This is a genomic window from Pseudaeromonas sp. HNCC25DJ182, from assembly GCF_055413365.1.
The window spans coordinates 57453-115123 of record NZ_JBVAYG010000004.1; the positions used below are offsets into that span (position 1 = coordinate 57453).

Consider the following 57671-nt stretch of genomic DNA (forward strand, 5'->3'; position numbering starts at 1 on the left):
CTGAGCCAGAGCCCGGGATTTTTCAAACGCCTCGTCGATATGACGCCCCATGACCGCCGAAATAGAGACAATCTGATCGCCGAGTTTGATCTGGTAACCGACATTGGCCAAGGCGGCGGCAATCAGACTGGTGGTGCGATACTCACACCAGGCCGTCTCGGGGAAACGGTGAAAATCACGCCGCCAGTGACTTAATAAAGCGTGCATGCAGGGCTCCGTGCTCAAGGTTGCTGATCCGTATCCATGGCTGCAGGCAACTGGGTTACCAGCAGTTGGTCAATCTTGTAGCTGTCGATATCGACCACTTCGAACTTATAACCGGCAAAGTTGACCGAATCGGTCCGTTTCGGGATTTTCCGCAAGGTATACATCATGAAGCCGGCTATCGTTTCGTAGTTTTCCGCCTCGGGGAACTCATCAATCGTCAAAGCCCGCATGACATCATCGATAGGTGCGGCACCATCGATGAGCCAGGAGTGTTCATCCCGCTTGACGATCTGCTCTTCCAGGCTGTGGGACGAGACCAGATCACCCATCAGCGTATTCATGACATCGTTGAGCGTGATGATACCCACCACCAGAGCATATTCATTCAGCACCACGGCGAAGTCCTGGCGGTTTGCCTGGAAGCTGTCGAGTGTTTCCGAGAGTGTCAGCGAGTCCGGGATCATCAAGGGGGCCTTGAGCAGACTTTCACTGCGCAGAGAAACACTCTGTTGCTGGATAATGCGCAGCAATATGTCCTTGGTATCGACAAAACCGATGACGTGATCGATGACATCCTCACACACCAGGAATTTAGAGTGCGGGTTATCGGCGATTTTCTGTTTAACCAGCTCTTCGTTGTCCAGTCGATCGAAGAAGATGATGCTGTCACGGGCCGTCATCGCAGAGGGAACTGTTTTGGTATCCAGTTCGAACACATTTTCGATCAGTTGGTGCTCCTGCTTGCGCAGGGCGCCAGCCTGGGCGCCAGCTGCAACCATGGCATACACATCATCCGGCGTGATCTCTTCTTTATGCTGGATGTGCATATTGAAGACGCGCAAGAACAGACTGGCTGAGCCATTGAACAGCCAGACGAGTGGACGAAACACCAATAGCAGCAAGCGCATCGGCTTGACGATCAGCATGGCAATCGATTCAGGCAGCATCATGGCAATCCGTTTAGGGATCAGATCCGCAAACAGGATGAACAAGGAGGTCACAATCGAAAACGATAGTATGAAGCTGACGCTACCGAGCAACGGCGGCTCCAGCCAGAACATCAGCAAATTGGAAATGTACGGCGTGAGTGCCGATTCGCCGATAATACCGGCCAGGATTGCCACAGCGTTCAGACCTATGGTCACCACAGTAAAGAAGTGGCCCGGGTGTAGTTTCAGATCCAGGATCTGTTGTGCGCTGAGATGCCCATCCTCAGCCAGTTGCTGCAGTTTCAGTTTGCGTGATGCCGCAAATGCAATTTCCGATGCTGTAAAAAACGCACTGGCAGCAATCAATCCAAGAATGATGAGAAGACTGGAAGTCATAATAGCTCTCGTAAGTAACGATCATACCGATGAGGAACCGCAGAATAGGCCTAGGATAGCATGATACAAGCCTATTTTGAGGATCTAGATTAACTTCGCATTATGTATATTATGTTAAATTGGATATGTGAATCCATAGCTCCCACTTCATACTGGTCTCATCGCGTGATGAATTCTGACATGACGGTCGTTTTACTGCGCTATCCATCCTCAGGTTATCGATGCGGTTGTCATGGGTGTTATCCATCATCGTGGCCATCGAACATTAAGACCCAATCTCTTGCCGATGTTTGGAACTAAGTGGCTGGTTTAACACAGTTCTGAGACCCAGCTAACCATGATTCAGTTGGTGCAGCGAGTCCATTTGATCCACCCCGCGTTATTGAGTGAATTGTTTAGATGTTTAGTATCGGCAGCGCTTAACATAACCAGACACCCAGTTCTGCAAGGAATTTTTATCCAGTGAGCTTCAGATTCGATACCTGGTTGGACAAGCATTGGCTTCAAGCGTTGAACCAACGAGGTGATTGTGTCTTTGTGCATTCTCGAGCCGGCGCCTTATTGCGCGCCGTACTGGATGACTACTGCCTCCAGCGTAATCTATCGCCACTGCGGTGGCGGATGACCGAACATGACGCCGCCGAGCCCTACTCGCCTCTATTACCCTTACTGCGCAGTTTGATGCATCGCAATAAGATGAGTGTCGCTGCGGCTCTGGATGCGCTGCAGCTCAATGGCATCGAGCGCAGTCTGCTGGCGGACTACTTTACCGGCCGTGAACTGATGCGGGTTGAATTTCCACTGCCCGACGATCTCTTCTTTCAATCGCGCCGCATTCGCTCCTTGTTGCTGCGTCTGTTGTCGTTGCTGACAGCCGATGCGCCACAACTCTTGCTGGTCACTGGTGTTCAGTTTGCGGGGCCGACCACCCTGAAGCTGCTCGAAGAGCTGATTCAGTCTTCCCATGATGGCAAGTTTTTATTGGTGATTGGCATTGATCCCAGCTACCAACATAGCGATGAGAGTCACCAGCAGTTGTGGGAGCAGTGGGTCAGCCTGATCGATAGCAGTGGTATCGTCTATCCCCATGCGTTTGATAGCACCCCTGCACCTTTCATGCAGTGGCCTGGGCTTGCCGATCTCGGTACCCAACATGACTATGCTGCACTCGCTCGCTGTGAACAGCTCCTGGATCTGCTCTGTTTTGATGAATCGGTAGTTGCCACCCGAAAGTTGGTCCAACGCCTGGATCGGGGCGAATTTGACCAGGATGGTCACTATAAATGGCAGGTTTTGCTCTGTCTGGGGCGTGCGCAACTCTATTGTGGGGAGCACGAAGAGGCGATCGCAACCTTCGATCGGCTGCTGGAACAAGCCCAAGTCGCCAACCATTCCGCGCACCTGTGCATGGCGTATCGGGAACTGGCGATGGCGCATATCTTTCGCTCCGATTTGACCACGGCGGTTCGCTATAGCCAGCTCGCGGTCAAGCTCGGCAGTGCGCAAGAGGACGAGTTGCTGCAGACTCAGGCACTGTTTTGTCATTTTGTCGCCTGCGACAAGGCAAATATTCCATTCGGTTTGGGACGCCTGCGACAACTGTTGCAACTACTCGATAGCCACCAGATGGTCAGCGGCCGGATCTATGTGCTGCGCAATATTTTTGCCCAGGTTCCTTTTGAAGAACAGCTGGATCATGACTCGGCGCTGGATTGCTCTATCGAGGCGATCCGACTGGCGCATCACTATGCCTATCAGGCCGATTTAGCGGCGGCGTTTCAAAGTCGCGGGGTGATTTACAGTCAGCTCAATCGCTATCGGCGCGCTCTGCGCTGTTTCCGCATCAGTGAACATTTACGCGAACAACTGAATGTGCCCGGTGAATTGGCCCGCATCCGAAATGGCATCGGCTATATGCTCTGCCAGCGCGAAAACTACACCGAAGCCCACCGCTACTATCTCTCGGCACTCAATACGGTGCTGAGGCTGAACGATTTTTCCGAAATCACCATCAGCTTGTATAACCTGGCGTGGCTCTATGCCGAGGTGCAGGAAAATAGCAGTGCTTCCCTGGTTCTCAATACCCTGCGCGAGATGCTGCGCATTCGTGGTACTACCTATTTCCCATTTCGCAATCTGCACGACGTGTTGCTGCTGCAAGGCGTCATTCACCTGCATCAGGGGGAATGGGTGCGCGCCGAGCAGGACTTGGAGCGCAGCTACAATCTGGATATTCAGGTTTCTGCCGAAGGCAAGTTCATGCGACCGCTGTTGAAGGCGCTGCTGGAGGCTCACCAACGCAATTTTTGTCAGGCTTTGATCGAACTGGAGGAAGCGACCGAGGTCTGCGCGTTGGAAAATGACCTGACGGTCCATCACCAAATTCTGTTGCATGAAGCGGCAATTCGCATCCATCGCCAACTGACCGACATCGATGCCGCCTATCGTCACCTGCGTCAGGCCATCCAGCTGTGCGGCCATTATCAGTTGCCAACCAGCCGACAACGCATCCTCTGCGCCTGGCGCTTGCATGTGATGCCGAAGGTGCATGACATGCTATCGCCACCCAAATTGGAGTTGGATCAACTGCTGCATCTGGTCAGCCAGGAGCAACGGATGAATCAGTTGTGGCAGCGGGTCCATGAAATGCGGCTACTGGCAACTCTGCAGCAGCTAGCTGTCGATATCGAGAGTGAACAGGATATCTCCGCCGAAACGTTGCGGCTGATCTGTACCCATTTCAACGCGCAAGCCGGATTTTTGCTGGTCAATCACGAGCAGAAAATCTACGAGCTGGCGCAATACAGCCAGGTGCCGGATAACCAACTGGATAGCCGGACCTTGAGTGACTGGTTAGGCAACCACGCCACGACCCGCCTGTTGTTCAACGGCGAAGTTCCCACCGCCAAGCAGGCGTTGCGTTTTTCTTCGGTGCTGTGTCATCCCCTGCTGGAGGGACAACGCCAGATCGGGGAGATGATCCTGCTGACCTTTGCCGATAGTGCTCCACTCAACAAGTCCGATCGGGATACCCTGCAATTCATCGGCAACCAGTTAGCCGGTCAGTTGGTGAACTTGCGCCAGCGCCGACAGCTGATCGCCCTGAGCTCCACCGATGCGTTGACCGGACTGAGCAATCGTCAGAAATTCCAGACCCTGCTCCGGCAAGAGCTAAAGCGGGTCTCCCGCTATGGCACCGAGGTCCCCTACCTGTCGCTGGCGTTCATTGATTTGGATAACTTCAAGTATTACAACGACACCTTTGGTCACGACACCGGTGATCAACTGCTGCGCTGGTTTGCTGATTTATTGCGCGACACGCTGCGGGATTTTGATGTGGCCTGCCGTTGGGGGGGGGACGAGTTTCTGGTGATGTTCCCGCATACCAAATCCAGCGAGGCCATGATCGCCCTGCTTCGGCTCATCGAATCGTTGAACGCATGTGAAGGCTACGCCACGGCGCTGTCCGACTATCTGGGGCATACCGTGCAACTGCCGCAGGAACATTGGTTGAGTTGTTCGATCGGTGTCACCGACAGCACCCACCTGCTGGATCCACTGGATGATGCCGAACTGCTGCAAAATGCCGACCAGATGTTGTACGAAGTCAAACGCAATGGCAAAGGCCACGCGTTGCAGACCCAGGCCAACCGATCCCGACGGACGACAGACCTCATCATTAACTAATTGCAACTTTACAAATGTTGGGCGTTTGCTACCCTGCGCCCCCATTCAGGCAGGGTTTCGGCTGCCGTTGTTACTGCGAGCGTGAGCCATGCCACACCAAGAGCTGATCTACCCCATCAATGAAATCTTCCAAAGCATTCAGGGCGAAGGTTATTTCACGGGCCAACCGGCAATTTTTATCCGTTTACAAGGGTGCGATGTCGGCTGCTCCTGGTGTGATACCCGTCATACCTGGGTTGTGGATCCGGCCCGCGAAGTGGTCAGCGCCCAAATCCTCGATCGCTCCAGCAACTCGGATTGCTGGGCCAGCATGACGACCGAGCAACTCTGCAAGTCGCTGCGGGATCTCGGCTATACCGCACGCCATGTGGTGCTGACAGGGGGCGAGCCTTGTCAATATGATCTACGGCCCCTGAGCCGTGCCTTGCTGGAGCAAGGTTATCAGGTGCAGATCGAAACCAGTGGCACCACTGAAATCTTGGCCGATGCCGGTTGCTGGGTCACGCTATCCCCGAAGATTGGCATGAAGGGCGGCTATACCGTCCTCGACAGTGCCCTATTGCGTGCTCAGGAGATTAAACACCCGGTGGCCATGGAAAAGCATATCCACGATCTCGACCATTTACTGGCCCGCTGCCAGCATGGTGCGGGCAAAGTCATCTGCCTGCAACCGATCAGTCAGCAACGTCGAGCCACCGAGTTGGCCATCCGGATCTGCATCGAGCGAAATTGGCGCTTATCCGTGCAGATGCACAAATATCTGAATGTCGACTAGAGCGATCCCGCTCATAACCTGCATCAAACTTATCTCACTTAATGGCGATTGCAGTATAGAAACATCCTGTTTTTGTTAGCGATTTGTTGATCCGTCACCTATAAATTTGAACATGGATCGCGACAGCCCGGGATCATTCCTTGGAACTGGAATCACACTGTGTCTCGTCCCGCCTGCTTCTGGTGGATGACAGTCCAACCAATTTACGCTTCCTTGCCCATGTCTTGCATCATATGGGGGAGCTGTTCTTTGCCACCGACGGCCCTAGCGCGCTGCAAATCGCGCGCGATAAGCAGCCGGATCTGATCCTGCTGGATGTCGAGATGCCGGGTATGAGTGGTTATGAGGTGTGCCTGCAGCTCAAACAAGATCCTCTGCTGGCCGATGTCGCGGTTATCTTTGTCACCTCTCATCAAAGCATGGAACATGAGGTGCGGGCGCTGGAAGTTGGCGGTGTTGACTTCATCAGTAAACCTCTCAACCCGCCCATCGTTCGGGCACGCGTCCGAACCCATATGACGTTGAAACAGCAGTCCGACAAATTACGCCGTCTGGCCAACCGTGATGGCATGACCGGGGTCTTTAATCGGCGCGCGCTAGATGAAATTTTGAGTGTGGAATTTCGACGCCATATGCGCATCGGCGCGCCGCTGGGACTGGCCATGCTGGATGTGGATTTTTTCAAGCACTACAACGACTGTTATGGCCATCTGCAAGGCGATGATTGCCTGCGTCACATAGCCCGTACCATAGTGGCATCGACGCGTCGCCCCGCCGAGTCCGTCTGTCGCTATGGTGGTGAGGAGTTTATGGTGGTGTTGCCGAACTGTAATGCAGAGCAAACGCTGCAGTATGGCCATTGGCTGCTGGATCAGATCCACCGACTCGCCCTTCCCCACCAGAATTCAGACATCGGCATAGTAACCATCAGCGTCGGTTTGCACTCCCAGATACCGAATGAAACAACCAGCATCCCAGAGCTGATCCAACATTGTGATGAGGCACTCTATTGTGCCAAACACCGAGGGCGGGATCAGGTCTGCGTCTATCAGGCTGCGGATACAGGGGCTGACGCATGACACGTTGGCCATGGGTATTATTGAATCCAATTCCCGAGTCCTATCGTCACGCGATGCTCTATGGCCTGCTTTTTACGTTACTCAGTAGCGCCTGTTGGCAACTCGATGTTGCCAGCTATGTGTTATCTGCCAACTGGCTGGCGACCAGCATTGCGGTGGTGTTAATCCTGCATTCACCCAGGACAAAATCCCGGAGTATCACTCTCAGCTATATTATCGCCGTCGCGGTCGTGACTCTTGGATTGGCTCCCAATTTCTGGTTAGGCATGGGCTCCATCATCAGCAGTGTTGTCATTATTTTTGTGATGATTGGGTTATTCAGAAAATATAGACCGTTACATGAACAATCTGTCGGCCAGACCCTCTTGCTACACCTGATCCTGGGCCATGTTGCCGTGGCAACCCCCGCCGGAATAATCATCGGCGGCTTGTTTGCTGGATATTTTTATGGCAATCATGACATCCAGCTCTTACTTTCATCCTGGCTGTATAGCAGCCTTGGATTTTTGCTGTTATTAATCCCCAGCCTCAAGATCTCTCGCCAACAGCTATATGCCTTATCTCTAAGACAAGTTGTTTTCATTATAAGCCTGGTCGTTGCCTCCTGTATTTTCTGTTTGATTCTTGCTCATGTGTTTAATAACCCATTTATATTTGTTGTTATGTTTTTGGCACTCATTGCACTGTATTGCTCCGCATTTATTGTCAGCCTCTGGACGCTGGGGTCCTTGCTGTTGCTCTGGCTCTTATTGGACACTCACTGGATCCCGGTCCCTGAATTAATGTTCATCATGTCCCCCGCCGAGGTATGGACATCCAGTGTAGCCACGGCGTTTTTTTTACAGCTCATCAGCTTGTTAACCGAACTGATGAATAAAAATGCACTTCGCTTGCAGCAAAGCGAGGCACGGATGCGCGGGGCCCTGGAATTTGCGGCAACAGGTTTTGCTTTAACCTCCCAGCAGGGTGAAATTCTGGAGGCGAACGCCTGTTTATGCCGGATGTTGGGATATTCGCGCGAAGAGCTCAAAGGTTTGACCGCCTTTGAAATCAGTCATCCAGATGATCGACAGCGTTCAAAAATAAATCTGGAGGCGATCCAGCGTGGCGACATCGATCATTACGAGTTTGAAAAACGTTATTTATGTAAAGATGGTCATGCCATTTGGGTTAATGTCCGACTCTCTTTGCTCAATTATTCTCCATCCCAGCCCAAAGAGCTTATTCTTCAGGTCGATGATATTACCCATCACAAACAGGCCGAGAGCGAGCTGCAACATAAAGAGACCCGATTAAAGCTGGCCCTGGCAGCGGCCAACGCCGGAGCTTGGGAATGGGATCTGGCGGATTTGCAGACCTGGTGGGCCGATGAAATTTACAGCATTCTGCGTCTGAAACCGGACGACATTGAAGCGAGTCAGGAGAGCTGGCTGGCCCTTGTTCATCCCGAAGATCGACCCAGGGTTCAGGAGTGTATCCAGCACGCGATCACCCATGCGGCCGGGTATCGCGAAACCTATCGGATCGTCCGGCATGACGGTTCAACCGCCTGGATTGAGGATTACGCGGATGTCGAGCTTGATGCCAACGGGCAAGTCTGTCGCGTCTACGGTATCAGCCAGGATGTCACCGAACGTACCCTGATCGAGCTGGCCGTTCAGCACAGCGAGAGCCGACTTCGGGCGATCCTCAATTGTGCGGTAGATGCCATCATTACCATGGACAGCCAAGGCCGGATCCACTCGTTTAATCCGGCAGCGGAAAAAATGTTTGGTTTTTCGGCGAGCGAGGCGCTGGGTGAAAATATTACGCTGATCATTCCATCACCGCATAAAGAACGTCATCAAAGTTATTTGGAACGATATCTGAAAACCGGTGTGCCACATATTATCGGTCGGGGCCGAGAAATGATGGCACAGCAGAAGAGTGGTCATCTACTCCCGGTCGAATTAACTATTACCGAGGTGGAAAATCAGGGTGAACGTTTTTTCACCGGCATGCTGCGTGATATTTCCGCCCATAAGCAAGCAGAAGCAGCCTTGATTGCTGCGCGGAGTGAATTGCAAGGGGTAATTAATGCGGCTAGCGAAATATCTATTATTGTCACCAGCCAGGATGGAGTTATTACCTTATTTAATAGCGGCGCTGAGCGCATGTTAGGTTACTCAGCCAGTGAAATAGTCGGCAAGCGCACCCCCGTGTTATTCCATGATATGAACGAAATCGTCTCCCGCAGCATAGAGATAACACGGGAGACCGGAAAACCTATTACTGGATTCGCCACTATTATTGCTGAAGCGGTTCGCCTCGGATTTGAATCCAGGGAGTGGAGCTATATTCGTAAAGATGGTACGCGCTTGACGGTACTGCTAACCGTTACCCCTATCCGGGATGGGGATCAGGTTATCACCGGGTTCCTGGGCATTGCCAAAGACATCACCCCGTTGAAAATAACTCAGGCAGAGCTATATCGAGCCAAAAACCAGGCCGAACAGGCGAATAAGGCCAAGAGTGAGTTTTTGGCGAATATGAGCCATGAGATCCGTACACCGTTAAATGCGGTATTGGGGATGGCTTTCTTGCTGGAAAATACCTCATTGGATGCCAGTCAACAACAATATGTGAAAATGATCAGCGATGCGGGGCGTTCGTTGCTATTAATCCTCAATGATATCCTCGATTTTTCCAAGATTGAGGCCGGACGGATGGATATATCCCCTGTCGAATTCAGTCTGAATGAAATACTCAATAGCCTGGCCAGTATTATGTCGGTTAATGCCGCCGATAAGACACTTGATTTACTGATCTGCGTGCAACCCGATGTGCCGCATACCCTGATAGGCGATGGCATGCGACTGCAGCAGATCTTGATCAACCTGACCGGAAATGCCATTAAATTTACCCACCAAGGCACGGTGAGCCTGCATATTTCGCTGCTTCAATCCGGCACGGACGCAGTGACGTTGCGCTTTAGCATCCGGGATACCGGCATTGGCATGAGCCCGCAGCAGCAAGAACGATTATTTGCCCCCTTTACCCAGGCCGATAATTCGATGACTCGCAAATACGGCGGTACCGGCTTGGGGTTGGCCATCAGCAAACGGTTGGTCGAGCTGATGGATGGCACTATCGGAGTCAATAGCCAAGCCGGCTCGGGGAGTGAATTCTGGTTCTGTCTCCCCTTTATGCTCCCCCCCCAACCCGCCACCGATCCGTACCCGCTGAAGTCGCTACGCGTGTTGATCCTGGACGATCACCCGGTCGTGACGGAGGCGCTCAGCCTAGTGGTTCAGGCTCTGGGCTGGTGCGCAACCACGGCGAACACCCCGGCTGAGGCGGAAACCTTGCTGGATCAGGAGCCCTATGATGTCTGTCTCGGCTGTTGGCCCCTGACTACGACCGACAATCTGCAATTGTTGAGCCACACCGAGCATTGGCCGGATACGTTATTTATTGCCATATCCCGCCTGCAGCAAAAGGAGTCGCTGCGGCAACATCCGCTTGCCGCCAAACTGGCCGCAACTCTGGTTCAGCCGATCACCAGCGCCAACTTGTATCATGCAGTTCTTGATGTCCGCAGTCGCGGAGTTGGTTCAACGCACCTTCCCCTTCAATCACTGGCTCCCTCTAGCACAACAGCTCAGCCATTTGCCGGTCTGGTCATGCTGTTGGTTGAGGATAACGAGATCAACCAGCTCGTTGCCTGCCGGATCCTCGAGCAAGCCGGTGCCCGGGTCGAGGTAGTCAATAATGGTCAGGAGGCCGTTGCTCGACTGCGGCAGGACAATCCATTTGCCCTCATCCTGATGGACGTACAGATGCCGGTGATGGACGGCTACACCAGCACCCGGATCCTGCGCCAGGAGCTGGAGATCACCACGCCGATCCTGGCGATGACCGCGGGTGTGATGCGAAGTGAACAAGAAGAATGCCGACGCTGCGGCATGAATGACATCATCAGTAAACCACTGGATGTCCAGCAGATGTTTGCTTGTATCCAACGTCATCTGCACACCGCTAGCCATGCGTCGGGAACCCTGCCCCCTGCAAACCTGGCAGCCGCCCAGGCGCTTGACTTGGCCGGGTTGCGACAGACATTGGGCGATGATGACCAGTTGATCGCACGTCTGTTAATTCAGTTCCAGCAAGAAACCCGGCAGCTACATGCCCAGCTCAAGCAATATCTGGCCGACCATGATCAGGCGGAGGCGGCCCGCTTGATACATACCCTCAAAGGACACGCCGGTACTTTTGGCGCCGCCCGGCTGGCCAAACTCAGTCGCCAGATTGAGCAGGCCATTCGTGAGGAGCGCTCGGCTGAACAAGCCACCCTACTGCCGGAGCTGTTTGCCTCACTCGATGAGTTACACCACGCCATCACGCTGTGGCTGGCCGGACACGAAGACCAAGGTTACGAGGCTGAAGCCTTGAGCGAGCAAGAATTCCAGACAAAGCTGCGTCAGCTGGAGTCACTGCTTCAAGCGCAAAACCTCGCCGCATTGGACGTGTTCGCCGATCTTCGGCTCTCGCTGCTGCAACGGGGCAGCCTGCCCACCATCAATTCATTGATTGCGGCGATGGAAGCGCTGGATTTCAAATTGGCCTCACAATTGCTCCGTCAGTTAGTGCCCTACACCACCTGACCATTGATCTTCTCGCCTTTCGATCTGAACGCCAGCCACGAATGTGAGCTTGCCCCAGTTTGTTCTTGCACATACCAAGCGAGTTTATTCGTGCTCCCCTGGGCCAATAATTCCTGCTGCTATCCATAATAAATGCCGCATAATACGCCCCCACACGACCCGCTCGCCGCCATGCTTGGCTCTGCCTTATCCCGATGGGGAGTCGTGCAACCACTCGGACCACGGAGACCAAAACACATTGGAACACTATTGGGGGGAACTGGCGGCCTTGGCCGGAGCCTTGAGTTGGGCGATTGCCACCTTGATCTTCAGCCAATTTGCCCATCATCTGAGCGCCATGCAAATGACCCTGACCAAAGGCTGTGTGGCGTTGATACTGATGCTGGGAACCTTGCTGCTGATGCCGCTCCCCGAAGCTCATGTCGCTTGGGAGCCGATGCTCTGGCTGGCACTTTCCGGGTTTATTGGTATTGCTATCGGTGACAGCGCCTATTTTGCGGCACTGCGGCGGATTGGACCTAACCGGACCCTGTTGCTGGAATCCCTCGCCCCACCCTTGTCGGGTATTCTGGCCCTATGCCTCTTGGGCGATCACCTGGGTTGGCAAAGCTGGCTCGGCGTCGTTGTCACCACTGCGGGCGTGACCTGGGTGGTGATGAAACCCGATCCGGAAAAGGGCTATAACCGCGCCGGTTTGGCGTACGGCTTGCTGGCCAGTTGCTGTCAGGCGACGGGGGTGGTGATCTCTCACTATGCGCTGGTCACCAGTCAGGTGCCGGCCCTGTGGGGCGCTACGTTACGCCTGGGATGTGGCACCTTGGCGGTAGCTCTCTGGCTGGCGGTGAGCCAACCCACGGCACTACGGCAGCTCAGCGGGCTGATTTACCGGCAGCCAGGCCGCCGCTATCTCGTTCTTGGCATCCTGGTGGGCACCTATCTGGCGCTCTGGCTACAGCAATTGGCACTAAAGCTGGCCAACCCTGCCGTCGCGCAAACCTTGCTGGCAACCAGTCCGCTGTTTTTGTTACCGCTGGCCTTCTGGCAAGGCGAACCACTGTCGAAACGTCTGGTGCTGGGTACCAGCATGGCCCTGCTCGGGATACTGCTATTCTTCTGGCGTTGAAGTCACGGCGGGCTTGCGCGGCGTGGTAAACAATCGCCATCGAAATTGCTGGCTAAAGGGGTCATACGAGATGCGCCGACTATTTGTCAGTGCCTCCAGTCCCGGGTTTTGCAGCACCAGCAGCTGACGCTTGTCCAGCTGAGCCGCGGTTATACCGTCCGCGTAAAAACTCAGCCAGAGCTTCTGCAGATCGCCATCGACAAAGGCTTGCTCCAGACCGCGATCGACACGTTGAAGCAACGCGCTGTAACGGGCGTTGGTATAAAAAAAGCGTGGCAATGGGTAATAGAGCAGCAGGTGGGAGTCCAGGGCTAATTGCGGAAGGTTCTGGTGGCTTTGCAGCTCGGGCATGGCTTCATTGATGCCGCGGCAAAACAGGTCAAATCGACCCGAGGCGACCATTTTAAACAGGCTCTCGTATTGGCCAACCTCCTGCACGGCAAAACCGTTATGACGCAAGATGGTGACATCCTGCCAGCCGCTGCCTTGGCCATGGCTAAATGGGCGCAATGCCTGCAGGCTGCCTATCTGGCTGAGCTCAGGCAGCAAGGCACGACGAGTAAAACAGATCCGGTAGCTCGTGATATCCAGATCCGGCTCAAATCCTCCCCGCTTCAAACCTGCGCGCTCCAGCTCGAGATCATAACTGAATTTGACGATAAAATTCTCATAGCTATTGGTGAGCAGGGCTTGACGGGCTCGGGCTGTGTTCATGGGGAGCGAGGGTTGTAACCGATAATCGCCATACTCCCCCCTGGTTTTGTCCAGGGCCAGTTTTAACACCGCTATGGTGTAATCATTGCGTCGATCCAGCGCACTCTCGGCTGCGCGATAGGTCACCACGGTCACGGGTGTCGCGGCCAGTACAGAGCTGACCATCAGATAAGAGCCGAACCCACATCCGAGCCAACACCGGACCCACCATGCGGCTCGACTCGCCAGCAGGCCAACAGGATGCACACCCATCACAACCTCCACCATCCGCCTGACCCAGAGCATGGATTATGGGGGATCCGGTAAACATAAACCTTGACGCTGTCCGTAAAGAAAAGAGCCGCTGATGATAGCGTCATGGGATTTGCGGCCGCCGGATGAAAAGTTTAGTGAGTTAAGGGGGAAAAAACGCATGGAATACAGTAGCATGGCTAGCTACTACGGAAGGTATCACCAGCATAAGGAGCCAGTATGCTTGCGACATGGACCATTCATCCGCTACTTCGTGACCAGGAAACGGCGATTCAAGCCCGGATCGATCAAAAAACTAAACCGCTCGGTGCGCTGGGCCGACTTGAAGAGATCGCCTGCCAACTGGCCCTGATCCAGCAACAGGACCAGCTCGCCATTACCAAGCCGACATTACTGGTTTTCGCCGCCGATCATGGCATCGCCGGGCACGGGATCAGCATAGCGCCCAGCGCTGTAACCCGACAAATGGTGCTGAATTTCCTGGCCGGTGGCGCTGCCGTCAATTGCTTTTGCCAGGCCAGCCAGATGACGCTACAAGTGATCGACGCCGGTATTCTGGAACCTATCGCGGATCCCCGACTCATCCAGCAGCGCCTGGGCTGCTGCAGCGGCGATATCAGTATCGAAGCCGCCATGACTCCCGAGCAGTTGCAGCAAGGACTGGATTATGGCCGCCAGATTGCCAATGAACAGATAGCGGCTGGTTGTAACCTGCTGGCTTTCGGAGAAATGGGGATCGGTAATACTTCGCCGGCTGCGGCCCTCCTTGCCGCCATGACCGGCTTGCCTCTGGCGGCTTGTGTGGGGCGTGGAACCGGGATTGATGATGCGCAGTTGATACGTAAAAAAGCCTTGCTCACCCAAGCCTTGAACCGAGTCGGTCAACAATCGGACCCGCTGGTGTTACTCCGTGAGCTGGGTGGTTTCGAGATCGCCCAAATTACCGGCGCCATACTGGGCGCGGCAGAGCAACGAATCACCCTGTTGATTGACGGTTTTATCGTTACCGCAGCGGCTATGCTGGCGGTTCGCATCGCCCCTGCCTGCCGTGATTACATGATTTTCAGTCACGGCTCTGCCGAAAGCGGACACGGGATGATGCTGGAGTCGCTGCGCGCTCGCCCCCTGCTGGATTTAGGGCTGCGCCTGGGCGAAGGCACTGGAGCTGCCCTGGCCTTGCCCCTGCTGCGTGCCGCCTGCAGTTTTTACAACGATATGGCCAGCTTCAGCAGTGCCGGAGTCACAGTGTGACGGTCGGTCGCAAACTGCTGGCGGCGCTACGGCGGCAAGGCAACTACTTTCTGTTGGCGCTGGCGTTCTTCACCCGGATCCCGATCCCGGCTTCGACGCCGTTTTCAGCAGAGCGCCTCAATCACGCCAGCCGCTACTTCTCCGCCGTCGGTTTACTGATCGGGCTTTTAGGGGCTGGTGCCTGGCTGCTGGCCCAGTCGTTGTTGCCGCTCTCGGTCGCCGTGTTGCTCAGCATGGCCGCCACCATCAAGATCACCGGAGCCTTTCATGAAGATGGATTGGCCGATATGAGCGATGGTTTGGGCGGCGGCATGGATACAGCCCGCAAGCTGGAGATCATGAAGGACTCGCGACTCGGTACCTATGGCGCCATCACGCTGCTGCTGACGGTATTGATCAAATATGTCTCCTTGCTGGAGATCAGTCAGCTTGCACTGATCGAAGGCCTCTTGGCACTGATCGTATTGCACGCCACATCACGCGCACTGGCGGGTAGTCTTATTTTTGACATGCATTATGTGCGTGACGACAGCGGCAAGGCTAAACCTCTGGCGCAAAATCAATCCCTCGCTGATCTGCTGGTCCTGCTATTTTTCGGGGCTTTGCCTTTGTTATTGCTGGACATTCATAGCGCACTCACCCTGCTGCTGATCTTCATCGCACTACGCTACTGGATCAAACACTGGCTCACCCGGCAGCTGGGCGGCTATACCGGCGATTGTCTGGGGGCAGCCCAGCAGATCAGCGAGGTGGTGGGCTATCTGATCTGGCTGTCGTTGCAACAATTGCAGATCATCCGCATCAATCCCCTGATCGACTCGTTATTGTTTTCTTAAGGTCCCAGATGGCAAAAATCACCTTGATACTCGGCGGTGCCCGCTCCGGTAAATCGGCTCTGGCGTGCCAAGTCGCCGCACAGAGTGAACTGGCGGTGACCTACATCGCAACCGCCACCGCCCGGGATGCCGAGATGACGACCCGGATCCAGCATCATCAGCAAGAGCGCCCCGCCGATTGGCAACTGGTTGAAGCGCCTGTGGCATTGGCCCAGGCGATTGCCGCACACGCCAGCGATAGCCGCTGCCTGCTGGTGGATTGTCTGACCCTTTGGCTTACAAATCTGCTGCATGATGCCGACGGACAACCGCAGCCTGACACCCTGCTGGGCGAGCATTTTTTGGCTCTGGAGCAAGCGCTGGAGCAAGCCGCGGGCACCATAGTGCTGGTCAGTAATGAGGTGGGTCTGGGCATCATTCCACTCGGTGAGCTGACTCGACGTTTCGTGGATGAGGCCGGGCGGCTGAATCAGCGCTTGGCGCGTTTGGCCGATCATGTCTTTTTTGTCGCCGCCGGACTTCCACTGCCCCTCAAGGGCTAGAGTGTTCGACACATAATCATGATGAGATCTGTATGGCTGATATCACACCACGCCACATAGGGCTGTTGCGACACGGTAGTCTGGATGCCGCACCAGCCCTCTACGGGCGTAGCGATCCGCCACTCTCCACTGAAGGGTGGCAAGCGTTTGGGGCATTATTTGAGGCTCCGCAACTGCCCTGGCAGCGCATACTCTGCTCCCCGCGCCTACGCTGCCGACAGGTGGCCGAACCTTTGGCACAAAAATTTAACCTCCCGCTGGAGATTTGGCCCGAGCTGGCGGAGATGGATTTCGGACGCTGGGATGGCATCCCCTACGACGAACTGCTGGCCGAGTGGCCCAGACTGGAGCGCTTCTGGAGTGATCCGTTGCGCTTTCCGTTGCCGGAGGCCGAACATCTGGGCGATTTTCATGCCCGTATCTCTCAGGTTTGGGAGCGCGTCCTGACGCTGAGCCAACAGCACTCGCTACTGCTGGTCACCCACGGTGGCGTTATTCGCCTGATCCTGGCTCAATTGCTTCATGCGGATTGGCGACGTGGAGATTTCTATCAGCGCCTGAATATCCCCTATGCCTCGCTGACGCAATTGGATATTTGGCATGGTGAGGGGCAACCCGCCCTTCAGATCCGCCAGTTGGCTGCCCTTCCTGCCGAGGTATAAGCATCTTGTTGCAACAACCAGACTCCCAATCCACGCTGATGGTGCAAGGTACCAGCTCCGATGCCGGTAAGAGCCTGCTGGTGACCGCCCTGTGCCGGATTTACGCTCGTCAGGGCCACTTGGTGGCGCCCTTCAAACCGCAAAATATGGCGCTGAACAGCGCTGTCACCGCCGATGGTGGCGAGATTGGTCGTGCCCAAGCGGTGCAGGCCCTGGCTGCGGGTCTGGCGCCCAGTGTCCATTTCAACCCGGTCCTGCTCAAACCCAATTCCGATACCGGCTGTCAGGTGATCTTGCAGGGGCGCGCCCTCGGCAACATGGAGGCCGAGGCCTATCACGATTACAAGCAGGTCGCGATGGCGACAGTGCTGGACTCTCACCAACGGCTGCGGCAGCAGTATGCGCGCATTATCGTTGAAGGTGCTGGTAGTCCTGCCGAGATCAACCTGCGAGCCGGAGATATTGCCAATATGGGATTTGCCGAAGTGGTCGATTGTCCGGTGATCCTGATTGCCGACATTGATCGCGGTGGTGTATTTGCCCAACTGGTGGGCACGCTAGCGCTGCTTTCAGAGTCCGAGCGTGCGCGGGTACAGGGGTTTGTCATCAATAAATTTCGTGGCGAGCTGGCGTTATTGCAATCGGGTCTCGACTGGCTGGAGCAAGAAACCGGCAAGCAGGTGCTCGGCGTCATCCCCTACCTGCAGGGTCTGGAGATTGCCGCTGAAGATGCAATTGCCACCCGCCAGACCACAGCAGAGGGCCAGATCCGTATCGTGGTACCGGTATTGCCCCGCATCAGCAACCATACCGATTTTGATGCCTTGCGGCTGCATCCGGATATCGATCTGCAGTTTATCCCCCTGCATCAGCCCCTACCGGCTTGTGATTTAGTGATCCTTCCCGGCAGCAAAAACGTAAGAGCTGACTTGGCGGCGTTCCGTGAACACGGCTGGGAGCCTATGTTGCACCGTCACCTTAGGTACGGTGGCAAGGTGTTCGGTATCTGTGGCGGCTATCAGATGCTGGGCCTGCGTATCGAGGATCCGCTCGGCATCGAAGATGTGCCCGGCGAGAGCGCCGGGTTGGAGCTGCTGCCGATAGACACCGAGCTGATGCCGGATAAACAATTATGCCAACGTCACGGCCAACTTCGGCTCCATAACGAAACCGTGCCGGTGCATGGCTATGAAATCCATGTTGGCCGCAGCCGCGTCGCCTCTGGTTCGACACCACTCCTGATCTATGGTGATGGCTCGACCGACGGTACTATCAGTGGCGATCGGCAAGTTGCCGGTTGTTACCTGCACGGCTTATTCGACGCACCGCCGGGGTTGTCTGCGCTGATGGCCTGGCTTGGGCATCGCGTGACAACCCCGGTTTCTTATGCCCAACAGCAGCAGGATGCCATCGAGCGGCTGGCTGATTGTGTAGAACAACATCTGGATATGGCGAAGCTGGAATCGCTGTTCCATCGCAACTGGAGACAGAATCATGGTGAATGAACAGCAACGGGATGAGCGGCACAAGGCCCGACAACAACGGCTGAAAGAACAGGTCGATGCGCGGATCGCGGCAGCCCAGGAGGATCGAGGGCTGCTGATTGTGATCACCGGCGATGGCAAGGGCAAGAGTACCTCCGGATTTGGTACCGTCTGCCGCGCGGTGGGACATGGTCTCAAAGCGGCCGTAGTGCAATTTATCAAGGGCAACTGGGCCTGTGGGGAGCGCAACTTGCTGAGTTCGGCCGGGGTGGAGTTTCATGTTATGGCCACCGGCTTTACCTGGGAAACCCAGGATCGGCAAGCCGACACGCTGGCCGCTCAGGCCGTCTGGCAGGAAGCCAAGCGCTTGCTGGCAGATCCAGATATCCAGCTGGTGCTGCTGGATGAGCTGACCTACATGGTGGCCTATGACTATCTGGATCTCGATGAGGTGCTGGAGGCTCTGGTCCATCGTCCGGCGATGCAACATGTGGTGATCACCGGTCGGGGTTGCCATCGGGCGCTGCTGGAGCTGGCCGATACCGTCAGCGAGGTCAAAAATGTGAAACATGCATTTGATGCCGGGATCAAAGCCCAGCAAGGGATTGATTGGTGAATTCAGCCAGCCCTATTTCTGGCCGCGGCTCTGCGGCACTGATCGTCGAAGGCGGCGCCATGCGCGGGATCTTTGCCGCGGGTGTCCTCGATACCTGGAGTCGGGCTGATTACTACCCGTTTGCGCTCTGTCTGGGGGTCTCAGCCGGTTCCACTGCACTGGCGGCCTACCTGTCCGGACAAATCGGTCGCACCCATGGCGTGATCACCGACGTCTCCTGCCGAAAACCTTTCATCAGCCTGCCCCGCTTCCTGGGCGGCGGCCATTGGCTGGATCTGGATTGGTTATGGCCGGTGAGCCTGGCGGAGTACCCCTTCGATGTGGCTGAGTTCAGTCGCAGAAACACGCCCCTGCTCATAGTGACCACCCGGGTTGCAGACGCCACGCCTTGCTATCACCTGGCTGAGCCGGAGTCGATGATGACGGTTGCCAAAGCCTCCTGCTCGGTGCCCGTGGCCTACCGGAATTTTGTATTGCTCGACGGCAAGGCCCATACCGATGGTGGCGTGGCCGATTCCATTCCGGTCATCGAAGCATATCGACGAGGCGCCCGACAGATCACGGTACTGTTATCCCAACCCTGGGGATATCGCAAACGCCCGGCCCGCTATCCACAACTGCTGCGCTATCTGTTGCGACAACAGCCAGTATTGGCGGAGGCCATGTTGAGCCGGCATCGCCAATACAATGCGGCCTTGGATTTTATCCGCAATCCGCCGGCTGATTGCGAGGTCCGGTTGCTGGCTCCACCGCCAGATTTCAAGGTCGGACGATTGACCCGCAATCGGCAAGCATTAGAGCGCGGCTATCAGCAAGGGATAGCCGCGGCAGATTGCTATCTCCAGCGTTACGCGGGTTGTTCCGGGCTGGCGGGGAGAGAGAATTGCTGACGGCGTTGAGCGAGTAGCAGGATCCCCATCACCGACATGGCATCACTGATCTGACCGGTCAGAACCATCGACAGCGCCTCATCGAACGGATAGATCTCGACCTCGATATCTTCACTCTCCTCCAGCGATTGCTCACCGGGCTCCAGCTCAGTGGCGACAAACAGGGCTCCGATTTCATTGCTGATCGAGTTGGAGAGGTGTACCCCCTCAAACAGCGGCATGATGCTTCCGGCACGATAACCGGTCTCCTCGGCTAATTCCCGACTGGCGGTGTCATGCCATGCCTCGCCCTGGGGACAGCCGCCCTTGGGGATTTCCAGAGAGCTGACATTGCCGATGGCATAGCGAGTCTGCCGTACCAGGATGAGTTGGCCGTCGGCGGTGAGCGGAACCACGCCGACCGCCCGATTCTTGAACTCCACCACCACATACTGACTGGGCGTTCCGGCCGGGGTTATGACCTCATCCTGACGTAACCCCAGCCACGGGTTGGAAAAAAGGTGTCTGGAGTCCAAGGTCTGCCATCCCGCCATCAGGTTATCCTCTTGCTAATTGACTTGATACTTACTGCAGGCACTCGCGAAGCGCGCTATCCTGCACCGGTTGGGAATGTATCGACATTCACCCGCAGTTGCACCCCATTTTAATACTCAGTTCATGACGGAGTGATGATGAAAAAACAGAACACTGGCTACCAGCATAACCGCGGTGTCATCGCCGATAACGCCTTGGCCGCTTTGGTGCACGATCCGCTCTTTCGCTGCCGGATCGAAACCAATAAAAAAGGTAAAGGCAGTTATCAACGTAAAGCCAAGCATCATCGGGGCTACGAGCCCAGTGCTCAACGGTTGGCAACCATCCATTGAGCACTGGGCTTGTGGTCACCCGAGAATCAATTTCTGTACCAGCCCACATCTAGAAAGAAAACTGGTTGTCATTTTTTACACTAGAAATCATGCTGGACTCTGAATGGTTCACCAGCCAAACCCGATCAAATCTCAGCCGGAACCGCTGGTTACCCGCATGGACATGGAGCTTGCTATGCGATGGAATGCCTTGATCACAGCCTTGTGTGCTCTGGGGTGCGGCCTGCAGAGTTTGCACGCCGCCGAAGTGTATCGCTGGGTCGATGACAAGGGCGTCTCTCACTACAGCCAACTCCCGCCTCCGGATAACCGACAGCAATTCGGCAAGGTCAATACCGCCTTTACTCCGGCCCAACAAGCATTGATTGCCGAGGCCGAACGCGAACGCTTGCAGAAGCAAGTGTTGCAGCAAACGTCCATCCCTCCCTCAGCCGCAGGCGCGGAACAGACTTGTCAGCAACTGCAGCAAGACAAAGAGTCCTATCTGCAACGACGCATTGAAGAGCAGTACCTCAGTGATCGCAATGACTGCGAAATGAGTCATATCGGAACGGCGGCACTCAAGCAGCGGGAAGCCTGTTATCAGAGCGCCCGTCATACCATGGATCGCAGCATCTCCCAGCTGCCATCGGTAAAACTGTGTAGCAACCAATAGCGATACGGTTCACAAATCCAAAAGCTTTCTTGCTGATCACACTATTTCCCCTGAAGCCGGCCTCATGCTGTCGAATACGTTTTCCCAACCCAGGCAAACGTATTCCTGGATCTCGGGTGCGATTTTTTTCCTGATCGTGAATTTTTTACTGTACTGAGGTCGTTTTTTCGGTTGATCTTCGTCACGCTTTTTCTTGAAAACGCTGTCTAGACTGGCCGCCATGAAGAGCTACATGCCGTCATTCAATCTGCTATCGGAGTCTTACCATGAATAAAACCGTCGATGTATTTCACCTTGGGCTGGCGAAACAGGACTTGCAAGGCGCAACCTTGGCCATAGTCCCCGGTGATCCGGATCGGGTCAAAAAAATAGCCGAATTGATGGAAAATCCGCGGCCGTTAGCCAGTCACCGTGAATTTACCAGTTGGTTAGCGGAGCTGGATGGTAAGCCGGTGGTCGTCTGTTCAACCGGCATCGGTGGTCCATCCACCTCGATTGCCGTTGAAGAGTTGGCACAACTCGGTGTTTCAACCTTTTTGCGTATCGGCACCACTGGGGCCATCCAGCCCCATATTGCGGTGGGCGATGTGTTGGTGACCACGGCCGCGGTACGACTGGATGGCGCCTCCTTGCATTTTGCGCCGATGGAATTTCCGGCGGTGGCGGATTTTACCTGTACCACAGCCCTGGTTGCGGCCGCGAACCATCTGCAGGCACAGCTCCATGTCGGGATCACGGCCTCATCCGATACCTTCTATCCGGGCCAGGAACGCTACGATACCTATTCAGGCCGGGTGGTCAGCCGCTTCAAGGGCTCCATGGCCGAATGGCAAGCCATGGGCGTGATGAATTACGAGATGGAATCCGCCACCCTGCTGACCATGTGCGCCAGCCAAGGTCTGCGGGCGGGCATGGTCGCCGGTGTCATCGTTAACCGGACACAACAGGAAATCCCGGATGCAGTAACCTTGCAACACACCGAGAGCCAGGCGGTACGGATCGTGATTGAAGCCGCCCGACAACTGATCTGATCCCTGTTCTGCCGGGACAAAAAAGGGGCTCGTGATGAGCCCCTTTTGCCGCCTGGAATCTTGTTAGTCCACGTGTCCGAGTTTGAATTGCTGGACCGTTTTTTCTTGTTGTTCACACAGAAGATCCAGCGCTTCGGTTTGTCCGGCCATGTCATGCATGGTCTTGCTGCTCAGTTCGACCACTTCGGACATTTCATTGATGCTGCGACTGATCTCGCGGCTGGCGATGGTTTGCTCACGGGTCGCAGTGGCGATCAATTCCGCCGAATTTCTGACATTCAGCATGTGATCGGCAATCAAACCAATGGAGCCATTCACTTGTTCCATCTTGGCTCGACCATCCTGCATCAGATGCAGGCTGTCGCGCATGCTGGAGACGGCGCCCGAGGACTTATTTTGCAAATCCGAGATCATGGTGTTGATCTCTTGCGTGCTCTGGTTGGTCCGGCTGGCCAGATTGCGAACCTCATCCGCCACCACCGCAAATCCGCGGCCATGCTCACCGGCGCGCGCGGCTTCGATGGCGGCGTTCAACGCCAGTAAGTTGGTCTGTTCCGAGATCCCGGAGATGACCTCCAGAATGCCGCCAATGTGTTCGCTCTGGGCATAGACCTGCTGGATGACCGATTCGCTATGTTGAAGATTCTCAAATAAGGATGACACCAGTCGGCTATTTTCCTCGACCAGATTGCGCCCCGCCTGCACCTGTTCATCGACCGATAGCACCATGTTGAGGCTGGACTCGGTATTGTGGTTCACATCCTGAATGGCATGTTCCATTTCGGTCACTGTCGCGGCCAGGGTATTCATGGTGCCGGATTGCACCTGCACCTGGGCCGCAAGTGTATTGGCAAACTCGCGATTCTTGTTGGCGGTGTTGCGTGTCTGAGCCGCCCCCTGCTTGACGATGGTGAGTGTGTGGTTGAACTCATGGATCACCGCATTGATATCGCGCTGTAGCTCGGCAAACTCGCCACTGAATTTGCCCTCGACCCGCTGGGTGAAATCCCCGGTCGCCAGCTGTCGTAAAATGCGTTGCAGCACTGACATTGGCGCATTGATGGTGCTGGACAGCCGCCAGCCGACCACACCGGCGAATACCAAGCTGAACAGTAACGACAGCATCAGGCTCAGGGTGGTACTGCTAATGCTGGCATTGGCTTTGGCAAATGCCTCGGCACCGATAGCTTTGGCGGCCTTCTGCAGCGACTGTACCTGCTTCATTGCCGTTTCTACCGCCGTAGAAACTTCTGCCACGCGAGCCAGCAGTTGCGCGCGCTTGTCCTGCAAGGCGACATAACGGGCGATGGCGCCCTGCTTCATCCCATCATTGGATTTGAGGGCGGTAATCCCGGTGGTGAAATCACTGTTGTCCTTGGTTGCCGGGACTTCCTGCTGCAGCACCTCGCTGTTTTGCAGAATCATCTGCGAGACAGCCACCGAATTACGTTGAATCGCCTGCATCTCTTTGAGTGATTGGGTGCTGAAAATGGCATTGACCATGTACTCCATGGTGCCGATCTGGGAAACCAGTTGTTTCGTCAATGACGAGATATAAGGATCCTCATCGGCATACGGCTTGAATGTCAGATCCACGGCCACCTTGGCAAAGCTGATTTTCGTCAAGAAATCGGCTTTGATCTTATCGATCAGCGCGGCCTCGGCCATCACCTCCGACCGGATCCGGTTGATGTCATTTCCACCTTGAACGATGGCCTGCAATGAAAACTGCAGTGCCTGTGCCGCGCGGGAAGCTTCGCTCCCTTGCTGCTCTATGGCATTGAGTTTGTCGAGTAGTGCCTGTAATTGTGCATTCAGGGCTTTAGACTGAGAGTCGAAATGTTGCCGTTCTTGCTCGAGTTCCGGTTTGGTGTTGGCAAACATCATATCAGTGGCGGTTTTGTTGATGCGGAGCAACTCCTGGCCAATGGAGTTAGCATCCTCGCTTAATGCACTGATATCCTTGACTACAAAGGTAAATGCATCGTTGATTCTCGCCATATTGAAGTACGAGAAGCCCCCTCCCAGGGCCATGAGTCCACAAAGAATGGCAAACGCGATCCCCACTTTGATTGTCAGCTTCATGCAGATATTTCCTTCTCATTTGTTATGTATTCAGATCTCGGGGTTCTTTATTTTTATTGGTCAGTGCAACTGACATGAACGCCAAGGCAACACCGGATGGAGAAAACTCCTACGGCTATTTTAGGTGATTTTCAGCCAGGAACCTGTGCAAAGAGGTCAATCGTTATGTTTTTATTAGAAAAAGCGGCGCGAGTCACCCGCCTTGCTATCGCTTCGCGTCATATGAGCCCGATTGAGGTCGCCACTCATGACCATATCGAGGAGGGTATTCACTACGTGCTGCGCATCGCCGCGGGGCTCAAGCATAAGCCACAGCCGACCGGGGCTCGCACTCCGAAGCCAGATCCGTTTCTGCCCTACGAGGCCGAGCTGTATGTTGCCGATGTGGCGCCCGCACATGTCTGCCTGTTGAATAAATATCCGGTGATCGCCAATCACCTGCTGCTGATTACCCGGAATTTTGAATCACAAGACAACATGCTGACCGAGCAGGATTTCAGCGCCTTAACCCAGCTGCTCGATGAAGCCGATGGCCTGGTCTTTTACAACTGCGGTGCCAGCGCTGGGGCCAGCCAACGGCACAAACACCTGCAGTGGGTGCCCAGGACTCTGGGTGAATGTCGTGCCTCGTTACCGCTCGAGCCGGGATTGCAGACCCTGCGCTTCAACCATTACTGGTCACCGCTGCAGGGCACCGAACAGGCCGATACCCTCTACCAGTGCTATCAGCAGGCTCTGCGAGCCCTAGCCTGGCGACCGGGTCTAGCCTATAACCTGCTGCTGACCCGGCAATGGTTGTTGTTGGTGCCGCGGCATAGCGCCTCCTGGAACGGGATCTCCATCAACAGTTTGGCGTTTGTCGGCTCCTTCTTCGTGATGGATGAGCAGCAAGCCGAGCAACTGCGCAGCGCAGGGTTTCAAACCGCTCTACAGGCCGTCAGCGGCTGGCCATGCTGAGGCTTGCTCATCCTGCGAGAGCGGACTCAATTGAAAAAGCCACCCAACTTCGTAGGCAGTTGTTGTGGCGCTATCCCCTTGAGCTGCTGTTGCAGACCCTGCCGCAGTTGCCCCCCCATATCCAGAGCATAGTCGGGGGCACTCCAGGTGCCGCTGATGCGGAGTGGAATGGTCAGATGGGCCAGGCTCTCCAACCCTTGGCCGCCCTGCCCCTTGCTGGTTGCCACGACGGAAACATCCAGCTTGAAATCCAGGCTTTCCCGTACCAGATGGGTATTTCCTCGACCACGGACACGTAGTAACGGCGACTGCATGCTGATGTTGTTGCTGGATGCCACACCCGATTGCAACTGCACATCGGCGGTCAACGCCGAAAAGTCGGTTTTCTTCACCTCCTGGGTGGCCGTCTCTCCGTGCAACATGGCTTTGGCACTGCGTAGTTTGGCGGCCAGGTTATACCCATTCACCGAGCCATCGGCCAGTGCCACGTTCAACTTGCCGTTGATGGTTCGCCGTATGGCAGCCGGGAGTAGGCCAACACCGTTCACCCCCCCCTGCACGGTCGCGGCTCCCGACAAGGGCTCCTTACCCAGCCACTCTTTGAGCAACGGCTGGATCTGTAGCCGGTTGATCCTGGGTGCCAACTGCCAACGAGCGGGTATCACGGTGCCATCCAGCATGCCGGTTGCGGCGACCTGCCCTTGATAGAGGCGAGTCGAAAATTCGGCCAGTCGCAACACACCTTTCTCGAGTTGAAGCGCCATGCTCAACTCCCGGGCATCAAGCCGGGATCCCTTAAGATGTCCGATCCGGAGCCGCCCCTCACCATTGATGTCCTTAAGCCACGCCAGCGAGGGCTCAGTGGAGGCTTGGGAACTCTTATTACTCCCTTGAGCAGCCGATGGACGGTCAAACCAGGCCAGATCCAGTAACGGAAGCTGGAGATCCAGCATCACCCGCGGGACCTGCGACCCTAATGCCGAGAGAGTCCCTTGCCATTGCAGCGGGCCCAGTTGCCCAGAACCACGCTCAAGGCTCAGCCGAGATGCCTTGTGCTCATAACGCCACTCCCCCGTCAGTGCCAGTGTCTCCAGTGCCTTGGGGAGCACGGATCCGGTTTGCTGGCCGCTGAGCTGCCATTTCTTCAGCAGGACATGAGGATTCTGATCATCCCAGTGCGCACTCAGGTCGCCCCGACTGCTCCAGTTGCCCGTCAGCTGCGGGGATGTAAGCTGGGTGGTTAGCTGCCAATCGGGGAGCGCCAGCTTATAACCACCATCGGCCATTAAATCCAGTTGGGCACTAACTTGGCTCGTCAGCTGTAATTGTTGGCCGTCGGTCGGGATCAGCTGCATATTTAATTTCCAATCGCGCGCCAACCATCGAGAGCCCTGGGCTTGCTGTTGTAACTGTAATTGAGTCTCCAGATGACCCGTTATCTGCGCCAGGCGCCAATCGGTTGCCAGAGCAATGGCCACGGGTTGATCTGCGGTCCAGGCCCCCATTTCCAGGGTGAAATGCGCAAGGCTGTACTCTTGGCCTGTCTTCTGGTCTTGCAGCGTCAGCTCTGCATCCTCGATCCGGATCCCGGCCAGCTGGATCTGATAACCCTCAGCGCTCTTCGCGGAGGGTTGTGCGGACTCTGTGCCCGGGTTAGTCGACAGGGCCAGCAGATCATCCAGATTGCTGTGCCCTTGCGTGCTGCGCAGCAGATGGATCTGTGGTTTGTGCAGCGCCAGTTGCTCGATCAGCAACTGGCCGGAGAAGAGTGGCAGCAGCGCCACACGAATGCGGCCATCCGCCACCGCCACGGTTGGCTCAGCAGGAAAACCAGCCGGATTGAGCAAGCGGACTTGCTCGATGGACAATCCTAGTGACGGATAAAATGACCAGGAAACCGGACCATCGATGAATAACTCGCGTCCGGTTTGTTGCTTAACCTGGCTGATCAGCGCCTGTTTGATGTCATCGGTGCTGATCAGCAGGGTCAGGGTCAACATTCCCACCAACGCGACCAGGATCAGAGTCACTAGCAGGTACAGTACCTTTTTCATGGGGCCTCCGGATCCATCAAGCTTCAGCTTGATGCTCTTCAGCCGTCATGAGTCAGGCGCCGTTAATCCTGACCAATACGGCTGGCAACAGCTCCTTGTTGGCTCTTGTACTTGGCATTGGCGCGTTTGTTATAGGGGCGAGCTGCGGGCCCGGATAACAGCTCAAAATTGAGTGCGCCTATGACCATCTTAGGCCGTAATGCCAATGGCAGCCTGCCACCGTTGTAAAATTCCAGCACAATACGTCCCGACCAGCCCGGATCGATACGATGGGCGGTGACATGAACCATCAGGCCCAAGCGCGCCAGCGAGGATCGACCATCCAGCCACCCGACAATATCGGCTGGCAGAGTGACCGACTCCAGGGTGACGGCCAGCGCCAATTCACCTGGATGCAAAATAAAGGCTTCGCCGTCAGGGATGATGATTTCGTCACTCATCACCCGGTTGATGGCATCTGCGACCTCTTCTTTCGGGCCACTCAAGTCGATATAGGCCGCGGTATGGGCTTGAAACACCCGGAACTCATTGCCGAGTAAGACATCGACGCTGACGCCGCTGATCCGATCCTGGCCCGGCATGGGCTCGATGGCGATCTTGCCCTCAGCCAGATATTTTTCGATATCACTATCGCAAAGACGCATTCCCTTCTCCTGGTGATTAAGTAGCGCGTATCAAGACTGCAACATATGCAGGATACGGGCTTTGAGCATGTCGATGGCGATGCGGTTGCGGCCACCACGGGGCACAATCACATCGGCATACTGTTTGGATGGCTCAATAAATTGTAAAAACATCGGTCGAACTGTGTTCTGGTACTGTTTCAGCACCGATTCCATGGTTCTGCCCCGCTCTTGAACATCCCGCACCAACCGCCGGATCAGACAGATATCCAGCGGAGTATCCATGAAGATGCTGACATCCATCAGCTCGCGCAGTCGGGGTTCATTGAGTAACAAGATCCCCTCCAGGATGATGATGCGTTTCGGACTGAAACGTGAGGTCTCAGCCAAGCGAGTATGTTCGGTATAGGAGTAACGGGGAATATCAACGGCTTCCCCTTTGAGCAGGCAAGTCAGATGCTGTGCCAGCAAGCTGTGATCAAACGCACTGGGGTGGTCATAATTGGTTTTGACCCGCTCCTCCATGGACAGATGGGTCTGATCCTTGTAGTAACAATCTTCCGTGATGACGCCGATTTGATCCTCGCCTTGCTCCTGTACCAGCTCTTCAAAGATGGTATGCGCGATCAGACTCTTGCCGGAGGCCGAGGCCCCGGCGATCCCAATGATGACACAGGAACGTTGCGATTCAGACATGGTGTAAATTCTCAACTACGGCGATATTGCCCACGGACGGCGGCATGATACTAAATTTGCTCGCCAAGCAGAATAATCCTCTTGGCAGGTCGTGCTCAGCCTTCATTAACGGTCAAAATCGTGCTCGGGATCGCCTTGCCGCCGAAGTAGAGCATGGCCGCCACTTTGCGCGCCAATCGCTGGTAATTCAGGGCCAGCGAACTATCGGGCTCGGCCACGACCGGGGGGAGCCCGGCATCCATCCACTCGCGAACCTGAATATGCAAGGGTAACTCGGCCAACAACGGCACCCCCTGTTGCAAGGCCAACTGCTGACCACCACCGCAACCAAAAATTGCCTCCTGATGACCGCAGTGACTGCAGGTGTGGTAGCTCATATTCTCGATGATGCCGAGTACCGGAACCGTGACTTTATTGAACATGGCGATGCCTTTGCGCACATCGATCAGCGCCACATCCTGGGGCGTGGTGATCATCACGGCGGCGGTGGTCGGGACCTGCTGCGCCAGCGTCAACTGGATGTCGCCCGTCCCCGGCGGCATATCCACCACCAGATAGTCCAGCTCGCCCCAGCGGGTCTCGTGAAGGATCTGCGCCAGAGCCTTGCTGGCCATGGGCCCACGCCACACCGCGGCCTCCCCTTCAGGAACCAGAAAACCGATGCTGTTACAGACAATGCCATGGGCCTGCACCGGTTGCATGAACTTGCCATCATGGGAAACCGGCCGCTCATCCGGACAGCCCAACATCACCGGGATGGAGGGGCCATAGATATCGGCATCCAGCAACCCGACCCGGCCGCCTTCGCGCTGTAGCGCCAATGCTAGATTCGCCGCCGTCGTCGATTTACCAACCCCACCTTTGCCCGACGCAACCGCTATGATGTTCCGCACCCCGGCAATTCCCGGAACCGGCGTCATCCGAGCCATAGTCGCCACATCCTGCTGCCAGTGCCAGATGACCGTCGAGGCTCCCGTCTGCTGCCGCAGCTTTTCCTCTATCTGCTCGGTGAGCTGTGCCAACCAGCTGTGACCGGCGAACGGAATGCGCAGCGCGATGTGCAAGGTTTCATCCTGTTGCGAGATGGTGGTAACAAACCCGGCGGCGACCAGATCGTGCGCCCAACCTTCGGGTTTAAACTGGCTCAGCAGCTGACGGACTTCCTGCATGTAATCTCCTCATCAACAATCAATTTCCGGCGGAGATCCCATTGGCCGCCCACATCAACAACACAAGAGTATCGGAGGGGGCGGCAAACCTGGTTGGGACCTGCGGGATCTCGGCCGAGTGTACAAGAAAAGTGCCATAGAAACAGGGACAATTGCCGCTGGTCGTGGCATTGCGCCTAGGCAGATCCCCGTTGCATCGGGTAACATGTTGCTCCACTTCATTTTCCCGACACAGACAGGAACTATGGCCAACGCAGCTCGTAAAATTCTGGTTACCTGTGCCTTGCCTTATGCAAACGGCTCTATTCACCTCGGGCACATGCTCGAACACATTCAGGCTGATATCTGGGTGCGCTACCAACGGGTGCGGGGCAACACCATCCACTTTATCTGTGCCGATGATGCCCATGGCACCCCGATCATGCTCAAGGCCCAGCAGTTGGGGATCACCCCGGAGCAGATGATTGCCGAGGTATCCACCGAACATCAGGCGGATTTTTCCGGTTTTGGCATCAGCTTTGACAATTATCACTCCACCCATAGCGATGAAAATCGCGAGTTGGCGAGCCTCATCTATACCCGTCTGCGGGATGGTGGCTATATCAAGAGCCGGGGCATTTCCCAGCTGTTTGATCCGGAAAAGTCGATGTTCCTGCCCGATCGTTTCGTCAAGGGCACCTGTCCCAAGTGCAAGGCGGTCGATCAGTATGGCGATAACTGCGATGTGTGTGGTGCCACCTATAGCCCCACCGAACTGATCAATCCTAAATCCGCAGTCTCCGGTGCGACGCCGGTGATGAAGGAGACCGAGCACTTCTTCTTCGACTTGCCGCAGTTTGCCGGCATGCTGCAGAACTGGACCACCTCCGGCGCCCTGCAAGAAGAGATGGCCAACAAGCTCAAGGAGTGGTTCGAATCCGGCTTGCAGCAGTGGGATATCACCCGCGATGCCCCCTATTTCGGCTTCGAGATCCCCGACGCGCCGGGCAAATATTTTTATGTCTGGCTGGATGCGCCCATTGGTTACATGGGCTCGTTTAAGAACCTGTGCGCCAAGCGTCCAGAACTCGACTTCGATGCATTCTGGAGCAAGGAGAGCGACGCCGAGCTGTATCACTTCATCGGCAAGGATATCCTCTACTTCCACACCCTGTTTTGGCCGGCCATGCTCGAAGGGGCCGGTTTCCGCAAACCCAGCAATGTCTTCGTCCATGGTTATGTGACGGTGAATGGCGCCAAGATGTCCAAGTCCAAGGGCACCTTCATCAAGGCCGGAACCTATCTGCAACATCTGGATCCGGAATACCTGCGTTATTACTATGCCGCCAAGCTCAACAGCCGAATTGACGATCTGGACTTGAATCTGGACGACTTTGTCGCCCGGGTGAACGCCGATGTGGTCAACAAGCTGGTCAATCTGGCTTCCCGCACCGCTGGCTTCATCAGCAAGCGCTTCGATGGCCAGTTGGCAGCGACCAATACCGAGCCGGCCTTGTATAGCGAATTTGTTGCCGCCCGGGAGCGTATCGCCGAAGCCTACGAGGCGCGCGAGTTCAGCCGTGCTATTCGTGACATCATGGCGCTGGCGGATATTGCCAACCGCTATGTAGATGAAAAAGCGCCTTGGGTGATCGCCAAGCAAGAGGGCCGTGAAGCCGAGTTGCAGGAAGTTTGTACCGTATCGCTGAACCTGTTCCGGATACTGATGACCTACCTGCAGCCGGTATTGCCACAACTGGCCGAACGCAGCGCCGCCTTCTTGAAAACCAGTCTGAGCTGGGACGGGATTGATACCCCGCTGTTGGCGCATTCCATTGCCCCCTTCAAGGCGCTATTCAGCCGCATCGATCCGAAAAAGATCGAGGAGATGATCAACGCATCCAAGGAAGATCTGGTCGCCGAAGCCAGCAAGACCCAGGGCAGCAAGTCCCAACATCAGAGCGCTCCGGGTAAGGACACTGAAATCGAGCCGATTGCGCCGGAAATTGCCTATGACGATTTTGCCAAACTGGATCTGCGTATTGCCCGCATCGTGAATGCCGAACTGGTCGCCGATGCTGATAAGTTGTTGAAGTTGCAGCTGGATATCGGTGGAGAAACCCGCCAGGTATTTGCTGGCATTCGCTCTGCCTACGATCCGGCGACGCTGGTAGGCAAATTGACGGTGATGGTGGCCAATTTGGCACCGCGCAAGATGCGCTTCGGCATGTCCGAAGGCATGGTGCTGGCCGCCGGTCCTGGCGGCAAAGAGCTCTATATTCTCGAGCCTCACGACGGCGCCCAACCGGGTATGCGCGTGAAGTAAACCGAACACCGGATTAATCCTAAACGGCCTACGGGCCGTTTTTTTTATTCTCAATCCATACTATTCAGCCATTCAGCGCCGTGATTCAGACCATCTGGGCGCTGACTTGCAAACCAAATGATCGCACTAACTGCTGACACTCGGGCACGGGTGTCGCCATGACCCGGGTTAGCAACTGCTCGATATCCTCCCGCTCGGCCCACAGGATCTCCGCCAAAGCTTGCCGCCGCCCCCGCACTAGCGCCGCCAATTCTGGTTGCTGCTGCCGTTTGAGCCAACGGCTTAGCGCACTCAGATCGGCAAAGTACCCCAGCTTGTCCTGCCAGCTTCGGCAATGACAGCTCAGCATCTGATAGTCCGTAGAAACGGTTGCCAGCAGATCCAGCAGATAGCGCAACGATTTAATTGCCAGGCGCAGTTGATGCAGATTCCGCGGTGATGGCTGCCGCCCTTGCTGTAGAGACTTTCGGATGATCTCAACATACAGCGCTCGCACCAGGAGCAGTTGCTGTTGAAAGAGCACCGGTGTCATCCACTGCTGCCACGCCACTAGCACCTGCTGCAAACCCTGCAGCATAGCCAGCAACTGTGACTCGGGTGGTTTTCGCGTGGCACGGACCTGTGAGGTCAACCTCTTGCGTAATGCCCGCGTGTGCGGGAGCCTCTGTAAATACGCCACGAAGACATCGTGGTTACGTTGTCGACTCACGCTTTTGAGCAAACAACGCCACTGTTTTGTCTGGCGACCCAGATCTGCGGGCAAGGCGGTAATTTGCCACAATGGCTGCCAGGCAAGACAGGCGCGCAGACTCACTCGGAATTGGTGCAGCGACTCCATATCCCAAACCTCGGCGGCCGTCAGGGCGCCAAGCTCGTCGCAGCGCTGGATGAACAGATGTCGAGGTTCAATACGCGCGAAATTCATCGCCCAGTACTCCTTGTGGTAGGGCATCGAGTCGGTTGACCACGATACGCTCCACCGTCGCCGAAGGGGGACCCTGTCGCAACCACTGGATTAATTGCTCGACGTCCGAGGTTTCACCGACCGCCAAAACCTCCACTGAACCATCGGCCAGATTGCTCGCTCGGCCACGCAATCTCAGCGCCATGGCCCGTTGGCGGGTGAAATAACGAAAGCCTACCCCCTGAACCCGGCCAAAAACCTGAATCCGCACGGCTTTATCCGACATTTTGTGATCCTCCTGGCTTCGGTTTTTAGGCCATCAGGGTATGATGAAAGCAGTTTCATCATTAGGATTCCGCGCATCATGAAAGAAGTCAAATTTCGCTGGGTAGACCGTATTCTGATTAATATGACCATTCAGGAAAAATTCCACGTTCTCTTCTGGTTCCCTCTGTTAGTAATTGTGCTCATCACTGCCGTCTTGATTCATCAAAACAACCAACTGCGCCGGACCGATCTGATCGAAGGCCTAGAGCTAAAATTGCAAAATGCGGTGACGTTACTGGATCAGGTAAAGGACGTCTCCGATATCAAACTACCCGACGGTATCCGTCTGGCTGACAGTGGTGTAGAAGGGCAACATCAAGTCGGTGATGCCATGACCATTACCGTACCGACCGCCAACCAGAGGTTCCTGAGTGGCACCGTGGACCTGAGCCAGTTATCACTGTGGAATGGGCATAATACGACCTTCACCGTAATTGTTTTGGCGATTCTGGTAATGGCCGCCGTCAGCTACTATCTGAGCACTTTTATTTCTGGCGCCATCTTCTCATTAAATAAGGCCTTAAGTCGGGTCGCCGATGGTGATCTGACGGAACGCTTGAACTTCATTCCGACTCGGGATGAATTCAGTGCCCTGGCGCAAAGCATCGATACCCTGGCGGGTCGTCAACAACATACCGTGAAACTGGTTCATGACAGTGCCGAAGCCCTGGAGCTGTTTGCCGATGAATTCCGGGAAGCAGCACAGGAAGGTCAGGATACGGCGGCCTCGCAGCGTCAATATCTCGACTCGCTGGCCACGGCCATGGAAGAGATGACGGCCGCGATCCGGGAAGTGGCGCGCAATGCCAATGACACCTCGGCCCAGACCCGTCACTCCAGTGAAGAAGCCAGCCAGGGCGCTGCCAGCGTCAATCGCACGATCGACGCAATCCAGGCGTTGGCCGATGAAATCAGCCAGGCTTCCAGTGCCGTCGAACAACTGACCAACCGCGCCAACAAAATCAGTGAAGTCGTCACCGTCATCAACTCCATCTCCGGACAGACCAATCTGTTGGCCTTGAATGCCGCGATTGAGGCGGCTCGGGCCGGAGAACAGGGTCGTGGCTTTGCGGTGGTCGCCGATGAAGTACGAACCCTGGCCGGTCGTACGCAACAGGCAACGGTTGAAATTCAGAAGATGATCGAGGAGCTCCAAAGCGGTACCGGAGCCTTGAATCAGATCATGGATAAAACCGTGCATCAGGCTGCGACCAGCCGCGAGCTCATCACCGGAGTGGGACACGATATCGAGCGCATCGCCTCGTATAGTGAATCCGTATTCGAGATGAGTGCGCAGATCGCGACCTCAGCCGAGCAACAGAGCTCCGTTGCGGCAGAAATCTCGCAAAATCTTGAAGAGGTGCGCCAGCAATCCATGCAGGTGGAAGAGTCGACTGCGGCTACCGTGGGCGGAACACAGAATCTGAAGGTGACCGCCAACGAGCTGGATCAGCTGCTACGCGGTTTGAAATTCTAAACCCGGCTTCTCCTCGCTGATATTGAGCAATAAAAAACGCAGCCCATATCGGCTGCGTTTTTTTATAGACGCTGCGCTGATATGGCCCGCTACAGCACTCAGAAATTGCCATTGTTGTGAATCATATCCAGCAGACGAGCAGAAAATCTTCCTACACTCATGCAAGCGGCATATGCAGAATCTAGCCGCTTTGACTTCAAGATCATCACTATCACCGAGTCTCTTTATCGATGGTGACACGCATGAGTAATGACACAGCTCACACGCCAGAAAGTAAGACCACGGGCCTGGTATTGCCGGGGCAGGATCGCCCTAGTCAGTTGTATGTGATCCCGATTTTTGGCCGTCCGTTTTTACCCTCCCAGATCCTGCCGGTGCAAATTCAGTCCGATCCCTGGCAAAAGACTATTGAGCGGGTGGCCAACTCGCCCCACAAGATGGTGGCCCTGTTTCGCATCACCGACGAACAGGAACAAGAACACGTCAAGCCCCTGCCCGAGGTAACACCGCGAACCGGCTGTGCAGTGCGCATTCTGCAGGCCAGCTCGGGGAATGGTGAGTTGCAATTCGTCGCCGAAGGGATCGAGCGGGTTGAGATCGTCCAGTGGCTTAGCCATAAACCGCCCTACCTGGTCGAAGTGCGTTATCCACCGCTGGACGATCTCGCGGCGCGCAGTGATACCGAAATCAAAGCCTACGCCCTGGCGCTGATCTCCGCCATCAAAGAGCTGCTCCCCATCAATCCACTCTACAGCGAAGAGCTGCGGCAATATCTGGATCGCTTCAATCCCAATGATCCCTCGCCGCTGGCCGATTGCGCGGCGGCGATTACCACCGCCACCGGTGATGAATTGCAAGACATTCTGGATACTCCCCTGCTGTTTGAACGCCTGAAAAAGGCGCTGGCACTGGTCAAAAAAGAGATCGAGGTTGCCAAACTGCACAACCAGATCCGGGATGAAGTCAACCGCAGTATCAACGAGCGGCAGCGGGAGTTTTTCCTGCGGGAACAACTGAAGGTGATACAGCGTGAGCTGGGACTGGAGAAGGATGACAAGACCGCAGAAATCGATGGTTTCAGCAAACGGATGCAAGGCCATGACATACCGGCGGCGGTCCAGCAACGCTTCCAGGAAGAGCTGGATAAACTAAAAATTCTGGAGGCTGGCTCCCCGGAATACGCCGTCACCCGCAACTACCTGGACTGGATTAGCCAGGTTCCGTGGGGGCTCTATCATCAGGATCAACTGGATATACAGCGCGCCAGGACCATTCTGGATACCGATCATGACGGCCTGCAAGACGTTAAACAACGGATCATCGAATTCCTGGCGGTCGGCACCTTCAAGCAAGACATCAGTGGCGCCATCATGCTGTTGATTGGTCCACCCGGTGTCGGCAAGACGTCGATTGGTCACTCCATTGCCCGCACTTTAGGGCGTCCCTTCTATCGGTTTAGTGTCGGCGGCATGCGGGACGAGGCGGAAATCAAAGGTCACCGTCGCACCTATATTGGTGCCATGCCCGGTAAAATTGTGCAGGCGCTCAAGGAGAGCAAGGTGATGAATCCGGTGATCATGCTGGATGAAATCGACAAACTGGGCAGCAGTCATCAGGGGGATCCGGCATCCGCCCTGCTGGAAACCCTGGATCCGGAACAAAATCATAACTTTCTCGATCACTATCTGGATCTGCGGCTGGATTTGTCCAAGTGTCTGTTTATCTGCACCGCCAATACTCTGGACTCCATTCCCGCCCCTTTGCTGGATCGGATGGATATGATCCGGCTCTCCGGTTACCTGTCCCAGGAAAAATTAGCCATTGCCCGCCACCACCTCTGGCCACGGCAGCTGGAAAAAGCCGGAGTCAGTAAACAACAGATCAGGATCAGCGATGGCGCCATACGCCGTATCATTGATAACTACGCCCGGGAAGCCGGCGTGCGCAATCTGGAAAACCTGCTGGCAAAAATTATCCGCAAAGCCGTGGTCAGTCTGCTGAACCATGAGGTCACCAGTCTGCGCATCAAAGCCGCCGACATCCCCAACTACCTGGGCAATCCATTATTTCGTAAAGAGCAGGCCCTGCATGGTGTAGGGATCGTGACCGGGCTGGCCTGGACCGCGCTGGGTGGCGCTATCTTGTCCATCGAAGCCAGCGTGGTCAATCAACAGGGCCGCAGTCTGAAGCTGACCGGACAACTGGGCGATGTAATGCGCGAATCCGCAGAATTGGCATATAGCTATATCTGCAGCAACCTCAAGCTGTTGGGTGCCGATGCCCATTGTTTTGAACAAGCGGGCATCCATTTGCACATCCCCGAAGGGGCAACACCAAAAGACGGGCCCAGCGCCGGTATCACCATGGCCAGTGCCCTCCTCTCGTTGGCCCTCAATCTGGCACCGGTCAAGAATATCGCCATGACCGGGGAGCTGACCCTGACAGGACATGTGCTGGCGATTGGTGGCGTACGGGAAAAAGTCATAGCGGCTAAACGCCAAGGCATCCATCGCCTGATCGTACCGCTCGCTAATCGGGGGGATGTGCTGGAATTACCGGATTATATTCGGACTGGAGTCGAGTTTATGTTTGCCGATCACTTCAAGGAGGTTGCCAGCATACTGTTCCCGCCGACGCCGCCTGCACAGTCCAGGCGCAAAAATCCGGACACAGGGGAACATACAGCCCCTTGAAGCATGCGCTGTGCTGAGGACAAACAAAAACGCCCTGGGCATTAGCCCAAGGCGTTCGATCTGGTTGCGGGGGCAGGATTTGAACCTACGACCTTCGGGTTATGAGCCCGACGAGCTACCATGCTGCTCCACCCCGCGTCACGTGGAGCGCATAGTAGCACAGGTTCAGATGCCGTCAAGATGTTTCAGCATAAGGCGGATTATTAGAATAATCTGCTTAGAAAAAACGGTTCATTAGCACCGCAGAGCAAAACAAATGGCTACTCATACAGTGAATAATTAATGGACAGTCTGGGGGACGTATGAACATCACCAAGGGACACTGCCGGCAGTTAGGTGCCAATATTGAAGGTGGCGGCGTCAACTTTGCCCTCTGGGCCCGCTTGGCCAGCGGCGTCGAGTTATTGTTATTTTCCTCCCCGGAGGATGAGCAGCCGACGGTGATCAAGTTATCACCGATGATCAATCGCACCGCCTACTACTGGCATGTCTTTGTGGACCAGATCGGGGATGGCCAGCTGTATGGCTGGCGGATCAATGGCCCCTGGCGCCCTTATGAAGGAACCCATTTTGATGCCGATAAGGTATTACTGGATCCCTACAGCCGCGAAGTCGTATTAGGTCCGCGTTATGATCGTTGGGCTGCGGCAAGACCGGGCTCCAATTTGCACTGTTGCGCCAAGAGTGTGGTGGTTGATTTGCAAAACTATGATTGGGAGGGGGATATTTCCCCCCAGCATCCAATGTCCCGCTCTGTTATCTATGAAATGCATGTCGGTGGATTCACCCGGGATAAAAGCTCGGGTCTAGCAACAGATATTCGCGGCACCTATGCTGGCCTTATTCACAAAATACCCTATTTAAAATCACTGGGAATTACTGCGGTTGAGTTATTGCCGGTATTTCAGTTTGACCCTCAAGATGCACCAGTCGGAAAAGACAATTACTGGGGTTATAGCCCCATGTCTTTTTTTGCACCGCACAGTGGCTATGCCAGTAATCCTGAAATAAAAGGCGCCGTCAATGAATTTCGGGATATGGTCAAAGCCTTACATAAAGCGGGGATCGAAGTTATTCTGGATGTGGTTTATAACCATACTGCCGAGGGTGGTGATGATGGGCCAATATTTTGTTTCAGAGGCATCGATCACGAGGCCTATTATATTCTCGACCCCAAAACCAAACTGAATACCAACTACTCCGGGTGTGGCAATACCCTCAATGGTTCCCATGCGGTAACCAAACATTTGATCATCGATAGCTTGCGCTATTGGCGGGAACATATGCATGTCGATGGTTTCCGCTTTGATTTAGCCTCGATTCTGTCCCGGGATGAGGAGGGTAAACCGCTGGTTTACCCGCCAACCTTACTCGCCATCGATACCGATCCAGTATTAGCGGATTGTAAAATGATTGCCGAAGCCTGGGATGCCGGTGGTCTGTATCAGGTGGGGTCTCTGGCCGGATCCCGTTGGCGGGAATGGAATGGACAATTCCGCGATGATGTTCGCCGTTTTATCAAAGGCGACGTCGATACCTGCAGCCGGTTTGCGGATCGCATGACAGGCAGTCCTGACATTTATCAATATAATCATTCTGATCCGGAAAAAAGCATCAACTTCGTCACCTGCCACGATGGTTTCACCCTGTGGGATCTGGTCAGCTATAACCAAAAAAATAACCACGCCAACGGAGAAGAAAACCGCGATGGCATGAATGACAATTACAGCTGGAATCACGGCATCGAAGGTGAAACCGATAATCAGGAAATTGATAAGCTCCGTGTTCGGCAGTGCAAAAATTTATTGACCGCGATTATGTTATCAATTGGGACACCCATGTTATTAATGGGTGATGAACGCTTGCGGACTCAGCACGGCAATAATAACGCCTACTGCCAAAATACGCCCTTAAGCTGGATGATCTGGCGTAAGAATGAACGAGCCGATGAAATGCTCCGCTATACCCAAGAGCTCATTAAATATCGGAAATATCTATTTAGCCGCGCGCAACACGAAGGCATGATGGTTTCGCTGGCTGAAATATTACATCGTTCTGAAATCTGCTGGCATGGTGTTAATCCCTATTCGCCCGACTGGGATGCAAACTCACACTCCCTGGCGATGACGGCTATATCTTTAGATGTGAAGGTCGCGATATATATTGTTTTTAATGCTTATTGGGCACCCTTGCAATTTAATTTACCCTTGCCGCCACAAAATATAAATGGCAATTGGCATCGAATTGTGGATACCGCGCTACCCTCGCCATTGGATATTATTCCCTTGGGTAATCCGTTACCGGAAATAAAGCGCCACTATCAGGTAGCTCCCCGCTCCGCCTGCCTATTTGTCTGTGGGGGATTTCTGCAACAAAACAGCTGACTGACGGAGGGAGGAAGAGTTAATTCTGGCGCCGAGCCAGGGCGATAACCTTGCTAAACATTTGCCGCAGCAGGGCGGGCATCTGCTCGACTCCTGCCTGCTCGGCCGCCTCCACCACCGATAGCGCCAAACCGGGTTTGCTGTGACGACTCAAGGCCCGTTCAATCACTTTGCCGGGGGGTAGAATCTGGTGGGCCGTCACCCCAGCCTCACGCCGGTATACCGCCTCAAAACCATGATGATACAGAAAATGTTCTATATCCTTGGCCGGTAATGGCGTGAGTCGATCCATCTCCCGCTCGCCCTTGAGTTGACCCCGAACGCTGGCGGCGTACTTACTGCCCGCCTGGTCGCCATCGGCCAAAAGATGCCATTCGATACCCAGATCGCGTGCGGCCTTGATCAGCGGTGCGACACCACACTGGGCGAACTCGATGATCCGTACCCCTTCGCCGCGCAGACTATAGCCGCAGATGGTTGCCAGCTCCGAAAGCAACCAGATCTCGGTCTCCCCCTCGACCAGCAACCAGCACCGCGCAAACAGCGACATGGGACGGTTGATGCGCACATGAAAGGTGATCCGCCGCAACTCTTCGGCACTCATCTGTTCATCATTCAGGCTAAAGGCCCGAGTTTCGTGCGGCTGACGGACCAAGCGGCGAATTTGACCTAATGGGATGGAAGTCAGCAGATCGCCGGAGTTGGTGGTCAGGATCTTTTGCCCGGGCAGTTGTTCGAGCAAGCCCCAGGCCAAGGCCAGCATGGTTGGATGCAGTCGACTCTCCGGGTCTTCCAGGATCAAGATGGGGCGGGCACCGACCTCGATCTCCCGATCACCACGCGCCGCGAGCAAGGCCCCCCCTAATCCCGCCATCGCCAGCTCCACCGCACGCCCATGCGCACCACCGCGCATTAGTTCTTGCAAGGCGCCCAGACCGCGCAAGCTGGTTGGTTTCGACACTATTTCGCGGGCATTGCGCGGTTTGGTTCGTAGCGGTGGTACATGGCTCAGGTAGTGCTCCATCAGGCTGCGGATCGCCCCCATGCCTTGACGCAGCGTGGGCTCATCGATACCACTGCTGTCCTCATCCAAGACCCGTTGCGACACCAGATCCAGCTGATCCTGCCACTGGGGCACACTCTCATCACCGCCATACCGCGTGCTGCGGGCGTCTCGCAAGCGCAGTACCGGGTTCATCAACATCAGCAGATGGATCAGCGGCTCCGGCTCGGGGATTAACAAGCTGTGACCCAGGGCGTCGAGAAAACCATGTTCCGATTCGACCCTTCCATCCGCCATCAATTCGGCGGCAGCCCGATAATGGATGCGGTGCAAACCATCCTTGCTGCGACACCAGATCTTGGACAGACGAGACAAACGCTGGGAGTGTTGACACATATCGGGCCGGTATTCGCGGAAGGTGAGCACTATGTATAGTTGATGAGTAGAGGGGAGATCGGCATCGTCGGCGCGATGAAAATCGGTCAATTCGAATTGATAGGGAACCACTCCTTGCCCCAACAAGCACCAGAGGGCGCGTAGTAAACTGGTCTTACCCCAGGCGTTTTCACCAATCAGGGCGGTTGTTTGCTGCAGGGTAATGGAGAGTCGATTGATGCCGCGAAAGCCTGAGATTTCAATCTGTTCCAGATACATACATCACCACCTGTTTTTCTTTCATGGTGGCAAAGCAGTGTGATGATTACCAGGCGATGGCCGGCAGTTTTAATTACCGGCTGCTGATTTTAGCCCGGGGCTGTGAACTGAATGCATATTCCGAGGTGCTGGTTTCCTGATTCCACACCGCAAACCAGAGATGGCGTTGACGAAGTTGACGTTTTTTTAATTTCATGGCGTTGGATTCCGGCTACTGGAGCGTTTAATTGCTGATACCGGCACAGGATCCCGCACGAGTGTCGCTTTTCCATGACGTCTTCATGATGATTTAATGACAAGCCAATCCCCTGCCCCCTTGGCTCTCCAGCGAGAGCGGACGCCATCAGCCCTAGAAGCAATCACCAGGGCCGACAAATAACGGCAGTCTGCGTATAATCATCGCCTTCGCCATACAGTGAGTGAGGATTTGATGTCTGAGCCCATCCGTTTGACCCAATACAGCCATGGTGCCGGTTGTGGTTGCAAGATCTCTCCCAAGGTGCTGGATACCATTCTGCGTAGCCAACTGCCAGCCTTCACCGATCCCAAGCTAGTGGTGGGATATCACAGTAAAGATGATGCTGCCGTGGTGGCATTGGGAGACGGCCGGGGACTGATCTCGACCACCGATTTTTTTATGCCGATTGTCGATGACCCCTTCACCTTCGGCCGTATCGCCGCGACCAATGCCATCAGTGATATCTATGCGATGGGTGGAACCCCGCTGGTTGCCATCGCCATTCTTGGTTGGCCCGTGCAGTTGCTCGGCGCCGAGATTGCCCAGGCTGTGGTGGATGGTGGCCGACAGGCCTGTCGAGATGCCGGGATTTCGTTAGCCGGCGGCCATAGCATTGACTCACCGGAGCCCATTTTTGGTCTTGCCGTCAATGGCCTGGTTGAGCTCTCGCAGCTCAAGCGAAATGACACGGCTCAGGCTGGCGATCTGCTGTTTCTCACCAAGCCGCTGGGGATCGGCATCCTGACCACGGCACAAAAAAAACAGCGACTGCAAGCCGAGCATGCACAACTGGCAATCGACTGGATGTGTACCTTGAACAAGGTCGGGGCCGAATTTGCCAAACTTCCTGGTGTGACAGCCCTGACCGATGTCACCGGCTTCGGGCTGGCGGGCCATCTCATCGAGATGTGCGAGGGCGCTGACCTGAGTGCCCACCTTGATATGGCGGCCATCCCGCTGCTCCCTGCCATCGATGACTACCTGCAGGCGGCTTGTGTGCCGGGTGGCACGGGTCGGAATTTTGAAGCCTATGGCCACAAGATCGCGCCTTTGACCCAACGTCAGCAACAACTGTTGTGTGATCCACAAACCAGTGGCGGCTTGCTGGTTGCCGTACGCCCTGAGGCCTTGGCTGAATTCCACGCCTGTGCCCAGGGCGCAGGCTTGACACTGCAGCCGATTGGCCGATTACAACAAGCGAGCTCTGACCACCGCATCGAGTTGAGCGTCTGATGACAAAACCATTACCTTGCCTCGAGGACTACGCGGCGCTGTTCTTACAACAGCGCCCGCTGATTGACCTGCGTGCACCGATTGAATTTGCCGAAGGCGCCTTCCCCCGTGCAATCAACCTGCCGCTCATGAGCGATGACGAGCGGGCAGCCGTGGGAACCTGCTACAAGCAACAGGGCCAGCAGGCTGCGATTGCCCTGGGGCATCAGCTGGTTAGCGGAGAAATGAGGGAGCAAAGGCTCCAAGCCTGGCAGACCCAGATCCGTCAACACCCGGACACTGTGCTCTATTGTTTTCGCGGTGGCTTGCGTTCGCAGACGGTGCAGCAATGGTTAGCCGAGCGGGGCTGCATAGTTCCCCGAGTTGCGGGCGGTTATAAAGCGTTGCGACAATTTTTGATTGCAACTCTGACCCGCATCAGCACGCGAGATCCGTTGTGGCTGGTCACCGGCATGACCGGCTGCGGCAAAACCGAACTATTAGCGCAGTTACCGGCAGCGATTGATCTGGAAGCCCACGCCCATCACCGGGGCTCCAGTTTTGGAGCCCTGCCGGAGGGGCAGCCTGGTAACATCGATTTTGAAAACAACCTTGCCATCGAGCTACTGCAGCGGGAACAAACCGGACAGACTCATCTCATTCTGGAGGATGAGAGCCGGATGATCGGTCGCTGCACCTTGCCACTGCCGTTGTACACCAGCATGGAGCAGGCACCGCTCATCCTGCTGCACGCACCATTGGGCGAGCGGATTAACCGGATCCGCACCGAATATGTCACCGGGCTGCTAACCCGCTTCAGCCACCATATGGCAATGGATGCGGCGGCAGAAGCACTCAGCCGTTTTTTGCAGGGCAGTCTTGGCAAACTGGAACGACGACTGGGAAGCGAGCGCTGCCAGCATCTGCAGGGCGTATTGGCCGAGGCGTTACAGGCGCAATTTCAGCACGGCGATGCATCCGGTCACGATCTCTGGATTGAGCGCCTGCTGGTCGATTATTACGATCCTATCTACCTGCGACATCTGCGGGATCGTGCGGCCAAAATTGTGTTCGAGGGCGATGCCTCGGCCTGTCGGGAATACCTGCAAGCCTTAAGTTTTCAACCACGACCGCAAGCACGATAACCCGAGCGCGCCATAGCCAATTGCACGCTCACTGCACCCAATCCGTTGCAACGAGGAGCGACCATCCCCTTTCCACCTCCACAATATGGACCACGGTACGATGAATGAAACATCTTCTCTGCTGCTCTGTTTTGGCGACTCGAATACATGGGGCTTTGATCCCCGAGGCGGCCGTTATCCTGCCGCTCTGTGCTGGCCTCAACAACTGGCACAGCGGTTAAATCGACCGTTGCAACTGGAAGGCAAGCCAGGACGGACCCTGTGGTTTGCTCGATCGCAATCGGGTCTGGAGCCTGGTTTTGAGGATTGGCAGCGCTGTTTACGGGCTCGGCCTGCAGATCTGGTGTTGGCTTTGGGCATTAATGATCTGGCTGCTGGCGCAACACCGCAGCAATGCCAACAGGCACTCGAACATTACCTACAGGCCTGGCAGGAGCTAGCACCGAGCTGCGGGTTGACCTTGATTGCTCCTGCACCCTTGGGTCGCCTGACAGCTGGCTGGCAGACGCTATTTGCCGGACAGCTGCAGGCCAGTCAGGAACTCGGTGCCTTATGGCTTGCCACCGCTCGGAAATGGCATGTTCACTGTTATCAAATGGACCGTCATTTTTGTCCCGGAGCCGATGGCCTGCACTGGACTGCAGAATTCCATGACCAACTGGCTCGGGAGTTGGCATCCATGTTCAAGCCTCCGCAGTAAGAGCGGTTGGAGTGCATCAGCGCGGCAGGATAGAATCGACAACATGATTTAGACGGACCTTGCACAGGAATTCATATGCTTAAATATCAAATACTTCCCGTCACCCAATTCATGCAGAATTGTACGCTGTTGTGGTGTGATGAAACGAATGCCGCCGCCTTGATCGATCCCGGTGGCGAGATGAAGCATCTTCTTTCCGTGATTGCCGATCATGGATTGACGCTGACCGCAGTCTGGTTGACTCATGGCCATCTGGACCACGTCGGGGCTGCTGACGAAATACGTCAGGCAACAGGCTGCCCGATCATAGGTCCCCACCCTGCCGATGCCTTTTGGCTACAAGCACTGCCTGCACAATCTGAAATGTTTGGTTTTCCCCTGACCGAAGCATTTGTGCCTGATCGCTGGCTTAATGAAGGCGAGACCCTGACGCTGGGCAACCAGCAGTTGCAAGTTCTGCATTGTCCAGGACATACGCCGGGGCATGTGGTGTTCTTGCATCAGCCCAGCAAACTGGCTCTGGTGGGCGATGTCTTGTTTCAAGGATCGATTGGCCGGACCGACTTCCCACAAGGCAATCACAGCGATCTCATCGCCAGCATTACCGAAAAACTGTTGCCCCTGGGGGATGACATCACCTTTATCCCGGGACATGGCCCAAACTCGACTTTCGGTCGCGAGCGGCTCAGCAACCCTTTTCTAACCCAGCCAATTTGGTAGCGGGAGCCGGTCCCGGTGTGCAGATGCTTGCACACCGGGCAAAGATCCAGGCTCGAGCAGCAGATTAGTGCATAACCTGACTGACGGTGGTGCCGCCATCCCGCGGGAAAAAGAAGCCCATGAAGGGGCCCCGCGCCTGCCGAACCACATACAGCATGGCGAAGGTGTTGGGCGCAATCCAGCGACACAGCCCTTTGCGATTCGGAGTGTCATCGTTGAGATAGCCACCGATCAGGCGCACTGTGCCATTAAAAATCGCGGCTTTTTCATGGAACATCTGCGACCCCATCTCAAATTCAGCTTTGGTGATCGCACTGGGAACCAGATCCTTATCTGAATGCCACAAAATCGCTTCCTGATAGGTCGTCATGCGAATTGGGTTCTCCCGGCAGTAGTCACCAAAGATCTCGGCAACCAGCTCATCGGTGAATTCGTATTCTGCCCAGAGGAGATCCAGATCCAGAGCATCCCGATGGGTAAAGCTTTGCTGTTCAAATAGATGAAATAAAATTTCTTTCATCGAGCGACCCGTCAACTGTTGGTACAAGGCCCCAACGTCTTGTTCTTCAACACTTAATTTCGCAATCAATTTCTACTACCTCATCAGCTACAACGTCGTGCTGTATTACAGCATGTAATAAAGCTTCTGTTTATCATTTCCTCGCAACAGGTTTCAACTTGCAGCCAAGCCGCTCTGCTATATCTCAGGGAACTGTGCAACCTGTGATAAAAACCGTGAAAGCTTGGAAATTCAAATCCAGGTGTAAACAGGACGAGTGAAAAGGCTGAAATAGGGCTTACGGTCACGGAAGCACGGCAAAGGAAAAAATAAAAACCATGAGCCACGTCATTTGACCTGTCAGATCTAACAGGTGAGTGATAAAATATACAGCAGATGAACGGCGTAAGATTTAGCTAATTCAGTAGCAATATTAGCCTTATCTTATGATAATGAATACGTTATAGGACCGGTTCGGAGACATGGAGCAAAATGGTAATGCGACCGTACAGGCGAGCAAGACGACAAGAAGAAAAAACAGATCGAGTAGAAGCCATCCTGGCATCAGCGAAAGGTTTATTAGCCACTAATACTCTCGACGAATGTAATCTCAGCACAATAGCCGGTGAAGTCGGTATTACCAAAGCCGCTCTGTATCGCTATTTCCGAGTCAAGGAGCTGATATTTCTCGAAATTTATCGCCGAGAATTGGCTATTCTGTCGCCATCACTGCAACAGGTATTTCTGGCGCCCAGCGTCGAGAAACTCGCCGCGGCATTGGTTGCACAACCCCTGTTTTGTAAACTGACCGCTGTTCTGGCTGACGTCTTGGAGAAACCCCTGACCGAAGACGAAGCGATCGCATTCAAGACCTACATTCTGCAAGTGTTTGAACCATTAGGCATACAACTCAATCAGCAGTTTGGTATGAGTTTGGATCAGGTTATCAACTTGTTGTTACATATTTTCGCAGCCATCGTAGGCTGTTGGAAGCTCAGTCATCCCAGTGCCATGATGACGCTGGCGCTGCAAAATGAAGTCTTAGCCCCGTTCCGAGCCGATTTTCATCAATATCTGCAGCAGCATCTCACTATGTTGCTCGGCCAAATCATACCCGTGAGTTGACGCTGCAGCGTCGTCCAAGGGTTAACAATGAGTTAGCTATCCATAAAAATGAAGCCATCAATGATGGCTTCATTTTTATGCGCAATATAATATCGCCGAATGAATCAACACATTCGGCGACCATGCATTACAACACCTTGGCAATGGCCTGACAGAGGGCGTCAATGTTGCCACTGGTGATCCCGGCGACACTGATACGGCCTGAGCCAACGATGTAGACCGCAAATTCGTTCTTCAACCGCGCAACCTGGTCCTTGTTCAGGCCGGAGAACGAGAACATACCGTTCTGCTCGGTCATGAAGCTGAAGTCTTGCTGGACACCTTGCTCCTTGAGCTTGGCGACAAACAGCTCACGCATCTGCCAGATACGGTCACGCATCTGGGTTACTTCGCCAATCCACTCTTGCTTGAGTGCGGCATCCTTGAGCACTGTGGTCACTACGGCGGCACCATGGGCTGGTGGATTGGAGTAGTTCGCGCGGATAGCCGCTTTCACTTGACTGAAAGCAACATTTGCAACCGCCTCCGCCTCGGTCACCAGGGTTATGGCCCCGACCCGCTCGTTATAGAGGCCGAAGTTCTTGGAGAATGAACTGGCAACTAACAACTCACGGTTGAACCGGGCAAACAGGCGCAGACCTGCAGCATCTTCATCGACTCCGCGAGCGAAGCCCTGATAGGCAAAATCGAAGAACGGCAGCAACTTGCGTTCAGCACAGAACTTGGCCAGCACTTCCCATTGCTCGAGAGTCGGATCGATTCCGGTCGGGTTGTGGCAGCAACCGTGTAGTAGCACCACATCGCCAGCTTGCGCGGCAGACAAAGATTGCAACATGGCGTCGAAATCCAGTCCTCGGGTTGCCGGGTTGTAATAGGTATATTCCCCGGTCTCCAGACCTGCGGCACCGAAGACCTGAAAATGGTTGACCCAGGTTGGATTGGAAATCCAGACCTTGCGACTGAGTTTTTGCCGGGACAGAAATTCGGCCCCAATGCGCAGGGCTCCTGTGCCACCTGGAGCTTGTGCCGTACGGGCGCGCTTGCTGGTGACAATCTCATGATCCGCACCAAACAGCAAATGCTGCACCAACTGCCCATATTCGGCATTGCCTTCAATGCTCAGGTAATTTTTGGTCTTTTCCGTGTCTAGCAGGATTTGCTCTGCTTTTTTGACGCAGGAGAGGATCGGCGTGTCCCCGGCATCATTCTTGTAAATGCCAACGCCCAAATTGATTTTGTGGCTACGGGCATCATTACGGAACTCATCGGTCAGACCCAGAATCGGATCAGCGGGTGCGGCGGTTACCTGTTCAAACATGTTAATCCCTGTCTTTGTTTGGTTGTCGATGGCAGCTGACCTGCACGCGTCGGTGACCCCGCACGGGGCACCAGACGGGTGCGATTGCCTGTTATATCACTCTGCCGAACGGTAAAAAATGGTTTTCACATAGAATGTCATGGCAAGGCAGCAGAAAGCTGATCCTGCACAAACAGTGTCATCACTTCATGCTCCAGCCAGCGCTGTTGATCGATCAACGAGGCCAGCGGAACCTGCAAAGGCGTCGGTACGCCAGCGCCCTGCCAACGAGAATCTGCCGGTAAAGGCTTACCCAATCGGGCGACTAAAGCAGGAAGCTCCCGAGGCAGCAGTAAGCGTAGTGGTCGCCCCAAACGCTCGGCAAGTTGCTGCTGGCGGCAGAGAGCCTGCGGGTGTAAATCTCCGAAGTGGCCCCAGCTAAAATTGGGCGTCAAGGTAGCAATAAAACGCTCGGCCAGTCGGGTATGCTCGGGTGGAGTCAGCAGCAGTATTTGGCCGGCTTGCGGTTCCAGAGTCACAAAAGCTGCACGGCTTTCTACCGTGATCACCTGCTGTGGGGGGGCTTCGGTCCAGAGCACCTTATGCAACTGCTCCAGTGCCACTTCCGGCAGGATCACCTCGCCGAGTAGCTGCTGCAGGGGTTTGGCATCCAGTAAACCGCCTTGTGAAAAAAAGAGGTTAAATGGCACCTGGCTGCGGATCCGGAGCAAACCATCCTGGGTAGCCCGGGTACCTTCTGCCGCCAAAGTCGCCAGCTCTTCTGTCTGCCAGCGATAGTGACGATCGCCGCGTAACAAGGCGCCCAGTACTTGTCGGTGGACGCGCGGCGGAAGCTCCAGTGCCAGCTGTTGCAACGACTGCTCGGTATCCGGTTGCTGATGCAGCTTCAGCTCCAGCAGTGCATGCTGGAACACCAGACGCCCGCGGTGTGTAACACGGTAACTGCCTGCTGTAGCTTGGGGTTCAACCCAACCGGCCTCCCGCCAGACACTCAGTTGCAGGAGAGCCCAGCGCTTGCGGGCCGTGATGGTCTCTGACCCCAGTATTGCTTCAACCAAAGTCCGGGTTGCCGGATCGGCCAGCTCTTTGTAATCCACCCTTGCATCCTTTTCGGGTTTATTCAGAACGTCCTGGAACTAGTCATACACCTTGGTCAAATCCCCGGCCGGACGGGTACGGAAGTATTTGAGGAACCACATATACTGCTCGCGTCTTGGGTCCAGCATGATCTCGATTTCCTCATTCATCCGTCGGGTATCGGCCTCCAGATCCGCTGTTGGATAAGGCTCCATGGCCGGACGGAAAATCAACTCATAGCATCCGGAGTCAGGGTTGTAGGCACTGAACATCGGGATCACGCTGGCACCGGCTAATTTCACCAATTTGGGTAACGCTGGCAACGTCGCCTTCATCTGTCCAAAGAACGGCACAAACAGGCTCAGGTCTGCGCCATGATCCTGATCCGGCAGATAGAAAAAATGAAATCCGTCGCGCATGGATTTGATAGCCGGTTTGATACCGACACTACGCTCGTAGATTTTGCCGCCAAACCGCGCCCGCTGCCGATTGATAAACCAGTCATACACTGGGTTTTTCGCACTGTGCATCATGGTACACATGGGTAAACCCAGGGCGGTCATGTAGAGACCGGCCAGATCGATGGCCCAGGAATGGGGGATCATGAAGATGATCGGCTTGCCGGTCGCCAGTTCCCGAGTCACATGCTCCCACCCCTCGATGGAAAAGCGACGCAGGAACATGGCTTTAGGCAGACTGGTCGCTTCAGCAAACGCCAGGAACGTCTGCAAACCGATTTCGATACTGCTCTTGAGCAGCGCTTCACGCTCGACCTCGGTTTGCTCGGGGAAGCAGAGGCGAAAATTAGTACGCGCCACATTGCACTGCCGTTTGGAAAAACGGATCACCAGGGGGGCGAAACTGCGGGCAAACCGGTCACGCAGACGCACCGGAAACCAGGCCAGCACCACTAATAGCAACAAACTGATCCAGGTAGGCCAATGACGAGGATGGAGAAAGCCGGACTTAAAGCGGGAATCAAAAACCGGGTCACGGGATGTCGACATGCACACCTACACTCATTCGAAAAATCAAAACCTCGTCATGATAAAGAAAACCCCCGCCAAGATCACCTCGCGGGGGATAGCATCAGATCCGCTACTCAGACATAGGCGAGAATTCGTTGCTCCAGCACTCGCTTCTGTTTGTCATCCAGCCAGCATGCCTCTACCGAATTGAGTGCCAACTGCCGCAACTGCTCTTTGGATGCCTGCAGATGATCAACGAGAGCTTGATAATTCGCGCCCATGTAGCCACCAAAATAGGCCGGATCATCAGAGTTGACCGTCACGCACAGCCCCTTATCCAGTAAGTCCAGAATGGTGTGTTCGGCCATACTGGCATAGACACAAAGACGGGTATTGGAGAGCGGACATACCGTCAGTGGCATTCGCTCGGCCGCCAAACGTGCCAGCAGCAAGGGATCATCCATGGCTCGTACGCCATGATCCACTCGATCGACATGCAATAGATCCAGGGCATCCCAAATATAGGATGCGGGCCCCTCCTCACCGGCATGAGCGACCAGCCGCCAGCCTTCTGCCCTGGCTCGGGCAAAAACCCGGGCAAACTTTTCGGGGGGATTTCCCAACTCCGAAGAGTCCAGACCGACACCGTGGATCAGGTGTTTATAGGGGAGCGCTTGCTCCAGCGTGGCAAAGGCTGATTCTTCAGACAGATGACGCAGGAAGCACAGGATCAGGCGACTGGAAATCCCCAACTCCCGCGCCCCCTGCTCCAGCGCCGACTGTATTCCCATAATGACGGTCTCAAAGCGAATACCACGCTGGGTGTGAGTCTGGGGATCAAAGAAAATTTCGGTATGAACCACATTGTCCTGCTGGCAACGCAGCAGATAGGCCCAGGTCAAATCAAAAAAATCGGCCTGGGTCTGCAACACCGCAGCTCCCTGGTAATAGAGATCCAGGAACGACTGCAGGTTGGTAAACTGGTACGCAGCCCGCAGGCTATCCACATCCGGATAAGGCAGTTCAATATGATTCCGTTCGGCTAATGCGAAGAGCAGCTCCGGCTCCAGCGTCCCTTCGATATGCACATGCAACTCGATTTTGGGTAACCCGGCGACAAACTTGTCCATTACTTCATACTCCGCCATTCAGGTAGATGCTTCGGCTCATTGATGGTATGCAGATTAACTTGGTAAAACTGCAATTTGAATTCAATTTCCACGACTAATGCCATAAACCCGCAGATTATTCTGCTGATGCACGCGTTTATGTCCGGTAACGACAAACATTGCAAAGCTCTTGAACTCCGGATACAACCTGAGGGATGCACCATCTGTAGCCAAGGAGCACCATTTGAGTAGTAAGCGAAGTGTTATCTGTGATATCGACGGCGTGATTTTACACAATAATCAGCTGATCCCTGGCGCCGATGGCTTTGTGCATCGCTTGGTTGAACAGGAAACCCCTCTCCTGTTTGTTACGAATTATCCCGGACAAACCCCCAAAGACCTGCAAAATCGCTTTCAAAGCGCAGGGGTCCATGTACCCGAAAACTGTTTTTATACCTCGGCGATGGCCACCGCCGCCTTTCTCACCCGTCAGGAAGGCCGAAAGGTCTATGTGGTGGGCGAAGGGGCTCTCACCCATGAACTCTACATGGCTGGTTTCAGTATCACGGATGTGGATCCTGATTTTGTGGTGGTCGGCGAAACTCGAAACTACAACTGGAACATGATCCAGCAAGCAGCCCAGTTTGTTGATCGAGGGGCTCGCTTCATTGCCACCAACCCGGATACTCACGGCCCGCATATGTATCCCGCCTGCGGTGCTCTGTGTGCGCCCATCGAGCGGATGACGGGTAAGCAGCCATTTTATGTTGGTAAACCCAGCGCCTGGATCATCCGGGCCGCCTTGAACAAGATGCAGGCACACTCGGAAAACACCATGATCATCGGCGACAATTTGCGCACCGATATTCTTGCCGGGTTTCAGGCTGGGCTGGAAACGGTATTGGTCCTCTCCGGAGTCAGCAAAATGAGTGATATCGACAAAGTCCCCTACCGTCCGAACCATATTTTTGAGTCAGTGGCCGATATCGACCTGATCTAAAGTGACGATTTTCCACGCAGTTGCACCAAACTTGCCGTTGAATGCTCTGAAACTGACATTTCTGCTTGCAGTGGGTCGGCGCCCTCTGGCAGATTGACGGGTGAGGAATGAAAAGGACCAGTGGGCCAACGTGGGGCCCAACTATTCGAGGATAAAGGAAGCATGTGTTCTATCTTTGGTATTCTGGACATCAAATCTGACGCCATTGCCTTGCGCAAGACCGCGTTGGAGATGTCCAAGCGTCTGCGTCACCGTGGCCCGGATTGGTCTGGTATCTACAGCACCGATAAGGCCATCCTGGTACACGAACGTCTGTCAATCGTGGATCCGGGTAATGGTGCGCAACCGCTCTACAACCCTGAACGAACTCACATCCTGGCCGTAAATGGCGAAATTTATAATCATAAAGAGCTGGAGAAGTCGCTGAGCGTCGATTTCCAGTTCCAGACTGGCTCGGATTGCGAAGTCATCCTGGCCAAGTACAAGGAGAAGGGCCCTGCCTTTCTCGACGAGATCAACGGCATTTTTGCCTTCATCCTCTATGATGCCGAGCAAGATGCTTATCTGATCGGGCGTGATCATATGGGGATCATCCCCATGTATATGGGGTATGACGAAAACGGCAACTTCTATATTGCCTCCGAGATGAAGGCGCTGACCCCGGTCTGCAAGAGTGTTCAGGAGTTTCCACCAGGACATTATCTGTGGAGCAAGGACGGCGAGCTGACCCGCTATTATGAGCGGGACTGGATGGACTACGACAACATCAAGGATAACGTCACCGATAAGTTGGCGTTGCGCGATGCCCTGGAAGATGCCGTGAAGCGTCAACTGATGTGCGACGTGCCTTACGGTGTCCTGTTATCCGGTGGTCTCGATTCCTCAATCATCTCGGCTATCACCAAACAATATGCTGCGCGTCGTGTGGAAGATGATGGCAAGTCCGAAGCCTGGTGGCCACAGCTGCACTCGTTTGCTGTGGGTCTTAAAGGCTCTCCTGATCTGGCGGCCGCACAGAAAGTGGCGGATCACCTGGGCACCATCCACCACCAGATCACCTTTACGGTGCAAGAAGGTCTGGATGCCCTGCGGGATGTGATTTATCACCTGGAAACCTATGACGTCACCACCATCCGTGCCTCCACCCCTATGTATCTGATGGCTCGCTATATCAAGGCCATGGGTATCAAGATGGTGTTGTCCGGTGAAGGCTCTGATGAGTTGTTCGGCGGTTACCTCTACTTCCATAAGGCACCCGATGCCAAGGAATTCCACGAGGAAACGGTTCGCAAGCTGTCGCAGCTGCATATGTACGACTGTCTGCGGGCGAACAAATCCATGGCGGCTTGGGGTGTGGAAGGACGCGTGCCTTTCCTCGACAAGGAGTTCATGGATGTAGCCATGCGCGTCAATCCTAAAGACAAGATGTGCGGCAACGGCAAGATTGAAAAGCATCTGCTGCGTGAAGCCTTCGAACACTATCTGCCGAAAGAAGTGGCCTGGCGTCAGAAAGAGCAATTCTCTGACGGCGTGGGTTACTCCTGGATCGATAGTCTGAAGGTGCATGTCGAGAATGAAGTCAGCGATCAGATGTTTGAGGCTGCCAGCTTCCGTTTCCCGATCAACACGCCGTTGACCAAGGAAGCCTACTTCTACCGCGCCATCTTCGAAGAGCATTTCCCGCTGGAATCGGCGGCTCGCTGTGTGCCTTACGGCAAGTCTGTCGCCTGCTCCACACCGAAGGCGCTGGAATGGGATGAGCAATTCAAACTGATGGCCGATCCGTCAGGCCGTGCTGTGATGGGCGTCCACAACGAAGCCCTGACCCAGGACTAACGAACTCTTGGTCAAGCTGAAAACAAAGGCCTGCAGATGCAGGCCTTTTTTATGATCGAATGGCAGGCTTTATACCCTGGCCGGATGCCAGATCACCAAGCCGCCATATCCGGGCAGAGTCCACTCACCCTGCGGCAACCGCTCGTTTGACCAGAAATCCTGGCTCGCGGGTGGCAATTCCAGTGTCACAGCATCCGCTTGCCAATTAAAATAGCAACGCAAAGTTCCCTGCTCCCAGGGCAGTTGAGCTACTCGATATTCCTCATCGACGAATCGCGCCGCCGGTGCCTGCGTATGAGCCAATTTCTGCAATCCGGCCACTACCTGCTGCTGGCGAGCCCCCAGATCCGCTAACCGATCGCCTAATAACAACATACCGCCACACGCCGCCATCATAGCGGCATGAAAGCTGTATTCAGCGGGACTCGCACTCTGACCTGGAATGTCCAACAAACACAGACAATCCGGATCCAGTTGCCAGAGTGTGTCAGCCTGCCAGCTGCGGGAGAAGATCTCCCGTGCGATTTGCCGGAAACGATGGCCACTGCGCTCCACATCATCCGCCACCCGCATGCCATGCACCAGGCCAAGAGATGGCCAGAAGGGGGCGTTACAACCGAGCAAGAAGACATCGTCACCGGTACCCGCAAGAATAGCGGCCATTCCTCGACGATAAGCCTGGATCCGCGTGGCACGCCGATCGGCAAACTGACCGCCGTGCAGCGCGCCCCAGAAGTTAGCATCCAGCTTGAAATAGCGGATGCCATATTCATGCCGCAAGGTATGAAACAGCTGCTGGAGATGTTGCTGCACCGCAGGCAAGGTGCCGTCGAGCACATACCAGGGCGTACAGCGCCAGCCGCCATAGGTGACCTTTTCCGCAGCAAGTGGCTTACCTTCTGCATCCTGAATAAACCACTCGGGATGCTGCTGGAAAATCTGCGAACCCGGCTCGGCAATAAAGGGCGCAACCCAGAGCGCTGGCTCCCGGCCTGCCTGGCGGATGGAGTGCAATAGCGGCAACAAGCCTCCGTCGAAGCGATCCGACGGCAGTAACCAATCCCCCATTGCTCTTTGGTAACCATCATCAATCTGGACAAATTCGAGTGCTGCAAAGCGCTCAGTCATTTGCGCCAGATTCTCTTCGATTGCCTCGCGGGTGACTTCGGCGTAGTAGTGATACCAGGAACACCAACCGGTGGCTCGCGGCTGAGCAGGCAGTGGCGGATGGCAGTGGTTAATGTGCCGGGAGAACTCGGTCAGCAGCTGCGCTCTATCGCTACCCGTCAGGACCACCAGAAACTCACTCTCCCAGTGCGCCCCCGGCAGCAGGCTCAAACCTTCGGTGTTCATCAGGATCTGTAGCCGCCCGTCCGGATAGAGGCGAAACTCGCCGCCGAAGCGGCGGCAACTGGCAAAGCCCAGCAGGATCCAGCCACCATCGGTCTGATACATCAACAAATTGTGAATGCTGTGATAGCCATGATCCGGGGTAATGCGGTAAACGCTGGAATCGGGGCAACGACCGATTGAGCGGGGTTCAGCCCAAGTGCCGTCGGTTTGCGCCAGCATCTGGAAACCTTCGCCATAGATGACGGTACCTGGCGTGGCGACCGGGCCATCGAATAACAGCCATTCGCTCAGGCGCATAACTGTCGGGCTGATATTATCCAGCCGCACGGACCAGACCGCGCCTTGGCGCGCCGGTGTTGCCAGTAAACCTGCCGCGGGTGAATAACCAGTAAGCGCGTCAAACCAGGTGTTAGAAGTCTTCATACTATCGGATCCCTGCGTAAGAATGTCTGCTTCTGGCTGCCGGGTGGCAGCAGCAAACATTTTTTCTATTTATACCTTTACACGAAAAAATCTGCGCTATAGTTAAGTTGCTACTCAGATTCGGAACACACATTGGGTAGCAGTAAACGACCGCTATATTGGAGGTCGACGTAAGTAGAGTTAATTCATGTACCATGTAACACACTGCCTCAACGGCAGCGAGCAACAGTAAGGGCAAGTCAGAACACCGACTTGCCCTTATTCATTTCTAGCGTCCTGACCTGCATTGTAATCACTGTCGATAAACATGAACTGAACACGACGCCACAGACCCATGATTCCGCCTGCCGAAACCATGAGAACATGGTAAAGTGTGAGCCATCCGTGATTTTTGGTTGTATCGCATATGACGAATCAGCAGATGCTGCAGCGCCTGATCGGCTATCTGGGTAGTTTTTTTATCATCTTGGCCTGTCTTGCCGTCGGCAAATGGATCTCCTCGCTCCTGCCATTCGCGTTTCCCGGCAGCATACTGGGTATGCTGATCCTGTTCTTGCTATTGAATTTCCAACTGGTGCGCATGCACTGGATTGAGCCCTCAGCCTCCTTGTTACTCCGTCATATGGCGCTGCTGTTTATTCCGGTTGCGGTTGGACTGCTCGCCTATCTGGATACCGTCATGGCCTCCCTCGGGGTGATCCTGTTGAACGTAGTGCTGGGGATCAGCTTGATCCTGCTAGTGGTCGGAAGGCTTTATCAGAGAATGAACCAATGATTTTCTACTTCGCTATCCCATTGACGTTCTTATTGTATTGGTTAACCCGTCAGCTCTATCGGTTAAAGCCGCTGCCGTTTATCAACCCGGTACTGATCCCGATGCTGATCATCATGGGGCTGATCAGCTTCTTTGGCTGGCCCCTGGCGGAGTACCAGTCCGGCGCCCGCCCCATCCATCTGCTGCTGGAGCCTGCCGTTGTCG

At 55.0% G+C, this 57671-nt stretch carries 47 protein-coding genes and 1 tRNA gene (2 of these 48 cut by a window edge); 29 read left to right on the plus strand and 19 right to left on the minus strand.

The window, feature by feature from the left end:
- Positions 1-207, minus strand: the start of a protein-coding gene (locus ACZYUB_RS04880) for an amidohydrolase (RefSeq protein ID WP_463946005.1). Its footprint begins 1074 nt before the window's first position; only the first 207 of its 1281 coding nucleotides appear in the window; the start codon lies at positions 205-207; its stop codon lies beyond the left edge, outside the window.
- 14 nt (positions 208-221) lie between these two features.
- Positions 222-1532, minus strand: a complete 1311-nt coding sequence (gene paeA, locus ACZYUB_RS04885; protein WP_463946007.1) for a polyamine export protein PaeA — start codon at positions 1530-1532, stop codon at positions 222-224.
- A gap of 462 nt (positions 1533-1994) precedes the next feature.
- Between paeA and ACZYUB_RS04890 the strand changes: the two genes are divergently transcribed.
- The 5 genes from ACZYUB_RS04890 (at position 1995) to ACZYUB_RS04910 (ending at position 12839) form a co-directional block, all read left to right on the plus strand.
- Positions 1995-5219, plus strand: coding sequence for a diguanylate cyclase (locus ACZYUB_RS04890; protein ID WP_463946008.1), 3225 nt, complete (start codon positions 1995-1997; stop codon positions 5217-5219).
- 88 nt (positions 5220-5307) lie between these two features.
- Complete coding sequence (gene queE / locus ACZYUB_RS04895) at positions 5308-5994, plus strand: 7-carboxy-7-deazaguanine synthase QueE (RefSeq protein WP_463946010.1); 687 nt, start codon at positions 5308-5310, stop codon at positions 5992-5994.
- Positions 5995-6134: 140 nt separating this feature from the next.
- On the plus strand, positions 6135-7073 hold the full coding sequence (locus ACZYUB_RS04900) for a GGDEF domain-containing response regulator (RefSeq protein WP_463946011.1): 939 nt from the start codon (positions 6135-6137) through the stop codon (positions 7071-7073).
- Positions 7070-11716: a PAS domain S-box protein gene (locus ACZYUB_RS04905; protein WP_463946013.1), complete on the plus strand. Its 4647-nt coding sequence runs from the start codon at positions 7070-7072 to the stop codon at positions 11714-11716. Before ACZYUB_RS04900 ends, ACZYUB_RS04905 begins: the two co-directional genes overlap by 4 nt.
- A gap of 238 nt (positions 11717-11954) precedes the next feature.
- On the plus strand, positions 11955-12839 hold the full coding sequence (locus ACZYUB_RS04910; RefSeq protein WP_463946014.1) for a DMT family transporter: 885 nt from the start codon (positions 11955-11957) through the stop codon (positions 12837-12839).
- Here ACZYUB_RS04910 and ACZYUB_RS04915 read toward each other — a convergent pair.
- Positions 12822-13805 carry a hypothetical protein gene (locus tag ACZYUB_RS04915; protein WP_463946016.1) on the minus strand — a complete coding sequence of 328 codons (984 nt, stop codon included), beginning with the start codon at positions 13803-13805 and terminating at the stop codon, positions 12822-12824. The two genes, ACZYUB_RS04910 and ACZYUB_RS04915, sit on opposite strands and share 18 nt — an antisense overlap.
- A gap of 219 nt (positions 13806-14024) precedes the next feature.
- On the opposite strand from ACZYUB_RS04915, the gene cobT reads away from it, so the two are divergent.
- Genes cobT through ACZYUB_RS04950 form a run of 7 tightly spaced genes read left to right on the plus strand, consistent with a single transcriptional unit; the run spans position 14025 to position 20086 of the window.
- Entirely contained in the window at positions 14025-15056 is a 1032-nt protein-coding gene (gene cobT / locus ACZYUB_RS04920; RefSeq protein WP_463946017.1) for a nicotinate-nucleotide--dimethylbenzimidazole phosphoribosyltransferase, read from the plus strand.
- The gene (locus tag ACZYUB_RS04925) at positions 15053-15892 is read left to right on the plus strand and encodes an adenosylcobinamide-GDP ribazoletransferase (RefSeq protein WP_463946019.1); all 840 of its coding nucleotides are present in this window, start codon (positions 15053-15055) and stop codon (positions 15890-15892) included. Before cobT ends, ACZYUB_RS04925 begins: the two co-directional genes overlap by 4 nt.
- Positions 15893-15900: 8 nt before the next feature.
- Entirely contained in the window at positions 15901-16434 is a 534-nt protein-coding gene (gene cobU, locus ACZYUB_RS04930; RefSeq protein ID WP_463946021.1) for a bifunctional adenosylcobinamide kinase/adenosylcobinamide-phosphate guanylyltransferase, read from the plus strand.
- 32 nt (positions 16435-16466) lie between these two features.
- Entirely contained in the window at positions 16467-17096 is a 630-nt protein-coding gene (locus tag ACZYUB_RS04935; protein ID WP_463946023.1) for a histidine phosphatase family protein, read from the plus strand.
- 5 nt (positions 17097-17101) lie between these two features.
- Complete coding sequence (locus ACZYUB_RS04940) at positions 17102-18601, plus strand: cobyric acid synthase (protein ID WP_463946024.1); 1500 nt, start codon at positions 17102-17104, stop codon at positions 18599-18601.
- A complete protein-coding gene (gene cobO, locus ACZYUB_RS04945) occupies positions 18591-19196 on the plus strand; it encodes a cob(I)yrinic acid a,c-diamide adenosyltransferase (protein WP_463946026.1) in 606 nt (201 codons plus the stop codon). Before ACZYUB_RS04940 ends, cobO begins: the two co-directional genes overlap by 11 nt.
- Positions 19193-20086, plus strand: a complete 894-nt coding sequence (locus ACZYUB_RS04950; protein WP_463946028.1) for a patatin-like phospholipase family protein — start codon at positions 19193-19195, stop codon at positions 20084-20086. The genes cobO and ACZYUB_RS04950 overlap by 4 nt, the downstream gene beginning before the upstream one ends.
- Here the strand turns inward: ACZYUB_RS04950 and ACZYUB_RS04955 are convergent.
- Positions 20044-20619, minus strand: a complete 576-nt coding sequence (locus tag ACZYUB_RS04955; protein WP_463946029.1) for an NUDIX domain-containing protein — start codon at positions 20617-20619, stop codon at positions 20044-20046. The two genes, ACZYUB_RS04950 and ACZYUB_RS04955, sit on opposite strands and share 43 nt — an antisense overlap.
- Positions 20620-20757: 138 nt before the next feature.
- Between ACZYUB_RS04955 and ACZYUB_RS04960 the strand changes: the two genes are divergently transcribed.
- The 3 genes from ACZYUB_RS04960 to udp all read left to right on the plus strand — a co-directional run bounded on the left by ACZYUB_RS04960 (position 20758) and on the right by udp (position 22638).
- Positions 20758-20952 carry an alternative ribosome-rescue factor A gene (locus ACZYUB_RS04960; protein ID WP_463946030.1) on the plus strand — a complete coding sequence of 65 codons (195 nt, stop codon included), beginning with the start codon at positions 20758-20760 and terminating at the stop codon, positions 20950-20952.
- A gap of 175 nt (positions 20953-21127) precedes the next feature.
- The gene (locus ACZYUB_RS04965; protein WP_463946032.1) at positions 21128-21607 is read left to right on the plus strand and encodes a DUF4124 domain-containing protein; all 480 of its coding nucleotides are present in this window, start codon (positions 21128-21130) and stop codon (positions 21605-21607) included.
- Positions 21608-21873: 266 nt separating this feature from the next.
- On the plus strand, positions 21874-22638 hold the full coding sequence (gene udp, locus ACZYUB_RS04970) for a uridine phosphorylase (protein ID WP_463946034.1): 765 nt from the start codon (positions 21874-21876) through the stop codon (positions 22636-22638).
- 63 nt (positions 22639-22701) lie between these two features.
- Here the strand turns inward: udp and ACZYUB_RS04975 are convergent, their stop codons facing one another.
- Positions 22702-24723, minus strand: coding sequence for a HAMP domain-containing methyl-accepting chemotaxis protein (locus tag ACZYUB_RS04975; protein ID WP_463946035.1), 2022 nt, complete (start codon positions 24721-24723; stop codon positions 22702-22704).
- A gap of 165 nt (positions 24724-24888) precedes the next feature.
- Here ACZYUB_RS04975 and ACZYUB_RS04980 point away from each other — a divergent pair, with 165 nt between their 5' ends.
- Positions 24889-25680 carry a DUF4922 domain-containing protein gene (locus tag ACZYUB_RS04980; RefSeq protein ID WP_463946037.1) on the plus strand — a complete coding sequence of 264 codons (792 nt, stop codon included), beginning with the start codon at positions 24889-24891 and terminating at the stop codon, positions 25678-25680.
- 26 nt (positions 25681-25706) lie between these two features.
- Here ACZYUB_RS04980 and ACZYUB_RS04985 read toward each other — a convergent pair whose 3' ends face one another.
- The 4 genes from ACZYUB_RS04985 to apbC all read right to left on the minus strand — a co-directional run bounded on the left by ACZYUB_RS04985 (position 25707) and on the right by apbC (position 30222).
- Positions 25707-27734, minus strand: coding sequence for an AsmA family protein (locus tag ACZYUB_RS04985; RefSeq protein ID WP_463946038.1), 2028 nt, complete (start codon positions 27732-27734; stop codon positions 25707-25709).
- Between the two features lie 62 nt (positions 27735-27796).
- Positions 27797-28378, minus strand: coding sequence for a dCTP deaminase (dcd, locus tag ACZYUB_RS04990; protein WP_463946040.1), 582 nt, complete (start codon positions 28376-28378; stop codon positions 27797-27799).
- A 30-nt stretch (positions 28379-28408) separates the two neighbouring features.
- On the minus strand, positions 28409-29053 hold the full coding sequence (gene udk / locus ACZYUB_RS04995) for a uridine kinase (protein WP_463946042.1): 645 nt from the start codon (positions 29051-29053) through the stop codon (positions 28409-28411).
- A gap of 95 nt (positions 29054-29148) precedes the next feature.
- Complete coding sequence (apbC, locus tag ACZYUB_RS05000; RefSeq protein ID WP_463946043.1) at positions 29149-30222, minus strand: iron-sulfur cluster carrier protein ApbC; 1074 nt, start codon at positions 30220-30222, stop codon at positions 29149-29151.
- A gap of 244 nt (positions 30223-30466) precedes the next feature.
- On the opposite strand from apbC, the gene metG reads away from it, so the two are divergent.
- Positions 30467-32527 (plus strand): methionine--tRNA ligase, encoded by a 2061-nt coding sequence (metG, locus tag ACZYUB_RS05005; RefSeq protein ID WP_463946045.1) that lies wholly within the window; start codon positions 30467-30469, stop codon positions 32525-32527.
- Positions 32528-32612: 85 nt separating this feature from the next.
- Here metG and ACZYUB_RS05010 read toward each other — a convergent pair whose 3' ends face one another.
- Positions 32613-33452: a CHAD domain-containing protein gene (locus tag ACZYUB_RS05010; protein WP_463946047.1), complete on the minus strand. Its 840-nt coding sequence runs from the start codon at positions 33450-33452 to the stop codon at positions 32613-32615.
- Positions 33433-33717, minus strand: a complete 285-nt coding sequence (yccX, locus tag ACZYUB_RS05015) for an acylphosphatase (protein ID WP_463946049.1) — start codon at positions 33715-33717, stop codon at positions 33433-33435. Before yccX ends, ACZYUB_RS05010 begins: the two co-directional genes overlap by 20 nt.
- Before the next feature lie 78 nt (positions 33718-33795).
- On the opposite strand from yccX, the gene ACZYUB_RS05020 reads away from it, so the two are divergent.
- Positions 33796-35235, plus strand: coding sequence for a methyl-accepting chemotaxis protein (locus ACZYUB_RS05020; protein ID WP_463946050.1), 1440 nt, complete (start codon positions 33796-33798; stop codon positions 35233-35235).
- Positions 35236-35477: 242 nt separating this feature from the next.
- Complete coding sequence (gene lon / locus ACZYUB_RS05025) at positions 35478-37928, plus strand: endopeptidase La (protein WP_463946052.1); 2451 nt, start codon at positions 35478-35480, stop codon at positions 37926-37928.
- A 61-nt stretch (positions 37929-37989) separates the two neighbouring features.
- Here lon and ACZYUB_RS05030 read toward each other — a convergent pair.
- Positions 37990-38066 (minus strand) — tRNA-Met (locus tag ACZYUB_RS05030).
- A 164-nt stretch (positions 38067-38230) separates the two neighbouring features.
- On the opposite strand from ACZYUB_RS05030, the gene glgX reads away from it, so the two are divergent.
- The gene (gene glgX, locus ACZYUB_RS05035; RefSeq protein ID WP_463946054.1) at positions 38231-40312 is read left to right on the plus strand and encodes a glycogen debranching protein GlgX; all 2082 of its coding nucleotides are present in this window, start codon (positions 38231-38233) and stop codon (positions 40310-40312) included.
- Positions 40313-40331: 19 nt separating this feature from the next.
- On the opposite strand, the gene ACZYUB_RS05040 is transcribed toward glgX, so the two are convergent.
- Positions 40332-41969: a DUF2813 domain-containing protein gene (locus ACZYUB_RS05040; protein WP_463946056.1), complete on the minus strand. Its 1638-nt coding sequence runs from the start codon at positions 41967-41969 to the stop codon at positions 40332-40334.
- Positions 41970-42399: 430 nt separating this feature from the next.
- On the opposite strand from ACZYUB_RS05040, the gene selD reads away from it, so the two are divergent.
- The 4 genes from selD (at position 42400) to ACZYUB_RS05060 (ending at position 45984) form a co-directional block, all read left to right on the plus strand.
- The gene (selD, locus tag ACZYUB_RS05045; protein WP_463946058.1) at positions 42400-43440 is read left to right on the plus strand and encodes a selenide, water dikinase SelD; all 1041 of its coding nucleotides are present in this window, start codon (positions 42400-42402) and stop codon (positions 43438-43440) included.
- Positions 43440-44564: a tRNA 2-selenouridine(34) synthase MnmH gene (gene mnmH, locus ACZYUB_RS05050; RefSeq protein WP_463946060.1), complete on the plus strand. Its 1125-nt coding sequence runs from the start codon at positions 43440-43442 to the stop codon at positions 44562-44564. The genes selD and mnmH overlap by 1 nt, the downstream gene beginning before the upstream one ends.
- A 100-nt stretch (positions 44565-44664) precedes the next feature.
- A complete protein-coding gene (locus ACZYUB_RS05055; protein ID WP_463946062.1) occupies positions 44665-45264 on the plus strand; it encodes a GDSL-type esterase/lipase family protein in 600 nt (199 codons plus the stop codon).
- Positions 45265-45339: 75 nt separating this feature from the next.
- Positions 45340-45984, plus strand: coding sequence for an MBL fold metallo-hydrolase (locus ACZYUB_RS05060; RefSeq protein WP_463946063.1), 645 nt, complete (start codon positions 45340-45342; stop codon positions 45982-45984).
- A 64-nt stretch (positions 45985-46048) separates the two neighbouring features.
- On the opposite strand, the gene ACZYUB_RS05065 is transcribed toward ACZYUB_RS05060, so the two are convergent.
- The gene (locus tag ACZYUB_RS05065) at positions 46049-46504 is read right to left on the minus strand and encodes a hypothetical protein (RefSeq protein ID WP_463946064.1); all 456 of its coding nucleotides are present in this window, start codon (positions 46502-46504) and stop codon (positions 46049-46051) included.
- Positions 46505-46975: 471 nt separating this feature from the next.
- On the opposite strand from ACZYUB_RS05065, the gene ACZYUB_RS05070 reads away from it, so the two are divergent.
- Positions 46976-47608, plus strand: a complete 633-nt coding sequence (locus ACZYUB_RS05070) for a TetR/AcrR family transcriptional regulator (RefSeq protein WP_463946066.1) — start codon at positions 46976-46978, stop codon at positions 47606-47608.
- A 127-nt stretch (positions 47609-47735) separates the two neighbouring features.
- On the opposite strand, the gene ACZYUB_RS05075 is transcribed toward ACZYUB_RS05070, so the two are convergent.
- From ACZYUB_RS05075 to ACZYUB_RS05090, 4 genes are all read right to left on the minus strand, one after another.
- Positions 47736-48926: an amino acid aminotransferase gene (locus tag ACZYUB_RS05075; RefSeq protein ID WP_463946067.1), complete on the minus strand. Its 1191-nt coding sequence runs from the start codon at positions 48924-48926 to the stop codon at positions 47736-47738.
- 137 nt (positions 48927-49063) lie between these two features.
- Positions 49064-50023 (minus strand): hypothetical protein, encoded by a 960-nt coding sequence (locus ACZYUB_RS05080; protein WP_463946069.1) that lies wholly within the window; start codon positions 50021-50023, stop codon positions 49064-49066.
- 39 nt (positions 50024-50062) lie between these two features.
- On the minus strand, positions 50063-51010 hold the full coding sequence (lpxM, locus tag ACZYUB_RS05085) for a lauroyl-Kdo(2)-lipid IV(A) myristoyltransferase (protein WP_463946071.1): 948 nt from the start codon (positions 51008-51010) through the stop codon (positions 50063-50065).
- A 95-nt stretch (positions 51011-51105) separates the two neighbouring features.
- A complete protein-coding gene (locus ACZYUB_RS05090; RefSeq protein WP_463946073.1) occupies positions 51106-52101 on the minus strand; it encodes an adenosine deaminase in 996 nt (331 codons plus the stop codon).
- Between the two features lie 223 nt (positions 52102-52324).
- Between ACZYUB_RS05090 and ACZYUB_RS05095 the strand changes: the two genes are divergently transcribed.
- A complete protein-coding gene (locus ACZYUB_RS05095) occupies positions 52325-53080 on the plus strand; it encodes an HAD-IIA family hydrolase (RefSeq protein WP_463946075.1) in 756 nt (251 codons plus the stop codon).
- 162 nt (positions 53081-53242) lie between these two features.
- Positions 53243-54916: an asparagine synthase B gene (gene asnB, locus ACZYUB_RS05100; protein ID WP_463946077.1), complete on the plus strand. Its 1674-nt coding sequence runs from the start codon at positions 53243-53245 to the stop codon at positions 54914-54916.
- 69 nt (positions 54917-54985) lie between these two features.
- On the opposite strand, the gene ACZYUB_RS05105 is transcribed toward asnB, so the two are convergent.
- The gene (locus tag ACZYUB_RS05105) at positions 54986-56692 is read right to left on the minus strand and encodes a glycoside hydrolase family 36 protein (protein ID WP_463946078.1); all 1707 of its coding nucleotides are present in this window, start codon (positions 56690-56692) and stop codon (positions 54986-54988) included.
- Positions 56693-57098: 406 nt separating this feature from the next.
- On the opposite strand from ACZYUB_RS05105, the gene ACZYUB_RS05110 reads away from it, so the two are divergent.
- Positions 57099-57467 carry a CidA/LrgA family protein gene (locus ACZYUB_RS05110; protein ID WP_463946080.1) on the plus strand — a complete coding sequence of 123 codons (369 nt, stop codon included), beginning with the start codon at positions 57099-57101 and terminating at the stop codon, positions 57465-57467.
- On the plus strand, positions 57464-57671 hold the 5' portion of the coding sequence (locus tag ACZYUB_RS05115) for an LrgB family protein (RefSeq protein WP_463946082.1). Its footprint extends 488 nt past the window's final position; only the first 208 of its 696 coding nucleotides appear in the window; it begins with the start codon at positions 57464-57466; the stop codon falls past the right edge of the window. The genes ACZYUB_RS05110 and ACZYUB_RS05115 overlap by 4 nt, the downstream gene beginning before the upstream one ends.

Bases quoted from the DNA above. Each gene is read 5' to 3' on its own strand.
- paeA (WP_463946007.1), bottom strand. From the start codon at position 1,532: ATGACTTCCAGTCTTCTCATCATTCTTGGATTGATTGCTGCCAGTGCG.
- queE (WP_463946010.1), top strand. From the start codon at position 5,308: ATGCCACACCAAGAGCTGATCTACCCCATCAATGAAATCTTCCAAAGC.
- ACZYUB_RS04905 (WP_463946013.1), top strand. From the start codon at position 7,070: ATGACACGTTGGCCATGGGTATTATTGAATCCAATTCCCGAGTCCTAT.
- ACZYUB_RS04915 (WP_463946016.1), bottom strand. From the start codon at position 13,805: ATGGGTGTGCATCCTGTTGGCCTGCTGGCGAGTCGAGCCGCATGGTGG.
- cobT (WP_463946017.1), top strand. From the start codon at position 14,025: ATGCTTGCGACATGGACCATTCATCCGCTACTTCGTGACCAGGAAACG.
- cobU (WP_463946021.1), top strand. From the start codon at position 15,901: ATGGCAAAAATCACCTTGATACTCGGCGGTGCCCGCTCCGGTAAATCG.
- ACZYUB_RS04935 (WP_463946023.1), top strand. From the start codon at position 16,467: ATGGCTGATATCACACCACGCCACATAGGGCTGTTGCGACACGGTAGT.
- cobO (WP_463946026.1), top strand. From the start codon at position 18,591: ATGGTGAATGAACAGCAACGGGATGAGCGGCACAAGGCCCGACAACAA.
- ACZYUB_RS04955 (WP_463946029.1), bottom strand. From the start codon at position 20,619: ATGGCGGGATGGCAGACCTTGGACTCCAGACACCTTTTTTCCAACCCG.
- ACZYUB_RS04960 (WP_463946030.1), top strand. From the start codon at position 20,758: ATGAAAAAACAGAACACTGGCTACCAGCATAACCGCGGTGTCATCGCC.
- ACZYUB_RS04965 (WP_463946032.1), top strand. From the start codon at position 21,128: ATGCGATGGAATGCCTTGATCACAGCCTTGTGTGCTCTGGGGTGCGGC.
- udp (WP_463946034.1), top strand. From the start codon at position 21,874: ATGAATAAAACCGTCGATGTATTTCACCTTGGGCTGGCGAAACAGGAC.
- ACZYUB_RS04975 (WP_463946035.1), bottom strand. From the start codon at position 24,723: ATGAAGCTGACAATCAAAGTGGGGATCGCGTTTGCCATTCTTTGTGGA.
- ACZYUB_RS04980 (WP_463946037.1), top strand. From the start codon at position 24,889: ATGTTTTTATTAGAAAAAGCGGCGCGAGTCACCCGCCTTGCTATCGCT.
- ACZYUB_RS04985 (WP_463946038.1), bottom strand. From the start codon at position 27,734: ATGAAAAAGGTACTGTACCTGCTAGTGACTCTGATCCTGGTCGCGTTG.
- dcd (WP_463946040.1), bottom strand. From the start codon at position 28,378: ATGCGTCTTTGCGATAGTGATATCGAAAAATATCTGGCTGAGGGCAAG.
- udk (WP_463946042.1), bottom strand. From the start codon at position 29,053: ATGTCTGAATCGCAACGTTCCTGTGTCATCATTGGGATCGCCGGGGCC.
- apbC (WP_463946043.1), bottom strand. From the start codon at position 30,222: ATGCAGGAAGTCCGTCAGCTGCTGAGCCAGTTTAAACCCGAAGGTTGG.
- metG (WP_463946045.1), top strand. From the start codon at position 30,467: ATGGCCAACGCAGCTCGTAAAATTCTGGTTACCTGTGCCTTGCCTTAT.
- ACZYUB_RS05010 (WP_463946047.1), bottom strand. From the start codon at position 33,452: ATGAATTTCGCGCGTATTGAACCTCGACATCTGTTCATCCAGCGCTGC.
- yccX (WP_463946049.1), bottom strand. From the start codon at position 33,717: ATGTCGGATAAAGCCGTGCGGATTCAGGTTTTTGGCCGGGTTCAGGGG.
- ACZYUB_RS05020 (WP_463946050.1), top strand. From the start codon at position 33,796: ATGAAAGAAGTCAAATTTCGCTGGGTAGACCGTATTCTGATTAATATG.
- lon (WP_463946052.1), top strand. From the start codon at position 35,478: ATGAGTAATGACACAGCTCACACGCCAGAAAGTAAGACCACGGGCCTG.
- glgX (WP_463946054.1), top strand. From the start codon at position 38,231: ATGAACATCACCAAGGGACACTGCCGGCAGTTAGGTGCCAATATTGAA.
- ACZYUB_RS05040 (WP_463946056.1), bottom strand. From the start codon at position 41,969: ATGTATCTGGAACAGATTGAAATCTCAGGCTTTCGCGGCATCAATCGA.
- selD (WP_463946058.1), top strand. From the start codon at position 42,400: ATGTCTGAGCCCATCCGTTTGACCCAATACAGCCATGGTGCCGGTTGT.
- mnmH (WP_463946060.1), top strand. From the start codon at position 43,440: ATGACAAAACCATTACCTTGCCTCGAGGACTACGCGGCGCTGTTCTTA.
- ACZYUB_RS05055 (WP_463946062.1), top strand. From the start codon at position 44,665: ATGAATGAAACATCTTCTCTGCTGCTCTGTTTTGGCGACTCGAATACA.
- ACZYUB_RS05060 (WP_463946063.1), top strand. From the start codon at position 45,340: ATGCTTAAATATCAAATACTTCCCGTCACCCAATTCATGCAGAATTGT.
- ACZYUB_RS05065 (WP_463946064.1), bottom strand. From the start codon at position 46,504: ATGAAAGAAATTTTATTTCATCTATTTGAACAGCAAAGCTTTACCCAT.
- ACZYUB_RS05070 (WP_463946066.1), top strand. From the start codon at position 46,976: ATGGTAATGCGACCGTACAGGCGAGCAAGACGACAAGAAGAAAAAACA.
- ACZYUB_RS05075 (WP_463946067.1), bottom strand. From the start codon at position 48,926: ATGTTTGAACAGGTAACCGCCGCACCCGCTGATCCGATTCTGGGTCTG.
- lpxM (WP_463946071.1), bottom strand. From the start codon at position 51,010: ATGTCGACATCCCGTGACCCGGTTTTTGATTCCCGCTTTAAGTCCGGC.
- ACZYUB_RS05090 (WP_463946073.1), bottom strand. From the start codon at position 52,101: ATGGACAAGTTTGTCGCCGGGTTACCCAAAATCGAGTTGCATGTGCAT.
- asnB (WP_463946077.1), top strand. From the start codon at position 53,243: ATGTGTTCTATCTTTGGTATTCTGGACATCAAATCTGACGCCATTGCC.
- ACZYUB_RS05105 (WP_463946078.1), bottom strand. From the start codon at position 56,692: ATGAAGACTTCTAACACCTGGTTTGACGCGCTTACTGGTTATTCACCC.
- ACZYUB_RS05110 (WP_463946080.1), top strand. From the start codon at position 57,099: ATGACGAATCAGCAGATGCTGCAGCGCCTGATCGGCTATCTGGGTAGT.